Raw genomic sequence first — 57,671 nt, 5'->3', positions numbered from 1 at the left:
CCTGTGTTGCCTGGGAAACCGATGCCATATTAATGGAAATTTCCTCGGACGCGCTGGCAACGCCGGTGGCATTGCCCGATGCGATTTCCGCCCGGTCGCGCACATGGTGGGATGTTTGCTGGATATCCTCTGCCTCGCGTGAGACATGGCCTGCCACCGTTGAAATTGATGCCTCGAACGCATCGGCAAGTGCAAGCATGGCAGTGCGTTTTTCTTCTTCGGCGGTTTCGCGTTCGCGCGCGACCTGCTGTTCGGCCTGGCGGGCGGATAATGCCGTTGCCCGGAACTGGCGCAGAATTTCGGCCATGACGCCAATTTCATCGCGGCCATTATCGCGCACTTCGGCATCAAGATTGCCATTTGCAACCTCGCGCAGGCCCGCAATCACGCGCAATAACCGCTTGATCAGATTGCCGCGTACATAAAACACCAATACCAGCAGGGAAACGACCAGCACACTGATGCCGATAATGGCGATAATTTGCTGATCGCGGGTTACCTTTGCCAGGGTTGTTTCGGCCTTGTTATTGATTTCAAGGCGTTTATCGGCAACAAGCTGGCTGATGGCAGAACCAAGCTGTTCGGCGCTGGCAAGGGTATCGTTCAGGGTTTGCTGGGTTTTTGCCTGATTGTCCCATTCGGTTTCGCGCAGGGTGAAAACGCCGTTATCGCCCTTGCCATAGGCCAGAAGGGCATTGGCAAAATCGCGGATTTTGCTGCCATCATCATTATCGGGCAGTTTTGCCAGGGCATCGGTAATGCGCAGTTCGGCCCAGTTCCATTTATTGCGCACTTCATCCATCGCATCGCCTTCGGGTACGGCGATGGCGGCGGTTAACATGCCAAAGGCAAGGTTGATATTGGCACGGATATCGGCCAGCAATTGTGAAAAGGCAATAACATCCTTCAGGCCCGCAGCAGCATCGCTGTTGCCATTGGAAACACGGCTGATGCCGCGCGACACATCAATGTCGGTAACCTCGATCAGGGGGCTTAGATAATCCGACAGGTCGGCATAGGCATACACCATATCAAGTGTCATATCGCCGCGCTGCTTTTCCAGCGCAAGGCGCGCTTCGGTCAGGTTTTGCAGGGTCTGACGGCGGGTGACAATTTCGTTTAACCGATCTGAAAGGGCATCTAGCGAGGCATCCTTGTTGCCATTGGCAATGATGTCATCAAGGCGGCTGCGCGCACTGTCGATCAGGTTATCAAGGCGTTCTTCGGTGGCCTTCAGCTCGTCATTGTTGCGTGATGCGGCAAGCACGGGGGCCTGGGCGGCAAGGCCGGTGCCATCCATCGCCAGTTCCATTTGCCGGATGATGGAGGGCAGGCTGTTGCTGGCAATTTCATCGACCAGAAGGCGCGTATTGCCAAATGACAGCCACGAAACCACGGATGACACACCTGCAAGCACCAGAATAACCGCAAACGAGGCCATCAATCGCCCCTGAATGCCGATTTTAAGACCCGCGCCAGATTTGACCTTGCGGCGGGTGGCGCCCTGTGCCGGGCGTGTTGCAGGCGCGTTTGGGGTGGCCGTCCCTTGCGGGCGGTGCGCGGATTTAAGAAATTTCATTGTTTCCTCCCTGTCGGTGCCTTTTGCAAAGGTCAGTTGGCCGACAGTCCCTGATTTTTCAGGTGTGGGTGCATCCGGTTTGCCAGATGTCGACGGGTTTGGGATATGCGGGCACCGGTTTTGGGTGCGGGCCGGGGCCGGGAAATGATTTAAAAATCGATCAATGAATAAAGCGGGGGAAGAAGATGGCGGCAGAACCGCCATCTTCAGGATGTTTTATGAGCTCACGCGACTTATTTCGCGCGGCCTTCACGCCATGCCTGGATCAGATCGTCATATTTGACGGTCTCGCCCTGCGGCTTTTCGTTGGCGACTTTCGGCTTCGGTGCGCCCGGCTGGTCGAACCAGTACTGTGCGTCACGTTCTTCGTTCAGTTTCGGGGCGCAATCGCCACCGATACCTGCACGGCCAAGACGTTCCATCACGCGATCCATCGAGTTGGCCAGGTTGTCCATGGCTTCCTGCGGGGTGCGTTCACCGGTAACGGCTTCGGCAACGTTCTGCCACCAAAGCTGTGCCAGTTTCGGATAATCCGGAACGTTGGTGCCGGTCGGCGACCATGCTTCACGGGCCGGGCTGCGATAGAACTCGACCAGACCGCCCCATTTCGGTGCGATGTCGGTCATGGCCTGGGTATCCAGGTCAGACTGACGGATCGGGGTCAGACCGGTCAGGGTCTTTTTCAGCGACACGGTTTTCGAGGTCACGAACTGGGCATAGAGCCAGGCTGCCTTGCGGCGTTCAAGCGGGGTGGACTTCATCAGCGTCCAGGAACCCACGTCCTGATAACCCAGTTTCATGCCTTCTTCCCAGTACGGGCCATGCGGGGACGGAGCCATACGCCATTTCGGGTTGCCTTCGTCATCCACAACCGGCAGGCCTTTTTTGGTCATATCCGCGGTAAAGGCGGTGTACCAGAAGATCTGCTGGGCGATATTGCCCTGTGCGGGAACCGGGCCAGCTTCACCAAAGGTCATACCGGCGGCTTCTGGCGGTGCATAGGCTTTCAGCCAGTCGATATATTTGGTAAGTGCGTAAACAGCAGCCGGACCGTTGGTTGCGCCACCACGGGTGACACTGGCACCAACCGGTGCGCAGCCATCAACGCGGATGCCCCATTCGTCAACCGGCAGACCGTTCGGCAGGCCCTTGTCGCCTTCGCCAGCCATCGACAGCCATGCGTCGGTAAAACGCCAGCCAAGCGACGGGTCTTTTTTACCATAATCCATATGGCCATAGACTTTTTTACCGTCGATTTCTTTCACGTCATTGGTGAAGAATTCGGCGATATCCTGATAGGCAGACCAGTTAACCGGAACGCCCAGGTCATAGCCGTATTTTGCTTTGAACTGCTTTTGCAGGTCTTCGCGCTGGAACCAGTCATACCGGAACCAGTAAAGGTTCGCGAACTGCTGGTCAGGAAGCTGGTAAACCTTGCCATCCGGACCGGTGGTAAAGGAAAGACCGATAAAGTCCTTCAGATCCAGGGTCGGCGAGGTGACGTCCTTGCCTTCGCCATCCATGAAGTCGCTCAGCGGAACGACAGCATTATAGCGGAAGTGGGTGCCGATCAGGTCGGAGTCATTGATGTAGGCGTCATAAATGTTGCGGCCAGACTGCATCTGGGTCTGCAATTTTTCGATGACGTCGCCTTCGCCGATCAGATCGTGGGTCAGTTTGATGCCCGTGATTTCGGAGAAGGCCTTTGCCAGCGTTTTGGCTTCGTATTCATGCGTGGTCAGGGTTTCCGAAACCACGTTGATTTCCATGCCGCGAAACGGTTCGGCTGCTTTGACCAGCCATTCCATTTCTTTCATCTGGTCTTCTTTGCTCAGGCTCGACGGCTGAAATTCGCTGTCGACCCATTTCTTTGCCGCGTCGGTATACTGGTCGGCCATTGCCGGATTGGCAAGAACTGCCAGTCCGAGTGCAACCGCAACAGCACTGCCCCTGATGACGGCAGAGGAGCCTTTGGCTTTAACGATCATATCGTTCCTCCCTGTTGGTCTTCCGTTAAATTGCCAGTTCAAAATCCGGCACACCGTAACGGGGGAAGACCGGTGCCCGTTGCGGCGAAACACAAAAGCCGGCAGGGACGTGGTAGGACACATCCCTGCCGGAAACCTGTTAGCCCCAGCGCATCACCAGCACCAGCCAGACGACTGAAATGCCCGATGCGATGAAAAGGGTGGCATCGCTAAGTGCCAGCCAGCCAAGGTGAATATAGGCAGCCCCCAGAAGGCTGATGAAAAGGCGATCACCCCGCGTTGTAACGAGCGGCAGAAACCCGCGCCGGGGAATGGTGGGCGATACCGCCTGCCATACGCCCATCGCCACAAGCATCAGCGCGATGCAGCCAAAAAAGATTGCCGTAACCGGTGTCCAGGCCATCCATGACATTGTTCGTAATCCTTTCTCTTCCGGTTAAACGCGGCCCATCGCAAAGCCTTTGGCGATGTAATTGCGGACAAACCAGATAACGAGAGCACCCGGTACGATGGTCAGAACCCCGGCAGCCGCCAAGACACCCCAGTCCAGGCCCGATGCCGAAACCGTACGGGTCATGGTGGCCACGATCGGTTTTGCATCAACCGAGGTCAGGGTACGGGCCAGCAGCAGTTCCACCCAGCTGAACATGAAGCAGAAGAATGCCGTCACCCCGATGCCCGAACGGATCAGCGGAATGAAGACGGTGGCAAAGAAACGCGGGAAGGAATAACCGTCAATATAGGCGGTTTCGTCGATTTCCTTGGGAATACCCGACATGAAACCTTCGAGGATCCAGACAGCCAGCGGCACGTTAAACAGGCAGTGCGCCAGTGCGACCGCAATGTGTGTATCAAACAACCCGACCGATGAATAAAGCTGGAAAAACGGCAGCAGAAACACGGCTGGCGGTGCCATACGGTTGGTCAGCAGCCAGAAAAACAGGTGCTTGTCACCCGTAAAGCTGTAGCGCGAAAACGCATAGGCCGCAGGCAGGGCAACAACCAGTGAAATGACCACGTTGATCGAAACATAGATCATCGAGTTGATATAGCCCGAATACCATGCAGGATCGGTCAGGATCGTGGCGTAGTTTGCCAGGGTCGGATTATCGGGGAACAGGGTCATTGATCCCAGAATTTCGGTATTGGTCTTGATCGACATGTTGAACAGCCAGTAGATCGGCAGCAACAGGAACAGGATATAGACCAAAAGGGCAATGTGACGTTTCTGGAACTTCATTTTATTGTTCTCCCCGCTGTCCGGCGTTCATGACGACGGTATAGAAAACCCAGCAAACCAGAAGAATGATCAGGAAGTAGATCAGCGAGAATGCAGCCGCCGGTCCAAGGTCAAACTGGCCCACAGCCATGCGCGTCAGATACTGGCTGAGGAAGGTGGTGGCATTGCCTGGCCCGCCGCCCGTAAGAACGAAGGGTTCGGTATAGATCATGAAACTGTCCATGAAGCGCAGCAGCACGCCAATCACCAGAACCGACTGCATTTTGGGCAGCTGGATAAAGCGGAAAATTGCCCAGCGTGATGCGCCATCAATTTTGGCAGCCTGATAATAGGCATCAGGGATTGACCGCAAACCGGCATAGCACAGCAGGACAATCAGGCTGGTCCAGTGCCAAACATCCATGACCAGAACCGTCAGCCAGGCTGAAATCGAGCTTTGGGTATAGTTATAGTCAATGCCCATGGCGTTGAGAACGTAACCACCCAGGCCGATATCGGCGCGGCCGAAAATCTGCCAGATGGTGCCAACCACGTTCCAGGGAATAAGCAGCGGCAGGGCCAGCAGGACCATGCAGGCCGACACACCCCAGCCTTTGCGCGGCAGGGTCAGCGCGATGCCAATACCCAGCGGAATTTCGATGAAAAGAACGCTAAGGGTATAGCCGATCTGGCGCAAAAGGGCTTCGTGCAGGCGGGTGTCTTCGAGCACCTGCTGGAACCATTCGGTGCCGACAAAAAAGCGTGTTTGCGGGTCGAAAATATCCTGAACGGAATAGTTCACGACCGTCATAAGCGGAATAATGGCACTGATGGCGACGATGCAGAAAACCGGCAGCACCAGGAACCAGGCCTTGTTATTGGTAATCTTGTTCATTTCCCTGCCTCCCCTTACGCAACCAGCTGGCTGTCGGCATAGATTTTGGTCCATTCCTGCGGGAATTGCAGGAAGCCACTTTGTCCGACAATCTGCTGGTCTTCGCCGACTTTGACTTTCAGTTCGGCATTGCCAAAGCGGGTGGTGGCGATTTTGAACTGGCCCAGGTCTTCGACCTTGACGATATTGACCGGAATGCTGCCTTCGGCGGGTGTGCCTTCGGTTTCAAGGCGGACAAATTCGGGGCGAATGCCCAGTTCGGTTTTGCCCGATGCCTTGCCAAGTGCGCCCAGCTGGGTATCGGTCAGGGCGATGCGCTGCCCATCGATCCAGGCGGCACCGCCATCGATATTGCAGGGCATAATGTTCATGCCCGGGCTGCCGATGAAATAACCGACAAAGGTATGGGCCGGGTTTTCAAACAGTTCCTGCGGGGTGCCAAGCTGCACAACCTTGCCGCCATACATGACCACAACCTTGTCGGCAAAGGTTAGGGCCTCGATCTGATCATGGGTGACATACACCATGGTCGGACGCAGCTTGTTGTGAATTTCCTTAAGCTTGCGGCGCAAAACCCATTTCAGATGCGGGTCGATCACGGTAAGTGGTTCGTCAAACAGAATGGCCGAAACATCATCACGCACCAGGCCACGGCCCAGCGAAATGGTCTGTTTTTCATCGGCACCCAGGCCACGTGCCTTTTGTTTCAGCTTGCCGCTTAAATCCAGCATCTCGGCAATTTCATGGACACGGGCCTGAACACGTTTTTCATCCACACCGCGATTGCGCAGCGGAAAAGCCAGGTTTTCAAACACGGTCATGGTGTCGTAAATCACCGGGAACTGGAACACCTGCGCAATATTGCGCTGTTCCGGTGCCAGGTTGGTGACATCCTTGCCATCAAACAGAACCTTGCCGTGTGACGGTGTTAGCAGGCCGGAAATAATGTTAAGAAGGGTTGTCTTGCCGCAGCCCGACGGCCCCAAAAGGGCATAGGCGCCACCATCTTCCCACACATGTTCCATGCGCCGCAGGGCGTAATCCTCGTCGCCTTTCGGGTCCGGGTAATAGGAATGGGCAAGGTTATTAAGATCAATACGTGCCATTTTAAGTCTCCGGGCTCAGGCGGCCTTGCCGTTTGCAATTTCAACAGGGGGCGCGGCCACAAGCCGGTTATCGGCAGCAAAAACAAACAGGCGTGCCGGATCGAGATAGAAGGTCGAAATTTCACCCAGTTCGGGGTTGTGCACGCCTTCTTCCTGGATAACCCAGGAAACATCGCCAAAATGCACATGGACAAAGGTTTCCGAACCGGTGATTTCGGCCAGTTCGACATGGCCCTGCATGGCAATGGCGGCCGGGCCGGGATTAACCACCGAAAGGTGGTTTGCCCGCACACCGATGGTGTAACTGCCATCTTTCAACCCGCCCAGATGGCCCGAAAGCGCAACCTTGTGGCCACTGGCAAGTTCCAGGGTGCCATTGCTGACCCGTGCCGAAATAAGGTTGATCGGCGGGTCCGAGAAAATAAGGCCGGTTTCAACCGTTGCCGGGTTATGGAAGACACTTGTGGTCGGCCCGAACTGGGTGACACGGCCTTCATGCATAACTGCACATTTACCGCCAAGAAGCAGGGCTTCCATTGGTTCGGTGGTGGCGTAAACAACGATGGTGTCACGCTCGGCCAGAAGGTTGGGGATTTCCTCGCGCAATTCTTCGCGCAGTTTGTAGTCAAGGTTTACCAGTGGTTCGTCAAGCAGCAGCAATGTGCAATCCTTGACCATGGCGCGCGCCATCGCGGTGCGCTGCTGCTGACCACCGGAAAGTTCCTGCGGCAGACGGTCAAGCAGATGTTCGATGTGCATCAGTTCGGCGGTTGAACGCACGCGGCGGTCAATTTCGGCCTTGTCCGTGCCCTGCAGCTTGAGCGGGGAGGCGATATTGTCATAGACATTCATCGAGGGATAATTGATGAATTGCTGATAGACCATTGCGACATTGCGGCTTTGAACCTTTTGCCCGGTTACATCCGATCCATTGACCAGAATGCGGCCGCTGCTTGGCGGCTCCAGACCGGCCATAATGCGCATCAGGGTGGTTTTGCCAGCAAGTGTCCTGCCCAGCAGGACATTGAACGAACCTGGCTCCAGCGTCATCGACACATCGTCGATATGGGTGACGCCTCCCACGGTTTTGGTAATATTTTCAAGCGTCAGGGTCATTTGTCGTCGTTTCCTTCGCCCGACGGGGCGGTTAGGATGGAATGATCGGTTTTGGCAAACCAGTTGGCGATGGCAGTTGCTGTGTCCTTTGATACATGCAGCCCGAGTTTTGAACGCCGCCACAGAACATCGTCTGCGCTGCGTGCCCATTCCTGCTCCATCAGGTAGCGCAATTCGTTTTCATAAACATCGTCACCCAGATGCAGCCCCAGACCGGAAATATCAGTTGCCCCAGCAATGATTCGGTCGGCCAGTGTGCCGTAATTTCGCACGTAACGGTAGAGTTGGGCGTGCGGAAGCCAGGAAAATCGTTGCTGCATTGCAGCAAGATAGCCGTCAAAATCGGCATTGGGCATATCACCACCGGGCAGCGGGGCTTGGCTGGTCCAGGCAGGATTTTCATTGCCCAGAAAAGGTGAGAGCTTGGCCAGGGCGGCTTCGGCGAGCTTGCGGTAAGTTGTTATTTTCCCGCCATAAATATTAAGAAGCGGTGCTTCGTCTTTTTGCTGGTCAATCTCAAGAACGTAATCGCGCGTTACGGCAGAAGCATTTTCCTCGCCATTGCCATAAAGCGGACGAACGCCGGAATAGGACCAGACAACATCCTTCGGGGCGATTTTGTGGGCGAAATATGTGTTCGCCAGTTCGCACAGATAGGAAATTTCACCATCGCTGATGGCAACTTTGGCAGGATCGCCTTTGTAATCGCGATCCGTTGTGCCGATCAGGGTGAAATCCTGTTCATAGGGGATGGCAAAAACAATGCGGCCATCGGGGTTCTGAAAGATATAGCAGTGATCATGGGCAAACAGCTTGGGAACCACAATGTGGCTGCCCTGAACCAGGCGGATGCCCTGTTTCTTATGTGCTGTAACGCGGTTTTCCAGCAGTTCGGCGCACCAGGGGCCGGCCGCATTGACCAGCGATTTCGCCTTGATCTGATGTTCGGTGCCATCCTTGCGTACGGTGACAATCCATTCTTTGCCATCGCGCCGGGCTGACAGGCATTCGGTGCCAACATGGATTTCCGCGCCGCGATTGCGGGCATCCATGGCGTTTAAAACAACCAGTCGCGCATCCTGTACCCAGCAATCGGAATAGACAAAGGCTTTGTCCATGCCCGGCACCAGCGGTGCGCCGGCCTTGTGGCTGGAAAGACGGATACCTTCGGAACCGGGCAGTTTTTTACGGCCACCAAGATGGTCATAAAGAAACAGGCCAAGGCGGATCATCCAGGTCGGGCGCAGGCCTTTGACATGGGGCAGCACAAAGCGCAACGGCCAGATGATGTGCGGCGCTGCATTCAGCAGGACTTCGCGCTCGATCAGGGCTTCGCGCACAAGGCGGAACTCGTAATATTCAAGGTAACGCAAACCACCATGAATAAGCTTGGTGCTGGCAGAAGACGTGGCGGAGGCAAGGTCGTTCTTTTCACACAAAAAGACCTTAAGTCCACGTCCGGCAGCATCGCGCGCAATGCCTGCGCCATTAATGCCGCCGCCAATGATGGCAACGTCGTATGTATCTGAAGTGAGCAACCGAATTCCTCCCTGATTGCCCGATTATTGACGGCTGGTGATAGCTGTCGTTCCTTATTTTCAAAAACGTTACAAACTTGATAAATTAAACGCAAGCGAAAATATTTCATTCGCGAAATTTTCGGCTTTGTGTGGCGCTTGCTTTCTCTCAATGCATTGTTCTGGCATTGTTTTTCCAATAGGAATTTTCCTGGTTTTTATCGCCTGATAGGCGTGGAATAGGGTGTTATCGGCCAGATTTTCACTGGAATCGTTGGAAAGTGAAAATTACAAATGTCGCCAGTATTTCATTTTTGCGCGCAGCTTTGTGTGTCGTGTTTTGCCCGACTGTTGAGCTGCCCCAAGTGCCTCGTTTTTGCTGGGCGATAACGGGATGTTTCCGAAAATATTACATGATTTCAAGTTGTTGTGGTGTACCGTGGGCGCAGATTATGCCTTGTTTCGGTCATGTAAACTCTATCCCGATCTTCCTAGTGAAGGCTGACCCGTTTGACCCTGACTGTTCCGCAAAACACGTCACCAACCCGCAATACGGTTTGGATAGCCCGATATTGGGACGTTGTGAGAGGCCGCATAGAAGCGGTTTGAGGGGCGGGTAATGACGGTTAACTTGATCGGAGCCGTCGGAATTTAAGGACCGGTTTCGGATTTCGGATGCGAAAATGTGTAAAAATTTTCAGAAACGAAATTTTATGCGGGTTTTCCCGGATGATCGCAAAATTTCTGCAGGGTTTGATCAATTCAACCCAATTGCGCAGTTCGCAACCACATGATGCTGTTGCTTTTGGTTGAATATTTTGGGTTGTATTTTAAGGTAATGTGCAGCGCGCCTTGGCCGCGCAATCATCAATCGGCCAGGTTGCGCGTAAGATTTGTGTGCTGCTGTATCGAATAATAGGGGGAATGCTTTTGCAGCAAATTTTCGTGTCTGGCAGCCGGAAATCAATTGTGATGGCACGGCGGACCAGCGCAATGCGTGGATGCGCAAATGTCCCCCGATATGCAGCCTTTATGCTTTTGGCATTGGCATTCCTGCTGCCTGTATTTGATCGCGCACAGGCAGCGTCTTATGAGCGTAAGGCACGATATGTCAGTGATGCTGCATCGCTTCTGACAAAGCAGGAAGCAGATGCATTGGCAGAAAAACTGCAGGCATTTGAAGATAAAGAACTGATCGAAATTTCGGTACTGACTGTTGAAAAGTTTCCGCAGACCGAGGACGGTATTTATACCCTGCTGGAGGATACCTATCGGGACTGGAATATGGGGAACACGGAAACGGAATCCAGTTCGTATCGCCGTCGGTTACAGGCATTTATTACCGAGCAGAACCTCGCAAAACAGGCGCAAAAATTATCACTGGAAGAATTGGTTCAAAAATATGCCAGCCTTGTGCCCCATGAACGCACCAAAGGCCGCGCGGTTCTGGTGATTTTTTCTAAAGAAGACAGGGCAGTGCGGGTTTTAAACGGTAACGGTTTTGGCCTGGCCAAGGGGGAATGGCGGAAATTGTATATCTACCATTTTAACCCGATTTTGGCGCATGGGGATATGCCTGCGGCAATCGATTTGGTTGTTGATATGGTGATGCGCCGTTCTGTCAATATGTCGGAAACTGCAGAGGATTTCTCAATTGACAGCCCCGGTTTTCGCAAGCCGCTTGATCGCTTTCCGTTAGAGCGGTTCGATCGCTACGTTAATGATTTTGCCGGGTTATTGTCACCTGCTGCAGTGGCTGGCATCACCAGCAAACTTAGGGCCTATGAACAGGAAAACGGCACTGAAATATCGGTGTTAACTGTGCATTCCTATAAAGATGTGTCGTCGCAGGAGAGCTGGGAGGGTTTTGCGACCGAAATTTTCCACCGTTTTGAGATCGGCGGAAAAAACACGGCCAGTTCCGTGAATAAAGGTGTGCTGTTTGTTGTTTCGGATGGTGACCGTAAAGTTCGCATTGAGCTGGGTGCGGGGTACACGGCCTTATATGACACCATCATGAAACAGGTGATTGATAGCATTGTGCCAGCCCTGCATGACGGAAATTACGAAACTGGAATCAGCGATGGTGTTGCACAAATCATCGCCAAAACGCGGGCCGATGTCAGTTATGTGGAATGGCATAAATGGCCGATTTTCATCGGCGTCGTTGTTTTTCTGTCAATTGCGGCGGCGATCAGAAACCGCATGCAGGACTATGTCGCGATTCATTGGCTGATTGTCGGGTCCATCGGCGCGGCCATTATTTTTATTTGCCAGACCATCTTTAACATCCTGTATTCGTTGCAAACACGTAATCGCCAATACGATCATACGGACTTAAATGCGGCCTATCAGCGTCTTCACCGTCGCGACCACCATCATCAACATGGTGGTGGTGATTTTGGCGGAGGAGGTGGTGGCGACAGTGGCGGCGGGGCTTCTGGCAGTTTTTAAAGCCCTTTATTTTTAATCAGGTTCATTTTGTTTCATTTCGGCGTGTCTTCTGGCAAGGCACATCGCGCAGCGCGATGCGGTGTATCGGGCAAGTGATGTAACGCAGCCAGAAGCCGCCGAAATGAAACCCTTCGGGCCGCTGTCATTTGTCGCCCTGCCACGTCGAAATCCTTGGCCGTAAAACCATTATTCTCCTTGCCGGGCAACAAATGACAACGGCAAAATAAGCCTGATTAAGAATAAAGGGCTTTAACGCCCTGGAATTTCAATATCGAGCATCGCCGATGCCAGGCATTTGCCATGTGCATCAAGCGCCAGCGATCTGGTAACGCCACCGCCCAGCGCGTTGTGCAAAACGAAGTTTAACGCGCCGAGTTGCGGTAATTCATATCGCTCCACCGCACCATTGGCGATGCCTTGCAGGCAGTGTTTGATATGGTCCGGCGTCAGGATGTCGGCCAGCAGGGGGAAGTCTGTGCTGTCGTAAGCGATGACCGAGATATTGGAAATATTGCCCTTATCGCCGGTGCGGCAATGGGCGATCTGGTGAAGCCGCATGTTCATGCCTTCAGGAATGTGATGGTGGGGGTGACGCGGGATTGATCAATCAGGCCCGAGACAATGCCAACAATTTGCCGCGCGGATTGGGTTACACCGCCCCCTGCCGCCGGACCGTTGAGGTAAAGGCTTTCGACCTCCTCACCAATGCGTTTTGCATCCGCCATTGTTGCGGTGCGGCCAACAAAACGGGCGCGGATTTCGGGGATTTGCGAGGTATCGCCATCATATCGGCCCAGAATGGCATCAAGGCCGATCAGATCGCCACGGGTTTCAAGGCAGTTTACACCCGTCATTTTCAGGCGTTGATCAACGATATCCAGCGCCAGGCGGCCACGTGCCACGCAATTGGCACCGGCATATGAAATTTGCCCTTCGCCGACAAATGAATCGACATAACCCACCGAAACCTTCAGCGTTCCGGTGCGCGCATGGCCATTTCCGCCAGAGATATTAACCCTGTCCGGGCCATCCTGAACCATGGTGACGTTGGAAAAATCGGCAATCACGTCGGGTTGCAGATAGGCCGCCGGGTTATGTACCTCGTAAAGCAACTGTTCGCTGCAGGTCGCAACCGAGACAACACCGCCCGTCCCGGCGACTTTGGTAATGGTGGCATTGCCATTTTCCTGAACCTCGGCCAGCGGGAAGCCAAGATTGGCGATATCAGGCACATCCTTGATGCCGGGATCGGCGTAATAACCACCGCTGATTTGCCCGCCGCATTCCAGCAAATGGCCTACCAGCGTCCCCCGGCCCAGCTTTTGCCAGTCATCCATTGCCCAGCCAAATTCATGAATAAGCGGGGCAAGAAACATGGCCGGGTCCGCAACGCGCCCGGTCAGGACGATATCGGCGCCATCGGCCAGTGCACGTACAATTGGCCCGGCACCAAGATAGGCATTGGCGGAAATCACCGGCTTGGCAAGGTCGGCCAGGGTTTGGCCAGTTTCCATTAACGCAAACTTATCGTGCACGATTTGATCGTGCACATCATCGCCGCACACAATGGCAATGCGCAAACCCTGCAGGCCCAGTTCGCGGGCAATTTCAAGGGTGCGCTGGCCTGCTATTTCCGGGTTGGCCGCACCCATATTCGAAATGATGCGGGTTTTGTTTTGATAACAAACGGGCAGAACTGCACGCATCCGCCGTTCCAGTAATGGGTCAAAACCAGCCTGGGGATTTTGCATTTTCGCCTGCTGGGCCAAGGCAATGGTGCGTTCCGCCAGGCATTCAAAAACCAGATAATCAAGGTTGCCATGCCGGGCGAGCTCTACTGCGGGTTCAATACGGTCGCCTGCAAAGCCCGCGCCGGTACCGATACGAAGGGTTTTCATCAATCAGGCCTCCTGTACCGGTTTTTGGCTGCGTGCCCAATAATGGCACCCTGCCAGCAGCAGCACGGCGATGACGGGGGCCAGGATGAAAGACCAGATCGCAAGCAGGATGCAGGCGATGAAAATGGCGCGGTCCAGCCAGACAGAGCCAAAAAGCCGCTGTCCCCCCAGAAGGGCTGGAATGGCAAATACCAGAACCAGACCGGACAGGCAGGCATTGATGATTTCAATGGCACCACCACGCCCCGTCATGCCGGGATAAAGCAGCAACATGAAGGGCACGACATAGGTGACAGCGCCAAGGCGCACGGCCTCGACCGCGGCAGGCAACCAGTTGGTATTGGCAATGCCCGCGCCGACAAAAACAGCCACACAAACCGGCGGGGTGATGACGGAAATGGTGGCAAAATAAAAGACGAAAAGATGCGCCGTTAACGGGTCAACGCCGACATTGGTCATGGCCGGTGCCAATACGGCAGCGACCAGCACATAAGCCGCTGTTGTCGGCAGGCCCATGCCCATGATGAGGCAGACTGCTGCGACAATCAGCGCAACAAGAATGATGGAATTGCCAGCGACCGCCACGATCAGCGAGCTTAACGTTACGCCAATGCCCGTCATATTGATCATGGAGACCAGAATTTGCGCCCCGGCCAGCAAAACACCGATAATCACCATGCCTTTGCCCGCATCGGCGATGCCTTCGATCACACGTTTTGCCATTTCGGCCGGGGTAAGCTTGCCAAGGGATGTGAATACAAACGCCAGCAGCAGGCCGACAATGCCATAAAAGGCGGATGTCGCAACCGAACGGCCCATGAAAATACCAATGCCAAGCCCGCCCAGCGCAGCAATGATTGGCAGAACCCGCCGCCATTGCAAAATGCGCGACCAGGCCGGTAATTCGCTATCGGGAACCAGGCTAAGCCCGCGGCGGACCGAAATGATATGCACGGTGACAAAAACCGACAGATAAAACAGCAATGCCGGAATAATTGCCGCGACCATGATATCGACATAGGAAACACCGAGGATTTCGGCCATCACAAAGGCCGCAGCCCCCATGATGGGCGGCGCAATTTGGCCCCCGGTGGAGGCGACAGCTTCGACCGCAGCAGCAAAGGGGGCGGGGTAGCCCAAGCGTTTCATCATCGGGATGGTGAAATTGCCTGTTGTGGCAACATTGGCAACGGCAGAGCCGGAAATCATGCCAAACAAACCACTGGCGATGGTGGCGATTTTGGCCGCACCACCGGGCTGGCGGCCACCAATGCGCATGGCAAGGTCCATAAAACTTTGCCCGCCGCCGGTATGAAGCAACAGCGCACCAAACAGCACAAAGGCGGCAATCACAGTGGCGGCAACGCCGGTTAACATGCCCCAAATGCCAAGGTCACCCAAAAACAGGGTTTCGGTGACAAAGGCACCATCAAAGCCACGATGCCCCAAAATACCGGGCAGGTTTTGCCCAAACAGGGCATAGGCCAAGCCGATAACCACAAGCATCGGAAATATAATGCCTACAGCCCGACGGCCCACTTCAAGGATCGCAATTACCAGGCAGGTGGTCAGGGCCATGTCATGCGGGGTGGCCCACGGCAGGGTGGTCATGATGTTATCGTAATTGATAACAATATAGCTGCAGGCGGCAATGCTAAGGGCGGCCAGTGCCAGATCAATGATCAGGCCGGCAAGCCGCCATTTGGTATCTTTGCCCAGCGGATAAACCGCAAGACCAAGGCAGATCACCAAAGCGAGGAAAATCGCACGCTGAATAAGACTTTCAAACGGGCCGGATGCGGCCGTATAGAAGACAAATGCCCCCACAAGGATGGCAAGCCCGTTTTGCACACGCATCAGCATGGCGAATTTCCTCCCGAATGCTCTGGTTTTTTATTATTGCTTTGCTGGTGCCAGCTTATCAGCTTTTGGCAGGGTCAAGGCGGGCAGGGATGTCATAGCCATGCTCGCGGAACCATTTTGCCGCACCGGGATGGAGCGGAATGGTCCCATATTGCAGGGTCAGCTTCGCAAGATCCGCACCCTTTACGCTGGCCATTGCTTCGCCCTGAACGGTTTTGTCGCTCATGATGGCATCAACGATTTTATAGGCGGTGTCTTCCGAAAGCTTCATACCTGCGGCAACACCGACGCCAAAGCTCCAGGTGGAATAGGCTGGTACGCCATCGGCGGCACCGGCTGGGATATCCACCAGTGAAATATCGGGCATTTTTTCGGCCAGCGTTTTTTTCTGATCATCAGTCAGGCTAAGAACGCGGATCGGTGTGAAGGTGGCGATATCGACGGTGGAACTATCAAGCCGTTCGCCAGCACCCGATTTTACATAACCTGCCAATCGGTTATCCTTGATCATGTCAACGACATCGGTGGTCGAGCCGCGCACATAATCGGCCGACAGGCCAAGGGTTTTAAAGACCGCCTCGGTCGTGCTTTCGGTGGCCGATCCCTTGATACCGGGATTAAAGCGGACATTGGCCAGATCGGCGAGTGATTTGACGCCGGCATCTTCGCGCACGATCACGTTTTGCGGTGCGCCGGTATAAACCCACAACAGCCCGATATCGAGCGGATGACCTTCAAATTTGTTGGTACCGGCCTTGGCGTGCTGGGCGACATTGGTGGTGACAAGGCCAAGGTCAATCTGGTTGCGTTCGATGCGGCGCAAATTATCCATCGTGGCACCGGTTTCCACAACCGATGCTTCCAGCCCGTCGGCTTTTTCGTTGATCAGCTTGGATACGGCAACGAAATAACCGTAATGGCTTGAAGATGCGGATGTCGAGCCAACCAGCAATTTTTGCTGGGCCATGGCAGGCAGTGACAGGCCAATAGCAAGTGCGCCCGCAAGCGCGAGTGTTTTGAATTTCATTGGTTTTTCCTCCCGAATGCCCGTCATGCGGGCTTTTATGGATGTTGCGACAGGTTATTGGTTTTCTTTTTCGCAACGTTCAAAAGTGTGCCTGATAAGTTTTGTTGCTTGAAGTGAAAAAAATGCGATAATTGATGCATGAAACGCATTAATGTCGATATCGATGAAATGCGGGCCTTTCGCGCCCTGGTGGATAGTGGCAGTTTTCGCACGGCTGCCGATGCTGTTGGTGTTTCGCCATCTGCGCTTAGCCGCCAGATCACCCGCCTGGAAGGGCGGGTTGGTTGCCGCCTGTTTGACCGTGACACCCGCAATGTAACGTTGACCCCGCAGGGCCAAACGTTTTTGCGGCTGGCTGAGCGAATTTTAAATACCACCGAAAACGCGATGGCCGAATTTATGGCCTATCAGGCCGCCCGGCGTGGCCGCCTGACGATTGCGGGTTTGCCATCGGTCACCGCTGGCCTGTTGCCCCGGCTGGTGCAGCAGTTTTTGGATGCCCACCCTGATGTCGATGTGCAGATCAATGATGTTTTATCAAATGGCATCATCCGCGAGGTTGAACTGGGGCAGGCGGATTTGGGCTTTACCGCCGGTGCGGTCGAGGTTTCCGAACGGTTATCCTTTCAAAAGCTTCTGACTGATCGTTTTGTCGCGGTTGGGGCACCGGGTGGGCCACTTGATGAAAAGCGCAGCTATTCCTGGCAGGAACTGGTCAGCCAGCCCTTTGTTGCCATGGCAACGGGGACCAGCGTGCGCATGTTGACCGATGCCGCCTGTGCCCAGCAGGGATTGCTGTTTCGCCCCCGGTTCGAGGTTTCCCATCTGGCAACGGCAGGGGCGTTTGTTTCGCAAGGATTGGGGGTAACGGCCCTGCCGGCCCTGACATTGCCGGTATTGGGGCGTGAACCCCTTATTTTCCGCCCGCTGGGTGAGCCGGAGATGTTGCGCGATATCGGCCTTATCTGGCGTTCGGGGCGGACATTGTCACCCGCCGCTGTTGCGTTTCTGGAGCTGGTGCGGCGAAGCGACCTTAAAACCCAAATTCCCGACCCGTTCCGGGATTAGGGTAGTTGTCGGTGCGTTTGATCGCCCGGTGTCATCGCGCGCGAATAATATTTCCTGAAAATGACCTTATGGGTGCAAGTGTATACATATGATGCGTGTGTGTGCACTGCACCTGCGCGCAAAGGTTTATGAAATGGGCCGCCTGCGGGGTATTTACCGGCTAAAATTGCACATTACGGCGAAAAAATGTTGAACCCTTGGGGCAAATTGGACCATCTTCGCGCATGATTGGAATTGATTGTAATTAAAAAACCCAGAGGACGTTCATCATGAAAAAAATTGCCATGATCGCTGCCTTGATGGCTGCGGTAGGGGTTAGCGGGGCGGCACAGGCCGCAGATGTAACATTGCGCATCGCATCCCAGCTTCCGCCCAAAAGTCATATTGTTCAGAACCTTGAACTGTTTAAAAAAGAAGTCGAAGAAAAATCAAACGGCAATATCGCCGTTGAAATTTATGATTCTGCCACCCTTTATAAAGACAAGGAAATCCCCAGCGCCGTTGGGTCGGGCTCCATTGAAATGGGTTCGGCTTCGCTGACGCGCTATGCAGGTGATGTGCCGGCAGTTGACGTATTCTATCAGCCGTTCGTGCTGGATTCCGAAGCCAAGGTTCGTGCGGCAGTTGCACCGGGTTCGCCCGTTCGTGGCCCGCTGGACAAAGCTATTGCTGATACCGGTTCGACCGTTTTGTGGTGGCAGGCTTATGGCGGCACCATCATGCTGTCCAAGGGTGCGCCGATCCACACCCCCAAAGACCTTGAAGGCAAAAAAGTCCGTGTATTTGGCAAATCGCTGGGTGAATTCACCGAAGCAGCCGGTGGCGCACCGACCCTGATTTCCGGTTCGGAACAGTATCTTGCCTATCAGCGTGGCACGGTTGATATCGGCATGACCGGCATTTCCGGTGTGAAATCGCGTAAATTGTGGGAAGTCATGGATACCGTCACCATCACCAATATGGCTGACGTTGAATTCCTGGTCATGATCAATACCGATTTCTGGAACGGCCTGACCGATGACCAGCGCGCGATCATTACCGAAGCCTCCCGCGATGCCGAAAAAGACGTGCGTGATCGTATGAGTGCGATTGAAGCAGCCGCATTCAAGGAATCCGAAGAAGCCGGGATGACTATTTACACCCCGACCGATGAAGAAGTGAAACAGTGGCGTGCAGTTTCGCAGCCGGTTTATGATTCCTTCCTCAACAGTGCCGGTGATCTGGGCAAGCAGGTTTTTGACGCTGCCAAAAAGCTTTGATCTGACGGTTTGACGACCAGTTGACGGAACACCGCCGCCAGTATTTTTGCTGCTGGCGGTGTTCCTGTCTGAGATGACCAAGATATTTAAAATTTCCACCACAGGAAAGGCGGGGGTCCCGGTTGTGCCGGCCTTCGCGCGAAGTCCCACAATGTATAACCGATTTATTGTTGCACTGGCCTGGATAGGGGCGCTGCTGTTTGTTGCGGCAGGGCTGATGCTGAGCTGGGAAGTGGTTGCGCGGTATTTTTTCGTTCGTCCCACCATCTGGGCGGCAGAGCTTTCGCAGCTATGCCTGATTTGGGGATCGCTAATTGGGATGCCCTGGGCGCTGGCAACACGCCGCCATATTGCGGTTGATGCCATAACCCGTCTATGCAGCCCCACCATGCAGCGTGTTCTTGAAATTCTGGCAATGGCCGTTGTGGGCATCTTCTCGATTGTGGTGGCGTGGAAAGGCTTTGGCATTTTCTTTGAAAGCCTGGAACGGGGCCGTACCACGGGTTCGATGCTGGATTTGCCAACCTGGATTTCCGAATTGCCGGTATTTGTGGGCTTTGCCTTGCTGGCGATCCAGTCACTGATTGAAATTATCCGCGTTGTGATGGGCCGGGAAATTCCGCAAGGGGCGCATGAATGACCATTGTTCTGACACTGATCGCCCTGTTTGCGGTTCTGCTTATTCGTGTGCCGGTGGCCTTTGCGCTGGGTGGGCTTGGCCTAGCCATGCTGGTGCTGGGCGGTTTTTCGCCGCTGATGGCGCCCCAGGCCATTTTATCCACGCTTGATGGCTTTATTCTGCTGGCTGTGCCGTTATTTTTGCTGATGTCGAACGTCCTGTTGCAGGCCGGTGTTGGCAAGGATCTGTTTGCCGCTGTTAGTGCCTGGGTCGGGCATTGGCCCGGTGGCCTTGCGGTTGCAACCATTTTGTCCTGTGGTGTTTTTGCTGCCATTTCGGGGTCGTCTGTTGCCACGGCGGCAACGATTGGCACGGTTGCCATCCCGGAAATGATCAATCGGGGTTATAATAAGCGCTTTGTTTATGGCCTGCTGGCAGCTGGCGGCACGCTGGGAATTCTTATTCCGCCGTCCATTCCGCTGATCATTTATGGCTTTGTGACTGAAGAATCGGTTATTTCGCTGTTTTTGGCGGGTATTGGCCCGGGCATTGCCCTGCTGGTGCTGTTTATAGTGTTTTCGATGATTTATGCCCGCCTTGGCGGCCAGGTGCCGGAACCCAAAAAGAACTGGAATGAACGCTGGGCGGCAACCTTTAAGGCGTTTCCGGCCATTTTGCTAGCGGTTTTGATTATTGCCGGTATTTATGGTGGTGCCTTCACCCCGACCGAGGCGGCCGCCATTGGCTTTGCGGCAGCGCTTGCCATTACCATTCCGGTTTTGCGCTTGCCTGCCAGCATGATTTTGGCCGATGCGGTTTATTACATGGTCTTTAAGGGGCAGGGGCCGATCATTGGTTACTTCCTGCTGCCGATCATTGTTTTTGGGCTGTTTCGCGGGTTTGACCGCCTGGTGACGCGCATGAATATTCGTGTTGTCATGCCTGCTTTGGGATGGGATGGCATTAAAAAAGCCGCCTTTGAAAGCATGGCAACGACGGTTTCGGTTATTCTGATCATTGCCGGGGCCAAGGTTTTTGGCAAGGCGATCACGCTTTATCGTATCCCGCAGGATATTTCGGTTCTGATCAGCCACAATGTTGATACCCAGCTTGGTTTTGTGCTGGTGGTATCGGTTGTGCTGCTGTTGATGGGGCTGGTGTTTGAAGCCCTTTCCATGGTGCTGATCATGACGCCGGTTCTGTTGCCTGCGGCCATGGCGCTGGGGATTGATCCGATCTGGTTTGGGGTTTACATGGTGATCATGGTTGAATGTGCGCTGATTACCCCCCCTGTCGGCATGAATCTTTATGTCATTCAATCGGTCGCGCGAACACCGCTTGGCGAAGTGTCAAAGGGGGTTTTCCCCTTCATCCTGCTGATGTTTTTGACCGCGGTGATCCTTTATGTGTGGCCGGACCTCGCCCTTTATATTCCGTTTAAACTGTGAAGAACATGACACCTGCCAATACGCTTCGCGCCATGCTAGCGCGTGACGAACTGATTACCATGCCCTGCTGTTTTGATGCGCTTTCGGCAAAACTGATTGAACAGCAGGGATTTGGCCTGACCTTTATGTCGGGTTTCTCGGCGGCGGCGGCGCGCATTGGTGCGCCGGACCTGGGGCTTATGTCCTATGGCGAGGTGCTGGACCAGGCCCGTAACATTACCGATGCGGTTTCCATCCCCGTGATTGGCGATGGCGATACGGGTTATGGCAATGCCATGAATGTACGCCGCACGGTGCAGGGTTTTGCCAAGGCTGGTTGTGCCGCGGTCATGATCGAAGACCAGGTTGCCCCGAAACGCTGCGGCCATACCAAGGGCAAGGAAGTTGTTGGACGTGATGAAGCGTTTGACCGTATCCGTGCCGCAGTTGATGCCCGTGAGGCCGGGGCAGATATCCTGATTTTGGCGCGGACCGATGCGCGCCATGAACACGGGCTGGCCGAAGCCATTGACCGTGCCGCGAAATTTGCCGAACTGGGGGCTGATATCCTGTTTGTGGAAGCACCCAAATCGGTTGATGAAATGCGCACCATTTGCGGTGCCCTTCCGGGGGCAAAGATGGCCAATATCCTTGAGGGCGGTGAAACACCTGATCTTTCACCCGAAGAACTTCGTGAAATCGGATTTAAGATTGCAGCATATCCACTGTCATTGATGGCATCGGCCATGAAGGCAATGGTGGAAACCCTGCAATTGCTCAAGGCCGGTCAACCGCGTGATAATATGCTGATGAGCTGGGAAGAATTGCGCAAGCGCATCGGCTTTGATGACTATTATGAGCAATCTGAAAAATACGCGACCTCGCGCCGCGATTAAGCCGGACGGTTTTAGAAAACATCCCCATCGCTGAGCAAAGTGATGGGGATGTTTTTTTTGATCTTTACCCAGAAATTGCGTCAAGTGATGTTATTGGCGTTAACATCGTTTTACCATTCGGCGATGGAGCCGTCTTCGTGGCGCCAAAGTGGGGCGCGCCAGCGGTGACCGATGGTGGATTGGGCGATGATGTGGTCTTCATCAACTTCAATACCCAATCCCGGCCCCTGCGGGATCGGCAAATAGCCATCAATGACCTGATAGCGCGAGGATGGCAGCAAATAATCGTTCAGATCACCGCCGGTATTATAATGCATGCCCAGGCTTTGTTCCTGGATGAAGGCATTATGGCAAATGGCATCGACCTGCAGGCAGGCGGCAAGGGCAATGGGGCCAAGCGGGCAATGGGGGGCGAGGGCGATGTCATAGGCTTCGGCCCAATGACCGATCCGGACCATTTCTGAAATGCCACCGACATGGGCGGTATCGGGGTTGATCACACTGGCAGCGCGTTTTTCAAAAACCGCCCGGAAATCAAACCGCGAATGCAGCCTTTCGCCAATTGCGAGCGGAATGGTTGTTGCGCGCGACAAATCGGCCATTTCATCGATTTGTGTTGATAAAACCGCGTCTTCAACAAACATCGGGTGCAGATGTTCAATTTCGCGCAGAAGAATGCGTGCCATGGGCATATGAACCCGGCCATGAAAATCACAGGCAAAATCCATGTCATTGCCAATTGCGGCGCGCAGTTCGCTTAACATTTGAACGCTTTGGTCAATTTTACGATAAGAATCAATAATTTGCATTTCACTGCAAATATTGAATTTAAGGGCCTTATAGCCCTTCTCGCGCAATTTTTGCGCCCCGCCGATCAGGTCGGTCGGTCGATCACCACCTATCCAGCAATAGCTTTTAACCCGGTCACGAACGGCACCGCCCAGCAGGGCATGAACGGGCATATTGGCGACTTTGCCCTTGATATCCCAAAGGGCCATGTCGATGCCGGAAAGCGCGCTCATCAATACCGGTCCACCGCGATAGCACCCGTTACGATACAGGCTTTGCCAGATATCCTCGATCCGGCCGGGGTCGCGGCCAATCAGGAAATCGGCATATTCGGCAATTTTTGCGGCAAGGGTTTCGGCATGCCCTTCTAAAACGGGCTCGCCCCAGCCACAAATGCCTTCGTCTGTTTCGATTTTTAAAAACAGCCACCTTGGCGGCACCAGAAATGTTTTCAGTGCGGTGATTTTCATGTTTATTCTCTTGGGCTTAATCAGCGTGAAACGATGATCGGTTAAGTGTTTTTCCTGCGGGAAATATCGTGATGACGACTTGCCAGCTTTGCGATTGACCGGGGGCGAGAACGCGGCCGTAACCGGTGTTTTGGGCGGCGGTTAGCGGGTCAAAGGGGGCTGTTGCCGGTTCCAGCGCAACCTGATGGTGCGCTGGCTGGCCGGTTTCGCCGTTGGGCCATCCCCCGTAATCCAGCCAGATGCCACACCAGGGTATTTCCGCCCGGCGCCAGGAAAAAAGGATGCCGCCTGCATCGCCCTTAATGCCAATGCAGGCATGATATTCTGTGAGCGCAGCATAGGTTTTTTGGGCAAATTGTGCTTCGCGGCCCCGAATGATCAAATCATCATAGGGGGCATGAATGGTGGGGTCTGGTGTGCCCAGACCATCCATTACCAGTTCCTCGCCGGGGCGGGTTGCCAGCAGGCAATGCTGGCTCCACAGATACGGGCAGGGCAGGGCGCCCTGATTGGCAAGGTTGTAATCAACGATAATCGATGACCCGTGAAGCGTCAGGCTCCGTTCAAATGTTATGGCCCCATCTGCAAGTGAGATCGCCGTTTGCAGGCAATTATCAGTGATCCGGGATTGGTGCGTTTCGCCCCACAGCAGACCATGATCGCGGATAGGCCCCCAATAGGGGGTGTGGTCACTGGCAATGGCGGGAAAACATTCGTCCCACCCACGCGCATGATTTGCGCCATAAATGGCGGATGGACCTGTATCCTCGTCCCCGTTTGGTGTGCCGTCAATCAGCCAATTGCGCCCGCTTTGCCGGTCGGTCAGGTGCGAAATGCGCCCGCCAAAACCGGGGTGGCAACAAAGTGAAACAGCATCATTTTCAAGGGTTAGGACCGTGGCCTGTGCCATGTTAATTGCCACCAGTGGCGGCAAGGCGGGCCTGGCGGCGTTCGGCACGTGCAAGGCGCCATTGACCGATGGCCACCGCAATGACCAGCAATAAACCCTTGGCGACCAATTGGTAAAATGTGGGAATACCCAGCAAATTCATGCCGTTTGACAGGGTTGCAAGCAATAGAACCGCCAGCATGGTGCCCATGATGGTGCCTTTGCCCCCTGCCAGAAGGGCACCACCTAAAAAGACGGCGGTGATGGCCTCAAGCTCCAGCCCCTGTGTGCCCGATGCGGGCTGGCCGGAACTGGTGCGCGCGGTAACGATCACCCCGGCCAGCCCGGAAAGCGCCCCGGAAATGGCATAGATGATAAAGCGCATGCGCGTCAGTTTGATGCCGGCAAGCCGGGCCGCAGCCGGATTACCCCCCATCGAATAAATCGAGCGGCCAAAAACCGTTGACGTCATGATGAAATGGCCAGCGATCGCAGCAATGATCAGGATAATAAAAGCAACCGGTAAACCGGGAAAACTGCCGATTTGCAGAATACGACCGGAGCCAAGCCAAGCAAGATTGGGATCAAGCGCGCCTACCGGGCGGCCACCGGGGGCGATCAGGAAGGCAACACCGCGAAAGGCGGAAAATGTTGCCAGTGTTGCCACAACGGGGTTAACGCGCAGATAGTTGATAATGGTGGCATTTATCAGGCCGAGAATGGCACCAATGCCAATGCCAAAGGCGACACCGCCCAAAACGGTACCCGCCTGGCTGACCATCAGTGCACAGACAACCGATGCACAGCCGGCAATTGACCCCACCGAAATATCAAGCCCGGCCGAAACGATAACCAGGGTCATGCCAACGGCAATCAGGCCCATGACGGCCATGTTCTGCCCGATATTCAGGATATTGCGGGCAGAAAAGAAAAATTCGGTCTGGCTGCAAATCAGCGCAACCATGATGGCAAGCGCGATCATTAAAGACAGGTTTTCAGCACCGATCAGTTTAAGAAGACGGCGCGCCAAAGGGTCTTTTCGGTCCATATTCGGGGCAGCGGCCGAATGGTTGATAGCATTCATCACACAGTTCCTTTTTCCACCGGGCCTAGGCCACGTTGCGCGTACCAAGCGCAAGATTGACAATGGCTTCTTCGGTGGCGTCGTGTTTTTCAATCGGTTGGGAGATCTGGCCGTCATGCATGACAATGATGCGATCGGACATCGAAAGCAGTTCGGGCATTTCAGATGAAATCATCATGATCGCCATGCCCGATTTTGCGAGGTCATCAATCAGGCGATAAATCTCGGCCTTGGCGCCCACATCAACCGCACGGGTCGGTTCATCAAGGATCAGAAGTTTGGGCTTTGCCGCAAGCCAGCGCGCCAGAACAACCTTTTGCTGGTTGCCACCCGAAAGTTTGCCAACATCGTGGTCAAGACTGGGTGTTTTGATTTCAAGCTGGCGGATATAGGGGGTAACGGCGGAAACCATTTCCTTGTGGCGCAACAACCCCAGGCGCGAGAGGGACGAGAAAACCGCCATCGAGGCGTTTTCCAGAACCGAGCGCACAAGGATAAGCCCTTCGGCCTTGCGGTTTTCCGGGGCGAAACCGATACTGGCCTTGATCGCATCGGCGGGACTGCGAATTGTTTTGACCTCGCCACCAATTTTAATGGTGCCGCCATCACGGGGAAATTCACCAAACAGCACCTTTGCCAGTTCGGTGCGCCCGGCCCCCACAAGGCCTGCAAAACCAACAATTTCACCGGCACGAATGGAAAAGCTGATATTCTGGTGCCACCGGCTTGACAGATTTTCAACTTCCAGCACGACCTCGTCGCGGGTGACTTCGGTGCGGTTAAAGCCATGGGCGGAAAGCTCACGTCCTACCATCAGGCGGACGATTTCATCTTCGCTGGTTTCACCAATGGCAAGGTCACCGGTTGTCTGGCCGTCTTTCAAAACAACAACCCGGTCGGAAATTTCCATGACTTCGTGCAGGCGGTGTGAAACGTAAATAATGCCAATGCCTTCCGCCCGCAGGGTCGCAATCAGGGCGAACAGCTTTTCGGTTTCGTTATTGGTAAGGGACGATGTGGGTTCGTCAAAGGCAACGACTTTGACGCCATCCTTAAGCGCACGCAGAATTTCGACGATATGCATCTGCGCGGGCGATAGCAGACGCCCTGACGTCTCGATTCCGACCATGCCGGTAAAACCGTAGCGGTCCATAAGGGCGGTTACGGTTTGGCGCATGGCCGCAAAATCCACCCGGCCACCGGGGCGTGTGGGATATTCGCCGATAAAGACATTTTCCATCACACTGACATGGGGCACGATTTCGGGTTCCTGACGGACCAGACGAAAACCGGCATCACGTGCCTCTAACGGGTTGGCATGGCTGGCTTCTTTGCCTGCAAGGGTGATTGTGCCTTCATCAAGCTGGTAATCGCCGCTCAGGATTTTAAGCAGGGTTGATTTACCTGCACCATTTTCACCAACAATTGAAACGACTTCGCCGCTTCTGACCTGCAATGTCACATTGGACAGGGCCTTGACGCCGGGAAAGGATTTTCCAACCTCGCGGACATCAAGAACAGTTTCATTTGGCATTTCAAACTCCCGGATATGGAACCGGATGCCACCGATACGGTTGTTGCGACGGCATCCGGGCAGGGTGATCAGCTACAGGGCATCACATCCTTGTAATTGTCCGGGGTGACAATGGTGGTATCGGCAACGGTTTTTTCGGGCAGGGGTTTGGTGCCTTCGATGGCATCAATCAGGGCATTGGCTGCCGCCTTGCCAACATCGGCCCCGCTAAGATAAAGGGCGGCCTTAAAGCCGGTTGCAATACCCGCCTGCCACGGACGGCAGGCTTCATAGGCACCAAGGCCAACACCAATGACGTCTTCGGGGTTGAACCCGGCATTACGCAGGGCGTTGGTTGCGCCCAGCACACCTTCGTCATTGCAGGCATAAACAATCCATTTGTCGATGCCGGGATTGGCGGTAATGACCGGGCCTGCAGCCTGCAGGGCATTATCGGTGGTGCCGTCATAGGCAACGACCTTGAAATGGTCGGCGGCAACACCTGCGTCTTCCAGTTTTTGGCGTGATGCATTGGTGCGATCATTACAGACGGAAACGGTTTGATATTCGGTTGCCAGTACGCCGTAATTGGCACCATCCATCCAACCCGACTTTTTCAAAATATCAACGGCGGCTTCGCCAACCGAATTGCCCATTGCCGTGCCATCAAAGCCGACAAATGGTACGGCCGATCCGTCATTTTTCTGAAGCGGGTCGTCAGTTGCAACCAGCAGAACCTTGGCATCGGACGCTGCCTTGGCAACAGCCGGGCCAATGGCCTGATCGGGGGCGGTAATGGCAATGCCCTTTGCGCCCGAAGCAATGGCATCCGATACCGCGCTGATGGCGCGGTTGGCATCAAGTTCGACATTGATGATGTTGGATGAATAGCCCCGTGCCTCGGCTGCTTTTTTAAAGCCGTCCGCCTGGTCGATGAAATATTGCTGGGTCCCGCTTTTATAAATCGCGACAATTTCCTTGTCGGCGGCAAAGGCCGAATGGCCCAGCACGGATGCCATGATGGCAGCCAGTGATAGCATTGTGATCCTGGAACGCATTTAATCCTCCCGGTAGGTATTTTATGTTTTGTTCACATTTCAAAGATTATATGTTAATCTTATAAAGTCAACAGCCGAGAGAAAGCGTGTTAAAAAATGCAACGATTACAAGGGAAAACGGCCATCGTAACGGGTGGGGCAAAGGGGATTGGGGCGGCAATTGCACGCCGTTTTGCCGCTGAGGGGGGCAATGTTTTTATTGCTGATCTGAACCTGGACCGCGCCCGGGAAACAGCGAGCGAAATTGCCGCCAAGGGCGGCAGTGCCACCGCCTGCCAGCTTGATATTTCGGATCGGGCCGGGGTGGATGAGCTGATCGCCGGGATTGAGGCCCGCCACGGGGCGATTGGTGTGCTGGTTAATAATGCAGGGGTAAACGTGTTTCACGCCCCGCTGGATTTGATGGATGAAGACTGGGACCGCTGCATGGCGGTTGATTTGAAGGGGGCTTGGAATTGCAGCCGCGCAGTGTTGCCGGGCATGGTGGACCGGCGTTATGGCGCGATTATCAACATCATCTCCAATCATGCCTTTTCGGTCATTAAATCAACCTTTCCCTACCCGGTGGCAAAACATGGTTTGCTGGGTATGACACGCGCCCTGGCGCTGGAATATGCGGATCGCGGCATTGCCATTAATGCCATTTCGCCGGGCTATACCGATACGGACCTGGCTGCTGCCGAATTTGCCAAATCGCCTGACCCGGCCACCGCCCGCGCCCAGGCCGAGGCCAAACAACCTGTTGGTCGCCTGTGCCGCCCCGATGAAGTCGCTGCCATTGCCGCCCTTCTGGCATCGGATGAGGCACGTTTTATGATTGGCGAAAATATCGTGATTGATGGGGGTGTTACGATCCGGATGTATGAATGATCCGGCGTCAAGGTCAGGGGCATGGCCTTTGCGTGGCCCGGCGGGTTTATTGTTCAAACCCGCGTTCGGCATCCTCAATCGCGCGATGGACCAGAACGCGCATGGCTTCCTCGGCGCGGGCGGCGTCGCGGTTGGCAAAGGCGCGATAGACATCTTCGTGCAGTTCGTGGCTGCCATCCATGCCAATCAGGCGGTTGGCGCGGCCAAGTGCCTGTAATTGATGATCAAACAGCAGTTCCAGTGCCGAACTGATGACGGAAAAAACCTGATCCAGCAATTCGGAGCTGACAGCCTCGACAAAGGCCTGATGAAAGGCAAGGTCGGTATCAATGAAGGCTGCGCGCCGGTCATGCTCGTTTAAGGTGGTGTCTTCGTATACGGCCTGTTTGGCCTGCCATGCGGCATCGATTTTTTGGCGGGCGGCATCGTTGGCCATGACTGTGGCGCTATAGGCAATGCCGGGTTCCAGAACCAGGCGGAATTTCAAAAGATCGCGCAGCAAACCTTCGCGATCCCCGGCCTGAATGCGCCAGTCCATAACATCGGGGTCCAGCAGACGCCATTCTGCGCGGGGTTGTACGCGTGTGCCATCTGATGTGCGCGACCGGATAAGGCCCTTTGCCCCCAAAATGCGGCAGGCCTCGCGAATGACCGACCGGCTGACATCGAGTTCGGCGACAAGGTCGGCTTCTTTGGCGATGACAGACCCGACAGGCCATTCCCCCCCAACAATTCGTACCCCCAGATTGGCAACAGCCGCGCCAAGAATACCGCGAACCTCGATGGTTCCGGCAATAGGTGTCAGACGTTTGAGATTATTGGGTTTGCGCATATTGGCCTTCCTGTTTCTTTATATGATCATCTTATAAAGAAACGCTGGCTTTGTCACTATGATCAAACCGTGGATTTTATGGGCGAGGCCAAATGCCCTAATGCCCCAATGGCCTTCTGCCTTGTGGCATGGCCGGGCTTTGTCACCATGGCCGGAAATACACGCGCTTTGCCTGCAATAATGACAAGGCTGGTCTGGCGCTAGCTTTTTATATGCGGGCTGCGTTTTAGAATGACAATGTCGGCTGATATTTCCGCATCAGACGGGGGTGCATCTTCACCTGTTGGTGTTGCGGTATCGCCGGTATTTTTGCTGGTTTCGTCTGGCTGGGTCAGTTCCTGGCGGTCGGCGAAATAGTGTGTCGGGCTGCTACCCAGCATGCGCCGAAACATGGAGATAAACGCGCTCAGGCTTTCATAGCCAAGATCCCCGGCGATGGTGGTTACGCTATCGCCTGCGGCAAGGCGTTGCAGGGCAATGCCAATATGAAGCTGCTGACGCCATCGGGTAAAGGACATGCCGGTTTCACGCTGGAACAGTCGGGTCAGGGTGCGGTTGCTGGCACCCACGCGTGCGCCCCATTCGCTGATGGTAAAGCGTAAATCGGGCTGGGCCAGCATGGTTTCGGTCAGACGGCGCAGGCGCCGGTCGGTGGGCATGGGCAGGTGAATGGGTTCCAGCGGTGCGGCAATCAGTTCGTCGCGTAAAACGGCAATCAGGTTTGCTTCGCGGGTGGCATTGGTGGGCAGGGTGTTATCAAACCGCATGATCAGTTCACGTAAAAACGGCTGCACAAAAAGGATGCCGCATTTCTGGTGCATATCCGTTGTCAGGGATGGGGCAAGGTACAGGTTGCCAATATTGATATGCCCAACAACCCGCCCTTTATGAACAATACCACCGGGAATCCAGAAGGCGCATTTGGGCGGGACCGTCCAGATGCCGCCATCGGCCTCGACCGTCAGGACGCCGTCAATCACATACATAAGCTGGGCTTTGGTATGAACATGGGGCTGAAATTCGCCCGTGACGGTTGTTTCGGTAAACAGGCTGAAGACGGGACGATCGATCAGGTCAATTTGTGCGCTTTTGGGTCCGGCCAGCTTTTCGGCTGTTAACAAATCCGGCTTTGCCTTCTGGCCTGCCAGGGGTGTTGCGGGGGTTGTGCGGTTTTGCGTCATGGCTTTACTTGCTGGTTTGGGGCCCGGCATCATTATCAAACAAGGTGCGGCCTTTGGCGATGCCTTCTGCCTCGGTTTTTACAAACATGATGGGAAAGCCAAATGCCTTGCCCGCATTGGCTGCTACCAGGCGAATGGCTGCGGGCATATCGTCCTTGCCCGTCACCATGATCATGCCACGGCAAAGTTTACGCATTTGATCGCCGACTTTTTTCATGAAAAGGGTGCGTTGTTTGCGTTCTTCCCTGGTTTCGTCTTCATGGTCTTCGGGGGAATGGTCGGAAACCAGCACGAACGGATCGTTTCGGTCCAGCACCTGTTGAAACTGGGTTTCAAAACTGTCGTCGTGATGTTCTTTGCTACGAATAAGGATAACGGGCATTTGCGATGTGTCGATCAGCATGGGTATTTCCAGTAATTCGCTCGTTTGGTGGCAACTTGTCGATGCGCGCACACGAGGCGGGCAGGGGATGTGCGGTGTTTGACTGATGATTGATATATCAGCCAGGCTTGGCCCTGGCTGTTGCCGGATGGTCAAATACTGGCGCGGTTGCGCCAAACTGGAATTTGGCAGGGCGGAAATGGCGGGTTTGATGCCCGGAACATAGCGCCATAAATGGGCGATTTTTGTGCTGTGATGCGGGCTTTGGGGCCACAAGCAACCGGAATTTTCGCAAGTGAATGTAAAAATCATTTTCGCAAACAGGTGCGAAATGATTATCACCACGCTATGTTAAGCACGAAAATTGAGATATCACCTTGTTATTGTTTGTGAACAAATCCCGGAATCCTTTTGCTTGCGCGCATATTTGCGCGGCGATCCGCAAAACCGGACGGCAAACCGCAAAGGGGTTTAGGGGATGGGGTACAAACACTGATGCAGGTCGACATCACATCAAAATGCCCCGCAATACACTGATGGCCGCATACGGGCCTGTGTGTTGCCCATCAAGGGCAGGGCGGATATTTGCCCCTGATTGTGATTTCGTTTTATCTTGATCGATAAACTTTAAAAGACGGGCAGCGTGATGTGCTGTTCTTCTTCGTCCCACAAGATCAGAAATAGGAAAGTGAACATGTCGGAACAGCCTCAGGTGGGTTTGATTGGTTTGGGAACGATGGGCGCGGCCTTGTCGCTGAATATTGCGGAAAAGGGCCATGCACTCGCCGTTTATAACCGGACCGCAAGTGTGACCGATGCGTTTATCAAAAATGCCGGTGACCTGGCCCCGCGCCTGACCGCAACGGACAGCCTGGAAAATTTCGTTGCTGCGATTGCAGCACCGCGCGTGATTATTCTGATGGTGCCGGCTGGCCCCGTTGTTGATGACCATATCGATGCCCTTAAGCCGCTTTTGGGTGCTGATGACCTGATCATTGATGCCGGCAATGCCAATTTCTATGACACGGAACGGCGTGCAGAACGTGCACGAAATGAAAAGTTCGGTTTCATCGGTATTGGTGTTTCGGGTGGTGAAAGCGGTGCCCGTCATGGTCCGTCCATTATGGTGGGCGGCACCGATGCCGACTGGCAGCGCGTTGCACCGATGCTTGAAGCCATTTCTGCCAAATATGAAGGCACACCCTGTGCATCCCTGATGGGCCCTGGTGGTGCAGGCCATTTTGTGAAGATGGTTCATAACGGTATTGAATATGCCGATATGCAAATGATCGCTGAGGTTTACAGCCTGATGCGCGATGGCATGGGCTATAAGGCGCCGCAGGTTGCCGATGTGTTTGAAGGCTGGAATAAAGGCCGTCTTGAATCCTATCTGATCGAGATTTCGGCCAAGGTTTCGCGCGCGGATGACCCGATTTCGGGCAATGCGATGCTTGATGTGATCCTGGACAAGGCAGGCCAAAAAGGAACCGGCCGCTGGACCGCAATTGAAGCCCAGCAGCTTGCTGTGCCCGTCCCCGTGATTGAGGCTGCAGTTGCTGCGCGTAACCTTTCGGCACGCCTTGAAATGCGCCAGCGTGGTGCCGAACATTTTGGCGATGCGCAAAAAGCCCTGGAAGGCGAAGGTATTGCTGCCACCACGCTTGAAAATGCGCTGATTGCCGGGAAAATCCTGTGTTATGCGCAGGGTTTTGAAATGCTGGCGGCTGCTGCGGCGCATTTTAAATGGGATTTGCCGATGCCGGCCATCGCGCGCGTCTGGCGTGAAGGCTGCATCATTCGTTCCGACATGCTTAATGACATGGCAACGGCGCTAACGAATAATCCGGGTGATAACCTGATTTTCGCCGAACCGTTTTCGGGCCTGCTGAAAGAATGCGAAGCCGATTTGCGTGATACCGTGATTGCGGCGACCCGTGCCGGTATCGCCGTTCCGGCACTTGCCGCCGGTCTTTCCTGGTTTGATACGGTGCGTACCCGTCGTACGTCCGCCAATATGATCCAGGCGCAGCGCGATTATTTCGGTGCGCATGGCTTTGAACGTGTGGATGGTAAAGACGAACCGCACGGCCCCTGGGCTGGCCACGAAGACTGATTTTATCATTGGCTTTTGAAAGCGGCGGCGTATGTGAATGCGCCGCCGTTTTTGTTTTTTGGACGTTTGGGGCCGCTATCAATGGATGGGATGACATGTCAGATGCAGGGTACGCTTAAAATTATTTGTCGTAATTTTTACGCCACATAAAACGGGGACAATTCAGCATTCCTGTTTTACTGTGTCGCGCAGTTAGCATGCTTCGGCTGGAAATCAGGTAAGTGACGGTGAAATCCTATTTGCCCCCGATGCGGGCTTTGCAGGTGTTTGAAGCCTTGGGGCGGCTTGGATCGGTTGCAGGTGCCGCACAGGAACTTGGCGTGACACCAGGTGCGATCAGCCAGCAGCTCAAGATCCTTGAAGAACATCTGTCGATGAAGCTGATCAACAAGGACGGGCGGCGAACAGCGCTTTCTGACGAGGCATTGGCCTACCACCGGCTGGTGAGCGAGGGGTTTGACCGGTTGCGTATGGCCCATACGGTGCTTCAACGTGCGAAAATGGGGGCCGATCTCAAGGTTTCGGGCCTGCCAACCCTTTTGTTGAAATGGTTGAACCCGCTTTTACACGATATTCAACCCCATCTGGGTGATGTGCCTTTGCGGCTTGAAGCGACGCATCTTGAGCCAGACCCGGAAATGCCGGTCGATATGTTCCGCCTGACCTATGGCGATGTTGCGCAACGGTTTCCCCATGCCCGAAAGTTGTTTACCGATATTTGCTTTCCGGCCTGTTCGCCTGCTTTTCTGGACCAACACCCATCGGCACGTACGGCTGAAGGCCTGCTTGATCTTCCTCTGATCGATATTGACTGGGGCCCGGCCTATAACTCGGTGCCACGCTGGGCGGACTGGTTTGCCGCGCATGGCTTGGCGGGGGCCAGGTTCAAGACGGTGGCAGTCCATTCGCTTTCCAGCACTGCGCTTGAAGCGGCGGCTGGCGGGCAGGGTGTTGTTCTGGCGCAACGTGCCTTTGCGCGGTTTGATCTGGAACTTGGCCGTCTTGTGCGGCTGTCAGATGACAGCATGCCGATGCCATTGCCCTATTATGTATGCTGGGGGGATACCACCCTGGATCAGCCAAAAGCACGAGAATTTCTGAACTGGCTGATCATAATCAGCCGGAAATTCAAGGATGAAACGTAGAATATCTAAACTGTTTCCGAGCATTTCTGCCTGTTAAATATACCATGTTCAGACATAGTGCGGGTAACCCCAAGTTACCCGCGAGGTCGTCAATGTTTTTACGCAATGCATGGTATGTTGCTGCATGGAGCAGCGAAATCAGCCGGGATCTTCAACAGATCAAAGTTCTGGGCGAGAAGATTTGTGTTTTCCGAACCGAGGAAGACGAGGTTATTGCACTGGAAGATGCATGCCCGCACCGCAAGCTGCCGCTATCCAAGGGGCGGATCAAAGGCAACACTGTTGAATGCGGGTATCACGGGCTGACTTTTGACTGTGCCGGGCAATGTGTCTGGGCGCCGGGTGGTGGTCGTATCCCATCGGCGGCCAAAGTTCGGCCCTATCCAACGCATGAAAAATACGGCCTGGTCTGGATCTGGATGGGTAATGCCGCAATGGCAGACCCGGAAGATATCATCGACATTCCGAATTTTGACAGCCCGGATTGGGGCATTAATTCTGGTGATGCGATGGAGCTGCAATGCAACTACCTTTTGATGTGCGATAATCTGCTTGACCCCACCCATGTCGCCTGGGTGCATGAAAGTTCATTTGCCGCCCCCGCAACCAAAGACACGCCGCTTCGCGTTACCAAAACTGCGAATGGTGTGATTGTCCATCGCTGGATGATGGATCACGAACCTGCACCGTTTTACAGGAAGGTCGTTGAATTTGAAGGCAATTGCGACCGTTTGCAGCATTACGAGGTGCGCTATCCTGCGCATGCGCTGATCCGTGCGGTTTTTACCCCGGCGGGAACTGGTGGTTCGGACGGGCCGCTGCATGAAAATACCTTTGTCATGGACAGCTATAATTTCATGACGCCAACCACCGAGAATGAAACACGCTATTACTGGTTTCAGCTTCGCAATGTCCGGCCTGATGATGATGAGCTGTCAAAGATGATGGCGGAAGATGTGCGGCATGCCTTTGAAGAAGACCGTGCTGTTCTGCACGAGGTCCAGATCGGGATGAGCAACAAACAGTCGCCCCATATTGATCTGGGCATCGATGCGGGACAATTATGGTTTCGCCGCCAGCTTGCCGCGATGATCGCCGAAGAGCGAATGATTGATGCCAGGATGGAAGCGTGACATGACGGATGCGTTTCGGAAATTTCGCGTTACGGCCAGGATACGCGAAAGCGATGTTGTGACCTCTTTCCACTTTATGCCGGTTGATGGCGGGCCGCTTTGGCAGGCATTACCCGCGCAGTATCTGACCCTGCGGGTGCCAAATGGTGCAGGAACAGTATTGAAAACCTATTCGCTTTCCGGCGATGTGCAGCAGGATAATTTTCATCGGATTTCGGTCAAGCGGGAAGGCGCACCGGATGGCAGTGATTTTCCCGATGGAGTTGGGTCGTGCTGGCTGCATGACCGGGTAGAGGAGGGGCATGAAATCGATATCGCCCCACCGCGCGGCGGTTTTGTCCTCGATCAGGCAAGTATACGCCCCGTGGTGCTTCTGGCCGGTGGTATCGGAATAACGCCCTTGCTGGCAATGGCAAAGGTGCTGGCACGCAGCAATCGTCAGGTCTGGATTGTCCATGCCTGCGAAAATGGGGATGTTCAGGCGTTTGGCGGGGAACTTAAGGCGCTTGCTGCGGCCTCTGACGGGCGGATATGTTTGCATGTGGCATATCGGCAGCCAACGGCGCGTGACCGCGCAGAGCGCGGGTTCGATAGTGAGGGTTTGATCGATAAGGCGCTGTTGCAGTCGCTTCTGCCGTTTGATGATTATGACGTTTATATGTGCGGTCCGACGGCTTTTATGATCGCCATGTATCGCCTGCTGCGTTCGCTTGGCATCGAAAAAAACCGCATTGCGTATGAGTTCTTTGGCGCCGCCTCATCGCTAGAGAAACTGGCAGAGCAGCCAATACAGGTGCCCAGAGCCGCGTCGCGTGCCCCAAAGGCGATTGCCGCACTGGTGCATCTGACGGACCCGGAGGCATGGGCCATCCCGGATGCTTCCGAACCGTTGGCGAATGCAGGGTCCGGTATGGCGGGGAACAGCGGGAATATCGTCCGGTTTGCGAAATCTGGCGTGACAGTGACCATGAAAGACGACGTACGGACGTTATTGGAATTGGCGGAAGAAACAGGGTTGGAGCCGGATTTTTCCTGTCGTTCGGGCATCTGCAATAGCTGTCGCTGTCGCCTGGTTGAAGGCAAAGTCTCTTATCTTGAAGAACCATTGGAAACGCCGCCAGATGGTCATGTGCTGATTTGTTGTGCGCGGCCTGAAGGCCATGTTGTGCTTGATATTTGATGATTTGATCGTCAATGGTGGCCTGTTTCGCAGGGTTCAATCACCGGACCAAAGGTATTTGTAACCTTGGGTCCGGTTTGATCATGTCGGGTTAATTATGCGGGCGCGTCTTTGCGGACGGGTTCGTCTAAGCTCTCATCAACCGGTTTGCGGCTCCAATACCCCGCCAGAAGCGAGCCGGAAATATTGTGCCAGACACTAAACAAGGTGCCGGGCAAGGCCGAAACCGGGGTGAAAAACTTCATCGCCAATGCGGTCGCAAGGCCGGAATTTTGCAGGCCGACTTCAAAGGCAATGGTACGGCAGATTTTGCGATCAAAACCCAGAAGAGCGGTTACGCCATAACCCAGCGACAGGCCAATTGCGTTATGCAGGATCACGGCAAAGGCAACGACCAGGCCAACACTGGCAACCTTGTCGGCATTCAGGGCGACAACAATGGCGATGATCAGAAGGATGGCGAACATCGAAATATAGGGAAAAATCCCTTCGATTTTGCGAACCCATTTTGACGCGATTTCGTTAAGGACAACCCCAATGATAACAGGCACCAAAACAATTTTGACCAGCGACATCAGCATGGGTTGAACCGGCACATCAATGCTTTGCCCGGCCAAAAAGGCGACCAGAACCGGGGTAAGAAATACACCGATAAGGGTGGAAGTCGCTGTCATGGAAATGGAAAGGGCAGTATCACCCTTTGCCAGATAACACATCACATTTGATGATGTGCCACCGGCCACACTGCCGACCAGAAGCATACCAACGGTAAGGTCGTCATCAAAGCCAAACAGCTTTGCCACCAGCCAGGCGGCGACGGGCATGATCAGGAACTGCAAAATCACGCCAACCACCAGTGCCTTGCGGCTTTTGGCAACATTGGCGAAATCCTTTGCTGTTAATGTAAGACCCATGGCCAGCATGATGACAGTCAATAATGGTACAATGCCGGTGCTAAGAGATGCGAATGGTCCTGGCATGAAAAATGCCAGTAACGAGAGCAATAATGCCCATACCGGAAATAATTGAAGGATCACGAACGTTTCTCCTGTGATGCGGGTTTCTTGATTATGCAGCCTCTGCCCCGTTTTCCGTTCCCCAGTGACACTTGATCTGTGAATAATTAAATGGGTGATCATGAGTGTTTGTTAATTAGCGCGGGTGCAGAGGTAGTCCCCCCATTTTAGACGGGGTTGTCAGGCTGAATTTACGCGGCGGTATTTGTTTCTGCTTAGCATTTAAGCTAAAGAAACCGGTGTTGTGATGAAGTTTCTGCGCGTTAACTTCATAGATTTTTCTGATTAAGACCTCATCGTAAATGGTTTAGGGCATCACTACTTGATATCGCCCCCAAAGGGATGACGAGATGTTTGTGATTTTTCGTCTAGTCATCGCTGGAGTTCGCCGGCGATCGCCCCCTGCATGGCGGATGATATGGCTAGAATATCTTCGTCGGTGAATGCTTTGGCGCGATAGACGAATTTTAGAATGCAGCCATTACGATAAGGTCGTGCAATAGCGCGTAATTCGTGCGGTAGCTTGGCATTCATGGTTTCGATTTGTGGGGATTTCGACTGGCTGGCAGGCATGTTTTCAGTAATGTCGAAACCGTCAAGGGTGAAGCTTATACCAGTTAGTGGATGAAGATGGATATCCTGTTTTTCACCAAGGGCTTGGGCCAGTTTCTGAAAGCAGAGATCCTGATACATCCGTGCAGTATCGAGGTGATTGTTAATATAATCGACGATTTGTTTTGTGGGCCAGCCTGCGCAGTTAAGACGAACGGGAACGGCACTGAAAATACAGCCCATGACATCAGCAAGTTCTGGTTTGTCACGACCGTGCGTTGTTACACGTATAATCAGGTCTGCTTTTGCGGCATGTTTTGCCAGTGCGCGGTAAAAGTGGGACAGAAGGTAGGGGAATATGCTTGAATTTAACGTTCTTAAGTGTCCCATGAGACGGTCGTAATCAGACGCCAGCGCAACGGTCATGCATCGTGCCGAGACGTTTGTGATGTGCTGGGGACTTATGAATCTGGCTGTGGGCATTGCACCATCCAGATGTTCCTTCCAGAAAGGCAAAATCCTGTCGGAAAGTGCACGTTGTTCGGACTGTAAACTCGGTGAATAATGATTGCGCAGAGGTATCGGGTTGCCTGAAATCCCATCCAGGATGTCCCGCCTGAGATATTCCTGCGACATACCGTCGCTAATGAGATGATACATCAGAAACAGCAGTCGTCCCGTGCCAGCAGAATCTTTAAGCAGGCGGACGCGAAATGGTTTCTCTTCAGCCAGATCAAACGGCCGTGTCGCGAACTCGGCTGATAACCTGTCATGGTCTACGCATGGAGCCTCTATTACATCGATATCATTGATTCTAAAGTCAGGTGGCGACAGATACTGATACAGTTTGCCATGCCGATACCGGAAATTAAGATGGAAACAGTCATTTTGGGCAACGATTTGCGATACGACTGCTTTAACTCGTTCCATTTGATCGGCGGCGACCGGGACTTGCAAGATCATATTCATGCCCGAACCGAATAACTCATTATGGAATATATCGTGGATTGTTTGCTGACGGGGCGTTAACGGCCACGGTCCTGTTGCGCTGCGGTTAGACGTAGGAGTTGGCTCTGATGGTGCGGATGCTGAAACCTTTACGCTTGCACCGTTCTGTCGTAACCATGCTGCAACGCTACGCGGTGTGCCAGAGTTATAAAACTCCTGTTGGGGCATGGTGAGCCCGAAAGTTGAATGTAGTTCAAGTGTGATCAGGCCAAACATCAACGAATTACCGCCGATATCAAGGAAATCAGTGTCGAGCCTGCATGGATACCGCAAGATGCTCGACATTATTTCTTGAACACGTTGCTCGAAATTGTCGCATTCTTCAGTTCCTGTGCCTTTTATAGACGATGGATCGTCCATCAAATGTTCTGTTGCAGCACGTTCCTTCAATTTTTGCCGATCGATTTTTCCGTTCAGGGTCAGTGGGAAATCCGCAATTGGCAGGTAAGCGGTAGGAACTACCGCCGGATGGAGATGTTCTGCGAGCAGCTTGCGCATCTTGTCTTTCCGCTCAAGGTCCCCCTGATAGAACAGAACGATAATTTCGACAGTAGAATCCGGGGGGGCAAGTTTCACAGCGGCGGTTCGCCTTATCCCGGGATAGCGTTCGGCTAACGATTCAATTTCTGATGCTTCTATGCGAATGCCATTAATCTTGAGTTGGCTGTCGAGCCGTCCCAATACATAGAGTTCCCCATCAATGACACGACCCCGGTCACCGGTGTGATATTCGGGGCAGTTTTCCGAAGTGGAGGGAAAGGGCGCAACTGTGCCGTCCTTTTGTCGGTAGCCATTCGTTAGATACGCGGACCGGATAATGATTTCCTGATCCTTGGATAGGACGTAAGAAACATCATGATCGATTGGCATTCCAACTGGATATAGTGAATCCGTTGGTGTGCATTTGTCATCAATCAAGCGGCAGAATTTTGCCATTGTACTCTCGGACGGACCGTAAAGATTGTAGATCCGATTAACGTAATTTTCCTTCAGGCGGGAAATCAGTGCCTGGCGTAAGGGCTCTCCCGCAAAAAATAGAGCCTTGACCGACAGGGGCCCGGAGTGGCGCCCGTTCAACCAAGTGCCGACAATAGAGGGGACAACATGTGCGATGTCGATTTTTTGGTCATTCAGCCAGTTCCACGCCGCCGCAATGTTGAAATCCTGCTGGCTGTCCGGAATAACAAGAGTTCCTCTATTGTTGAGGGGCAGAAGAAGGTCACGATACATAACGTCAAAAGATAATGGCGTGAGCCATGATACTCGCGGATTTTGAACCCATTGGCCAATTAGTCGGGACTGCCAAGCAATGAAATGATCCAGCCCGGTCATTGTGCCTTCTATTGCCTTTGGGACACCGGTGGTGCCTGAGGTGAATGCCACATAGGCCGGGCGGCGCTTTTCTCTTTTTATCTTGCTTAAAGGGGGGCAGGTCATACTCGGTGAAGCAGCCACATCACATGTGATCCGGACAATCTCTTCCTTGTCGTATGATATATCACACCACTGGGCCAATTCCTCGCGGCGGGATAACGGAAGTCTGTCATCGATCGGAACTGCCACATCGCCGGACAGAAATGCGGCCAGGATGCCAAGAGCGGTTTCGATAGATGGTCGTCCGCATATTGCTATCAGACCCGGATGAGGTGTTGTCAGTCCTTGCCGTCCAAGTAAACACATGCATGTCCAGAGCTGCCCATATGTCAGTTTTCGATCACCATCCTCAATTGCGATCAGATGGTCCTGTGCAATTGCGGTTTCGTGGATACTTTCCAACACCGAACGGGTCATTACTTCTGACATCATTGTTGTCATCATCTTCTTGGCAAAACAGGGCAAAATGCAGGGTTTGTGGGGTGCTAGGTACTTTCTTCGTTTCTCGGGCCTGTGAAAACATTAGCAACCGGTACTCGATGAAACCCGCGATATCAGGCAGTATTTTGTGGTGAAGGCGAAAAACGCCTCGGACCTATGGCTTCGGGAATACATTTTTCTGTAATAATATCAGCCATAAGTGCCCCGTCTTTTTCGCGCGATATCCTGCATTGATGGAGCCAGTTTGACGATGAACGCTCAAGGTCCATGATTTCAACACGTATGGGTTCTCCCGGATCGACATTGGAGTGATATTTTATGTGTCGTTGACTGGTGACGGCTTGGCGGGAAAATGTTGGGTCCAGGTTCAGTTCGGCCCGGTCAACGAATGCGGAAAAATTTGCGAAATATAAAAAACCTGCTCCGTTGAAGTCTTGCGACGGGCAGGGAAGGAAGCTCTGTACCTGGCGATTGTTTCCCTCTGTCGCGGTAAACAGATTGTTGTCGTCAAACCACTTGTGCCGGGGCGCAAGTTGATGCCCTGTAATCGGGGGGAGGCCCTGTATCTCAACGCGCGCAATGGAACGGTTTGATGTGTGGTTGGTTCGGTGCACGAAAACAGAAACCATCGTGACGACACCGATGACAATACCTGCGTCGTCATCCTCATTGTTGATGGTTAAGGTGTGACGACTTTGGATTTGGGTTCGGGAAATTCGGCATTGGGTTGAAGTGATCCGCAAAATGTCATTTTCGCATGCCAGGCCAAAGCGGGCACCTTCAACTTCGACGGAGCGAAAAGCCGCATAGACAACATTTCCGGCAGCATCCTGAAAATCGGGAAACTTACGTTTTGCCATCCGCGCAAGCAGTGTCCAATGCAGATGTCCCAGTTCCTTAAGGACCCAGGCCTCCGATAGACCCTTTAAGGCAAGGTGCGGCATTCCGAGTGCAATCTCGACGCAACCGGTCCATAGTCCGACATCGGGTTCACACTGTCTGTCTCTATCCTGAAGCTCTAACATTTGCCGATATCCCCTATTATGTGTTCGTCCCACGTGGAAGTCGTTCCGACCGGTTTAGTGAAGCCGGTCAATGCCGTTGTCCCCTGGCCACAAAGGGCCGGTATGGCGGCGCATTTTCCTGACCATTCCGTCGAACATTTTTTGTGCAAAGGACGCATTTGCCGCTAGGTCGTCGGCAACTTTCGAACAGCGCTGTCTTACCTGATCCGATAAAATTGAGTTCCTGCCTGGCAGCATACCGGCCTGACACTGGATTTCCGCGGCACGTTGTGCTGTAAAAAGGGTCCAGAAAGTTCTGGGAACATCTCTTCCACCGACAGCGATGCCATGATTTCTCATGACCAGTACGTTTTTGTCCCCCAGGCTTTTGAGAATGCGCGGTTTTTCATCGGCAAAAAGTGTTACGCCCTCGAAATCGTGATAGGCCACCTGTTCAAAAAGTTGTGCACCATAAAAGTCATCATGCTGGAACCCATCCTGTTTCAGCGCGATAGCGGAAACAGCGGTCGTGTGGGTATGTGCGATGCAATGCATATCATGCCGAACCTCGTGAATTGCGCCATGGAGCGCAAAGCCCGCAGGGTTTGCAGGATATTGGGACGGGCCGACCAGATTACCGGCGAGATCGACAGTCACCAAATTTTCCGGTGTCACTTCCTCGTAATGCAGACCAAAAGGGTTCACGAGATAATGGCTATCCGTGCCAGGAAGCCGCAGGGAGATATGATTGAAGATCGCTTCGGTCCAGCCGAGATAGGCGACCAGATGGTAGAATTCAGCAAGTTGGATACGCAGTGACACTTCGGTCTCAACTGAACCCCCCGGCTGCTTCACCGAATGGTGACTTCCGAATTTCTTGATTGACGTGTTCAACATGGTTTCTCTCCGTCAGGGCAAGCTGCGTCCGCTCAATGGGCATGTTGGATAAGGGCAGTCAGAATGCGGCGTTGTCCGCTGAATTTCCGTCGTCCATGGGCTACCAGGATGTTGTCGAGGAATAGGACATCGCCCCTTTGCCATTGTAGTGGCACTGCATTTGCGGAAAGTGTGTCGTAGATATGCAGGGCGTCTTCTTCATCAATTTGCAGGCCGTCACCATAACGCATGTGATCGAGTAGATGCGGTGCTTCGGCAAGTGCTTTGGAGAGGCGGTCGGCCGCGTCATCACGACCGTCTTCACGTGCCCACTTTAGGGAAAGAACGGGGGAAAATATCTGAATCTGGTTGAACCAGACTTCTTCTCCGGTGAGGGGGTGTTTCCGGGTAGCCGGGCGGATTTCCTGCCAGAGCTGCATGGATCCGTCTTCCAGCCACTCGTAACGCCAGCCCGATTTAACGGCGACATTTTCGGCTTCTTCCCTGATGTGTGTCCCCATGGCCTCTGGCCATGATTTTGGAACACCGGGCCGCATCTCGACGCGTTCTGGTGTTGGGAGGTTCCGGCAAAGCTGGATCCCGTTATGGGCAAGGAAACGGGCGCGAACATCATCGCTGATTTCACGGGTAATCGTACGCATGTCGCCGATTGTGGTCTCACCTCCGTTTTCCGGGGGGATTTCGCAGAAGAAAGATATGAGATCGGGCGAATTGTCTGTATAGGACATTTCTTGATGAAGCGGGATGGAGTAGGAACCCGGAATCTCGGTTGCCGTCATGATGCGACCATTGACGACTTTTCGCGGTGATGTACCACCGATATATTCCATCAGGTCGGGAGCAACCGCATCGAGAATTTTCTGATAGTCATCTGACGTCCGGATACATTCAAAGCCACGCAGCAAAATTCCGCCCTTTTCCTGTATTCGGGACAGAATAAGTTCTTTTTGTGATGCCAGATAATCGCTGAGGTCGTCGACACCAAGTGATTGACCTTCGTTGGGGGACCAGACGATTACCGGCATGTCAGAGGAAAGGAAAGATTCTTTGTGATACATCGGACATCCTCCTGTTTCGTTATTATGCGCGGCCTACCTGCGCGATCGTTGCAAGCGCCGTTGCAACGAGAATTTTTCTCGATTGAGTTTGGCAGTAAATATCGGCTCGACAGACGGTTTGGCGCCCGGCCGGCCCAAGGACCGATCCATATGCAAGAAGCGTGTGACCGACGGCAGGTGCCAGGAAATTCAGTTTGTATTCGGCTGTAACGACATCGCCGACGATGGAAGCCGCTGCCCAGGCACAGGCGCTATCCGCCAGTAATCCAACAATTGCGCCATGGCCAAAGCCGTGATGCTGAGTTAGCTCCCGCCTCATCGAAAGGTTGATTTCAACTTCTCCATATTTATAAGAGACCAGCTTTGCGCCGGCCCAGGCGGCAAAGGGCGTTTTTGCTATGATGGCCTCGATTTCTTCGCGCGAATATGCGGGTTTGGGCGCTGTTTCGTGTTCTGCGGTTACCAACATTTTCCTGTTCCTTCAGGCCGTTGCCTTTTGACGTGTTGCGGCCGAGGATTGCGCCTGAACAACCAGAAGCGTACCGTCGATATAACGCTTTTTGGTTTCCGCCCGTCGGATCTTGCCGCTTGATGTTTTGGGAATGGAACTTGGCTGAACAAGAATGATCTTGTGAACCGTGATGTCGGTTTCTTTCATAATCGCCTGACGAATGGCTTTGATAGTGTCATCAACATCAATGGTATATCGCTGGCTCAGCATGACTTCCTGCACAAGACAAAGCGTTTGTTGCCCATCTGAAGGATCTTCGATGGCAAAGGCAGCACCGGAATTGCGTTTTAGTCCCGGTGCCGCACGCTCGGCGATAAACTCCAGATCTTGGGGGAAAACATTGTGTCCGCGCACAATGATCAGATCCTTATGACGTCCGGTGACATATAATTCACCTGCTTGCATGAACCCAAGATCGCCGGTTCGCAGAAATCTGGGTCCAATACTTCCTGCAATCGTTGCCTGATAGGTTTCCTTCGAACTGACAGGGTTGTTCCAGTATCCAAAAGGGATGTGTGGTCCGGCAACCCAGATTTCGCCGATTTCACCGTCGGGTTTTTCAATGGTTGAATGGGGATCGACGATCCGGATGTCTTCTTGCTGCAGAACCTGCCCGCAACCAACCACCTCTATTGTATCTTTGGGGTCGTTCGCTTCGATCGCCATTCCGTTTGCCAGACCGGTTCGACTCAGATTTTCGATTAGGGGCACCTGGGCACGTGTGCCGCCGGTGATGAGCAAAGTGGCCTCGGCCATCCCGAAACATGGATAAAAGGTCTGTGGCCGGAACCCTAGTGGCATGAATGCGGCGGTAAACCGGCGTAATGTCTCGGCTCGGACGGGTTCGGCACTATTGAAGGCGACCCGCCAGGAAGACAGGTCAAACCCCATTTCGAGAATTTCCTCGGCCCGTTCGATACACAGATCATATGCGTAATTCGGGCCGCCGCTTACATGGGCCTGATAATCGCTAATCGCTTTCAGCCAAAGCCATGGACGGTGCGCAAACAGGTTAGGTGCCATCAGGACGCATAGAGTACCCAGATAGAATGGTTCCAGAACATTCGCGATAAGACCCATGTCATGATAGAGGGGTGCCCAGCCGACATAGCTTGAATATTGATCGTTTTCGTAGGCGATGGTCATCATCTCGAGATTGGCAGCCAGGTTGGCATGTGAAACCATCACCCCCTTGGGGACAGAGGTCGATCCAGAGGTATATTGGATGAAAGCCAGTTCGCTGAGTTGGGCTGGATGAGGTGTGTCGTTACTGGTGACTGGGGGGCATTCCAGGTCAACATTGACCCCAATAAATCCTGCATCTGCATATGTCGGCAGTACTGACAATTGTGATTTCAGGAATTCCGATTGTTCCGACGTGGTCATGACGACCGTTGCCGCACAATTCTCGGCAATTGCCAATACTGTATCGCGTAAACGCTGGCCCTTCAGCGGGACCATGGGTACGGGAACCACTCCGGCAAAATGGCATGCCAGAAACGAGACGATGAACGACAGTCCCGTTGGAAACATCAGAATCGCACGATCACCGGGCTGGGTCGCTAGTCGTAGCTGTTTTCCGTAAGCAACGGCAAGTCGATGGAGGGCGCCATAAGTGAGGACTTCCTGTTCGACATTGTCCGGGCCCAGAAAAATGAAAGCTCTCTCATCCGCTTTGGTCGCGACATATGTTTCCAGGAGATTCCACATGGTGGGAACAGTTCGGGTTTCGGTTGTTCTGACATCGACCGAGTTCAGCATTGTGTTTCCTCCAGTGGTAGAATGGCTTTTCTAGGCGTCGGCGAGGGGGCATTCCCCCAACGTATTACTGTTTCCGTAAGGAGTTTCTCCAGACGGGTGCTGCCATGGCTGTCGAAGAAATGGGCACCGGATAGTTCCAAACATTCGAATTTGCCGGTGGTCTGGTCAGACCAAGCTTTGAGCTCGGCTAGAGACATAATTGGATCATGCAGGCCCTTGGTGGCTAGGACCGGCAAATCGAACGGTGGTTGTTCATTGTAGTCGTAGCGGTCCGACAGCAGCAGGTCAGCTCTGACCACAGGTAAAAGACGCCGGAGTTCATCCGGTTTCGCCTTCAGATAGGCAGGGACGCCGCCAAGTTCCTCCAATTTGGGAAGCAGAAGATCATCGCGCAGGCTGCATAATTCTGAATAGACCAAAGGACATTGCGGGGCGCGGCGGCTTGATACGATCAGACCGATTGGGAGCGTTTTGCTATGTTGACGCAAAAAGCGCGTAAGCTCGAATGCGACGAGCGCCCCTAGGCTATGACCGTAGAACACAAAGGGGTTGATGTTGCCAAAACGGCTCCGAAGGAAACACGCTGCAAGATCTGGAATTAACTCTGCTACCTTGCGAGGTAAGAAATGGTAGCTTTCAGGTGTTCTGCCCGGCAATTGAGCGCGATATACGTTGATAGCGCGCGGAAACCGGTTCTGCCAGGCAGCAAAGGAATGACGACTGCCCCCTGCATGGTGAAATGCATAAAGGTCGACGCACGTATCGGGACGAGCGTTCCCAAATATTTCTGCGAACCGGCTCACTGTATCACCTGTTTACGCGAGAATTCGATCTCAAGCGTCGATGGGCCGCGCAAGATAAGACTGCTGTTTTGCCAGTCAACGGTTTTGCTGATTTGACGGAAGCCCGTATATTCAGACAGAAGTACCTGCAGGAAAATCTCGCTTTGCAGGGCAGCCAGAAGTGCGCCAAGGCATGAATGCATGCCAAACCCGAACCCCACATGTTTTGGCCCGGATCTGTCCAGTCGTAGTTGTGCGGCATCTTCAAAAACGGTTTCGTCTCTGTTCGCGGCCCCCAGACAAAGCAGAACCTGTTCCCCCTTGAGAAATTCGATGTCTCCGACCTTGCAGTCTTCCAGCGCTTGGCGTTTGGTAAACTGCAACGGGGTTTCGTATCTTGTGATTTCCTCAATGGCGGCGGAAACCCCGCCTTCACGGTTCAAGATTGACGAAAACTGGTCAGGGTTGTGCAAAAGCGTATAGACGATATTGCCAATCAAAGACTGGGTTGTTTCCGTGCCGGCGACGAAGGCCATCACGCAGGTAAAAGCGATTTCCTCATCGCTGAGGCCTTGTTCCTCGAAGCGGGCGTTACATAGTCTGGAGACCAGGTTGCCGTCATCGATTTTGCCGACCCGCGAAGCATGATCGGCCAGAAACCCGGTCAGATCGCGCATGCCTTTGGCTGCGGCCTGGAAGTCGGATCTGCTCATCATCCCTGGATCCAGTAGCTGCCTTACGGCGTGGACTTTCTTGGAGAATTGAGGCCGGGCTTCTTCTTCGATGAGCATCCAGTCGCATAGGATGTCGATTGGCAACGGAACAGCGATGTCTTCGATGATCTCGCAGTGACCTTTTCTGCTATGTATATCAAGCAGCTTCTCGATCCGCTGCTCTATCATTGGAACGAACGCATATATGGCTTCTTTGGAAAAAGCCTGATTGACCAGCCGGCGGAGACGCATATGTTCCGGATTGTCGGTAAAGACGATGGACGTATCGAGGAAGCGGCGCATTTGCGCGATGTCCTGAAAGCCGATCCTGGATGCTTGGGTGGTGACGGTTTCCGGGATCAGGCCAACACTGAATTTACGGCTTTTCAAGACGGCAAGGACATCCGTGTAGCGTGATAAAATCAGCATGCCCTTGCTGCGCAATACAGGTGCTTCGCGCCGCAATCGTGTATAAAGCGGGTAGGGGTTTTTCCTGAATTCCGGGTCAAGGGGATTAAAGACCAGGTTTGGTCTTCGAAGAACCGTTGCAGTTTCTGAAGAGGCTAACATATCGAATGTTCCTTACGGTTCACCTGACACAGGAGGACAGCCGCCGGGGATCGGAAGGCCGGCGGTTGCCACCCGTTGTTAGAACAACATGAAATGAAAGGCTTGCGTTGCTGTGGTTACTCTTTCGCAAGTACGGAAAGGGAGCGGTCCACAGGGCGGAACGTCATACGCAACAGACCGATTTTACCGGTGTAAAATCCGATTGACGTTTGCTTGAGATAACGTTCGTATTTGTTGGTCATGGCTTCGCCAACGAGATCGACGGCTTCGTCACGCCGCCGTCGTAGGTTGCGCGCCCACATGTCATATGTTCGCGCATAATGCAGTCTGTGATTCACCAATTTGGTGAGTTCCATAACGCCATCAACCGATGCCATGATTTGTTCCAGGCGAGGCAGGTCCGCTGCCGGAAAGATTTCATGGTTGATGAATGCGCTGGCTTCTTCATTCTTCATTGTTCCGTAAACGAAAGTTTGAAGAGAAAGCCAGCCGCCTGGCGAAAGCCATCCGGCACATTTTTCGAAGAAATCGCGATATGTGGCAATTTTTTCTGCCGTGCTGTCTTCGGGCTTGACAAAATGCTCAAACGCGCCGACTGAAATGATGCTATCATAATGTGTCGTTGGGTGGTGTTCGGTCCAGCTTTCCAAGCGGATATCGAGATTTGGCAAGCCAAAGCCGCGAACATAGTCGGCCTGGTCGTTACTAAGTGTCAGACCCACGATCTTATGAAGATTGGGAAGGGAGCTTGCTTTGTTAACCAGTGCCCCCCAACCACAGCCGATATCGAGCAACGAACTGGCCTGTCTGGCGCGCGCCTGTTCGAGATGATAGTCGATTTTGCGCTGTTGCGCGGCATTAAGGGTGTCGTCATCTGACTCGCTCCATAAGGCACTCGAATAGGTCATAGAGTCATCAAGCCACAATTGATAAAATTCGCGGCCGACATCGTAATGAAACTGAATGGCGCTTGGGGAGCCGCCATATGCGGGCACTTCTTTCAATGCTGACTGATTCATTCTACGCTCACCTGCTGACGATTGATTTCTGCCGAAACACCTGCCGCAATTTGTTCTAGGCTGTCGGCCTCGAACAGGATTGAAAGAGGGATTTCGATATTGAGCCAACCTTCCAGATCCATCGCCAGTGCCGTGGTGATAGCTGAGTCCATTCCGAGAGAATCAAGATTGTCGTGAAGTCCTACGGATGCGGGATTCATATCCAGGGTCTTGCATATATATGTCTGAAGCCACTGGAAGATTGCCGCTTCATCAATGTTTTTCTCAGGCAGAATACGGTTCATTGTCAGGCTCTCCTTTAAGGTCGGGTAGATGCTTGTGCTTTGGGAAGTTCTCGTCGTTGAATTTGCTCGCGCGTGGGTATTTTGATGTCCCATGCCTGACCCAGAACAGATAGCAAGCATATGAACCAATAGCCGGGATCAATGCGGTACCACGCCAGGCCAAAAGAGGCAGAACCGGGAAATGCGTGATGATTGTGGTGCCAGGATTCCCCGAAGATGAACGGGGACAGCCACGCAATATTTGTGCTCTGGTCATGCGTTTTAAAACGGCGTTTTCCGATCAGATGGCATAGCGAATTCAAGGAAAAAATACCCTGTTCGACCACGAACATTCGCATTGCGCCACCCCACAGAAAACCGGTTAGCGCCCCCATCCATGTTTGCGAATATAACCCACCAATGACCGTTGGAATAAGTAAGCCCAAGACGATCCAGGTGTAATACCGGCGATTTACCCAAACAATCACACGATCTTTCAGCAAATCGGGCGCATAATGGGAGACATTGGGGTAGGAGTGGGCATACATCCATGTGAAATGGGCGTGTACGAACCCTTTAATCCAGCCTTTCCAACCTGGACCGGAAAGGTTTGGGGAATGGAGATCCCCTTCCTGGTCACCGCATTCATGGTGACGGCGATGCATTGCCGTCCAGGAGATGACACCTCCCTGACCGGCCATTGAGCCAAAAATACCAAGTAAGGCGCGAACAGTTGGGGAAGCCTGGAAGGTACGGTGCGTGAACAAGCGGTGATAGCCAACCGAAATCCCCAGTCCGGAGAACAGCCACATGACCGCAAAGAGGACCAGGTCTAATGACGTGACTTTGTATGTTAGAGAGACCACGACAGTAGCTACTGCGCCGATTGCAGGTGCAACATCAAACAGAATGAAATGAATTCTTTGGAATTTATTGAGATACGGACTATCGATGACCTTTTTTCTGGGTCCATCCGTGGGATTGTTTTCCGAGAATAGTTGGCAGGCAACATCGTCCATCTGATTAATCATCAGGTAAACTCCTCCCTTATTTAAAATATGCGTTTAAATGAATGTTATGGTTTTTCAGAATGAGGTTTTTCATTCACGCATTTGAAAGTTTGTTGACTTCATTTTAGTTAAAAAACAAGTTTGCGAAAAATTCTATTTACGTATTGATTGATTTGTAAAATATATTATTTACCGCGGGGTCGTTTTTTATTTTTGGCCGATTTTTTTGTTCGCAAATGCACAATATTATATTGCGGAGCGGAATAGGCAAGGGCACTGAATTATTAAATATGACGGGATCGTTGAGGTGAAAATATTCGCGGATAATACAGAACCTTTCGAGCGCCTGTTTTTAGTCTTTGAGGAGAAATTTTTGCGTGATGATCCGGTTGGTGATTTACGTCTCAGACTGCTTTTTTCTCGCGATAAGTTTTGTCTTTGAGCCTGGTCCGTATTGAGAGGGAGGCGCGTTTTTCGTAGCGAAAAACGCCACTTCCGATGCCACAGACACCGCGTATTTGGCGGTCACACCCTATGGTAGAGTTGTTTGGAAATAGACAACCAATTTTGGATGCGCTATCGTTGCTGCCTCTGAGAAGCTGGATGGTCTGTGTTTAGTGGCGGAGGTTGGCGTTGAACCTGAGGCAACTTCGTTATTTCGTTACGTTGGCTGAAGAACTGCATTTCAGTCGTGCTGCCGAACGCATGAATATGACGCAACCGCCTTTCAGTCAGGCGATTATCGCCCTGGAACAGGAATTGGGCGTTACCCTTTTCAATCGCACCAAGAGACATGTTGAGCTGACGGCCGTTGGCGAACATTGGCTGGAATGTGTGCGGAAGGTTCTCGACAATGCCGAACAACTGCCGCTTTTGGCCAAGCAGATTGCGCATGGTGAAATTGGCGTTTTGAAGTTCGGTTTTGTTTCGACGGCGGCTTACAGTCTTTTGCCCAGGCTGGTTGCTGATTTCAGGCTGAACTGTCCGGATGTGAAGCTTGATCTTGAGGAAATGACCAGTGATTTGCAGGCCGAAGCCATCCTGAACAGGGAAATTGATGTCGGTATGATCATTCCCGCACATCAAATGTTTGATCATTCGCTGGAATATCTGCCCATGCTGCGAGAGCCGCTGGTTGCGACGGTACCAAAAGCCTGGATAGAGAACGGACGCATCACCTGTGTTAACGGAAAGATCCGGTTAGCCGAGATTGCGCAACATCCGCTGATCATCTTTCCGCGCAGGATTGCCCCGGCATTTTACGACATAATCACCCGATATTTCTCGCAATCCGGCTACAAGCTCGAGATCGGGCAGGAGGCAATCCAGATGCAGACAATCATCAGCCTGGTTTCCAGCGGGCTGGGGATTGCGCTTGTGCCTGAGGCATTGCGCAATCTGGATCGTACCGGGACGTGTTATGTCCCGCTTGAAGGTGCGCCACCGTTTATCGAAACGGGCCTTGTCTGGCGGCGTGAGGATTCATCGCCCGCTGTTAAACGTTTGATCAATCTCGCAAAACCTTTGGCAATTCCGGAGAAAGAGGTTTTAAATTTAGCGTAATGATTGTTGTCATCGGCAGCAGCGGCTTTTTCCATTTTCATCATTTCAGGCTGTCGACCACCAGCCATGATCCGGCAAGGAAATAGACGATGGGTTCGGCATAGCGAAAAAGGGACATGCTGCCCAAGGGCAGGGGCCTGGTGCCGATCAGTGAGAAAAGCATGACATAGCTGGAAAAAATGATCATGCCCAGGATAAGACAGCACAACACGATGATGATCGGTGTGTAGGCTGGAGATTCGGGCCGAACACCGATCGAGATGATAAGTATCCAGCCCAGAACGGCTTTCGGGTTCAGGATCTGGATAAAAAATCCTTTGCGAAAATGATGGGCCGTAGACGATTTGCCTGCATGTGGGGCGAATTCCATCCGGTTTTTTGTGCGTTTGTTTTTAAACGTTTTGAATGCCAGCCATACGAGGTACATGCCACCAACGATGCCGATCAGATGCATCGCGGAAGGCATTGTCAGCAGGATTGATGACAATCCAGCGGCCGCGCACAATGCCCATGTCTGCCCGGCAGCCAGAACACCGAACATGACGGCAAAGCCGGATATGCGACCACTTTGAACGGATGTGGATGCAATTGCCATATTGCCCAGCCCCGGGCTGGCGGCACCAACAATATAGGTTGCAAGGGCGGTAAGTATGCTCGCCTGATCATAGGGCATGGACAAGGACATTGTTTTCGTTCTGGATTTCACAATGATTACGCAAGGTTTCAATCGGAAGCGAGCAGGCTGACATGGGGGTATTAACCGGTGCCGGCACCTTTGCTGGCCGGGCGTGCAAGGCGTGCGAATTTCGAAAGTACACCGCGTGTATAACGCGGGGCGGGCTGGTGCCAGTTTTTGCGCCGGCGTTCGATCTCGTCCTGATCGACGTTAAGCGCCAGAAGGCCCGCATTGGCATCAATGGTAATCATATCGCCTTCCTCGACCAGGGCAATTGTACCGCCTTCGTATGCCTCAGGGGTCACGTGACCAACGAGTAAGCCCCAGGACCCGCCGGAAAATCGTCCGTCAGTTATCAGGCCGACCTTGTCGCTTAATCCCTGTCCGACGATTGCCGACGTTGGTGCGAGCATTTCTGGCATTCCCGGGCCACCTTTGGGGCCGAGATAACGCAATACAAGAACGTCGCCAGCTGTTATCTCGCCGGACAAAATGGCCTTTAATGCTGATTGCTCGTCATTGAAAACGCGCGCGGGGCCCGTTATTGCCGTCGATTTTAAACCGGTAATTTTTGCCACTGCCCCGTCTTGTGCAAGGTTTCCGCGCAAGACGGCAAGATGTCCTTCTGCGTAAAGGGGATCGGCAATGGTCCGGATCACGTCCTGTCCGCTCGGCGGCGCATCGGGAACATTTGCAAGTTCTTCGCCGATGGTGCGACCGGTAATGGTAAGGCATTCGGAATTCAGCAGTCCCGCATTGAGCAACTGTTTGAGTACCTGCGGCACGCCCCCCTGACGGTGCAGGTCGACGGCCATGTGTTTGCCCGATGGCTTCAGGTCGCAAAAGACAGGAACCTTGCGCCTGACCCGTTCAAAATCATCCAGCGTCCATTCAATATTTGCGGCATCGCAGATCGCAAGATAGTGCAGAACGGCATTGGTCGAGCCGCCCGTCGCCATGACCAGCGAAATAGCGTTCTCAACACTTTCGCGGGTGATGATATCGCTTGGCCGTATATTTTTCTTAACGGCTTCAACAAGTACGCGGGCGGAATCTGCTGCTGAAACGGTTTTTTCGGCGTCGGGATTGGCCATTGTTGATGAACCAAGCAATGACATGCCCAGTGCTTCAAAGGACGAGCTCATTGTGTTGGCGGTGTACATTCCGCCGCAGGAGCCTGTCGTTGGGCAGGCATTTTTCTCGATGCCTTTGAAATCCTCTTCACTTATATGCCCGGCACGAAAGGCGCCAACAGCTTCGAAGGCAGACGTAATCGAGAGGTCTTCGCCCTTCCAGTTACCGGGTTTGATTGTACCGCCATACACGTAAATGGCCGGGATATTTGCCCGAATAATGCCGATCATTCCGCCGGGCTTGTTCTTGTCACACCCGCCAATGACGAGCACGCCATCCATCCATTGGCCCTGAACGGTCGTCTCGATGCAATCGGCGATTACCTCGCGCGAAACCAGCGAATATTTCATGCCTTCGGTACCCATCGACATACCATCTGAAATCGTTGGCACACCGAAAGTTTGCGGATTGGCACCGGCGGAACGAATAGCCGCAATGGCTGCATCTGCAAGCGGTTGAAGCCCGGCATTGCAGGGCGTGATCGTCGACTGGCCGTTGGCAACCCCGATCATTGGCTTGTCGAAATCTTCTTCCTGATAACCCAGGGCATAAAACATTGCGCGGTTCGGCGACCGCTCTATTCCTTCGGTTATCGTTTTTGACCTTCGATTATAAGACACAGCGGTTTCCTTGCTAAATCCATCCGAAAAATCAGCTTATGATAAGAATTAATGCCGCTGGAAATATAATTATCCCTAACTATTCAGACTTTCAGAATATTAAACGGTGTTTTTTGAGTAAGAAATGGTCGGTTTCCTCTGGAAATATGCATTGAATGTTACAAATTTTCAGTGATGCCTATTCAAAGGTGGGGGTCTTCGGTAAAAATTTGGAGGTGATTAAACTGTTGTTGCAGGCATGCTGTTTCAGGCCCGCTTATGATCTCGAAACATTTTTGGTGTGATGGAAAAATGTATTGATTTTTAATTTCCTGAAATGTGTATTTAGATGATTTTTGAATGAAATAATAAAGGGCAGGGTGGTGTATAATCCGATACGATGGAATTCCAGGATATCAGGGGAAATAAATGAATGGCGATCTTGGCCAACCTTTGCCGGCGCTATACCAGGTGAACGGGCTTTGTGGGCACGCATGTCTAATTCCGCAAATCCCCGAGACCGATCTGACTGCAGTTGGGCCAGATGGTTTGCAGATTGAACTGCCCGCACAATTGGCTCGAGCCGTCCCAAAACGTAAGAACGAATTTCTGGCTGGGAGATTGTGTTGTGCAAGGGCACTTTGTGACCTTGGATGTAATGAAATTTCTGTACCAATGGGTCAGTACCGGGAGCCGATCTGGCCGCAAGGCATTGTTGGGGCGATTAGTCACGATGCAGATATTGCCTGTGCCATAGTTGCCAAACAAAGTGATTATCGTGGGATCGGTATTGATATGGAGAAGATGATTTGCCAGGACAATGCGCGGCGCCTTTTTTCGCAAATCGCGACCGATACAGAACAGATCCTGCTTTTGTCCAGGTTCAGCCAGCGCGTTGCCTGTACCGTACTGTTTTCCGCGAAAGAGGCGGTCTATAAGGCATTGTTCCCGGTTGTAGATCGCTTTATAGATTTCAAAGAGGCCCGATGCGTGGCGTTGGAACGCAATCTGCTTTCTTTCGTCTTCACAGCCGAGGATTTGCAATCCCTTACCCATTATCTACAGGTTAGCTACGAAATCAGCGAGACCCGCGTCCTGACATTGTGCTTGTTAAAAGCAGAATGTAAGTAGCATTCAGCGATGTGCGGGAGATTGCGGTCTATATTGCAAATCCATCCTGCTAATTATTTGTCATAATCTTTATTATAGAACCTAATTATGCTTGTTTGTTCTCCATTTTCCCCACATTTTCAATCACTTAGAGATTAACCATATGTTAACCATGCCTGTTAAACCCTTTAAGGCCCTGTTAAACTCGCATGACACAATGGATAGAAAACTTCTCGACCATCTTGATAAAGATGCCCTAATAAAACTTGCAGATGCCTATGAGGACTTCGCCCGCAAGGCGCGCGCCAAGGCCGAGGAAATCGCCGAGCGTGAAAGCAATCTGATAAATATCAGCGCCCGGTTGAATAGCCTAAAAGCAATCGGATATGAAATGTCTGAAATGCTCAACCAGTACGAGCAAAAGCAGGTTGAAAAAATTTTATCAAATCGCCATTCCTGCCCGCCTGAAACCGTTGCGCACTATTACAAGATGTTCCTGAAAGCGAACGACGCGGCAACAGTTCGCGCCCGTCATTTGATGGTTACGAAATTGGCTGCACGCGGCTTTAACAACCGCCAGATCGCAAAAAGGACCGGATTACATGAGGTTAGCGTATCGCGAATATTGCGCCCGATCTTGCGCCCCGGACACCTGAAACAAAAAAAGGAAGCGTGAACAAACACGCCTCCTTCGCAAATCCCGTTAAGATGTTCCCTTAACGTTTGCCTTTCTCACCGATGAAGATCGACAGCAGACCAAACAGGCCGACGCCGATGGCGGTTGCATAATCGCCCTGGCTGATTGCATGGCCCGCGTTGCTCACGGTATCGGCAATGGCTGGCGCTTCGTTGATCTTGCCAAGCACACCGACAGACGTAATCACACCGGCCAAACCGGCATAGGTGGACGGTTCCTTGAAACGGTCTTTCACTTTTTCCCACATTCTTAATGCTCCCCTGAAAGCTGAATTTCGAGTTTCAACAAGCGGCGATCAAACCGCCACATGATCAGCACAAGGGCGATAGATGCGAGATTTCCGCCCCCCTGCAAGATTTCGGCAATTGGCAAATCCATGGCTCACCATTTTTTCATGTATTTGCCAGCCAGATAGATGCCGCCACCGATCAGGGCCGCATTACCGACCTTTTGGGCGGCGTCACTGGCAAGCCAGACCCCCGACCCTCCGATGACAGCGCCGATAGCAACCCCGATAAGCAGCACCGGCATTACTTGCGGCCTTTGCGGCGTGTTCGGCGCTTGCCGATTTTGTTGCCCTTGGCAAACTGCCCGTTAGCCTTGCGGCCCTTGCGTTTCGCCATGTCATTTTCCCCCTTATTGATGTGCTGTAACCGCAACCCCAAACGCACGATTACCCCCTTTTCAAACCAGCCACGGCCATAAGCAGCCCGGCCAAGAACAGGCCGATTAACGGCCAATTGATCACAGTCTTTTCGATATTCACCACGAGCGGCGCGTCGTTACCATCGAACGGCCCCGGCGTTGCCGTTGGATCATTTTCATAAGCTGCGACTTCTTCCGCCATGTTGATGCAGGCGGTTTGATCCAGTGCGTTGCAGGCCATCCATTTGCCCGCCGCATATTCAACCGCGTGCAGGTCTGGATCGTAACGAACCGCCATTATTCCCCCTTACGCCCGATAAAAGGCATGGCGACCAATGTCGATAAGGTGGCTCATTGTGGCCGCCCAACTTGGTAAAACCACACTGGGATTAAAATAATGATCCGCGCCCCCGGTGATATCGGGCAACGTGCCAGCAACCGCACGGCCTGCAATCTGCAAGGCCTGCGCAAAGGCCGGGTTATTGGTGGTTACGGCATGGGCTGGCTCATAGTTCGGATCGCCTTTTGTCCAGGCGGTAAATTGGCCGGGCTTTTTGCAGACCTCTACGACTGTTTTGCCGTACCACGTCTGTTTAGCCACACGGTTCATCACGACGTTGGCGACAGCCTGCATACCGCTGGCACCTTCGCCACGTGCCTCACCCCAGATTGTCCGGGCCAGCACGTCAACATCTTGC

General features: G+C 53.2%; 52 protein-coding genes (2 of these 52 cut by a window edge). 14 read left to right on the top strand and 38 right to left on the bottom strand.

Annotated features, from left to right (window positions below; translation table 11 throughout):
- From CSC3H3_RS23385 to glpD, 8 genes are all read right to left on the bottom strand, one after another.
- Positions 1–1,579, bottom strand: partial view of a methyl-accepting chemotaxis protein gene (locus CSC3H3_RS23385; protein WP_172963488.1) — the 5' portion only. Its footprint begins 653 nt before the window's first position; the window shows 1,579 of its 2,232 coding nt (coding positions 1–1,579); it begins with the start codon at positions 1,577–1,579; the stop codon falls past the left edge of the window.
- Positions 1,580–1,812: 233 nt separating this feature from the next.
- Positions 1,813–3,567: an ABC transporter substrate-binding protein gene (locus CSC3H3_RS23380; RefSeq protein WP_101286738.1), complete on the bottom strand. Its 1,755-nt coding sequence runs from the start codon at positions 3,565–3,567 to the stop codon at positions 1,813–1,815.
- 139 nt (positions 3,568–3,706) lie between these two features.
- Positions 3,707–3,979: a DUF2160 domain-containing protein gene (locus CSC3H3_RS23375; protein ID WP_101286737.1), complete on the bottom strand. Its 273-nt coding sequence runs from the start codon at positions 3,977–3,979 to the stop codon at positions 3,707–3,709.
- A 24-nt stretch (positions 3,980–4,003) separates the two neighbouring features.
- On the bottom strand, positions 4,004–4,807 hold the full coding sequence (locus tag CSC3H3_RS23370) for a carbohydrate ABC transporter permease (protein ID WP_101286736.1): 804 nt from the start codon (positions 4,805–4,807) through the stop codon (positions 4,004–4,006).
- Between the two features lies 1 nt (position 4,808).
- The gene (locus tag CSC3H3_RS23365; RefSeq protein WP_101266987.1) at positions 4,809–5,681 is read right to left on the bottom strand and encodes a carbohydrate ABC transporter permease; all 873 of its coding nucleotides are present in this window, start codon (positions 5,679–5,681) and stop codon (positions 4,809–4,811) included.
- 14 nt (positions 5,682–5,695) lie between these two features.
- The gene (locus CSC3H3_RS23360; protein WP_101286735.1) at positions 5,696–6,787 is read right to left on the bottom strand and encodes an ABC transporter ATP-binding protein; all 1,092 of its coding nucleotides are present in this window, start codon (positions 6,785–6,787) and stop codon (positions 5,696–5,698) included.
- Positions 6,788–6,802: 15 nt separating this feature from the next.
- Complete coding sequence (locus CSC3H3_RS23355) at positions 6,803–7,903, bottom strand: ABC transporter ATP-binding protein (RefSeq protein WP_101286734.1); 1,101 nt, start codon at positions 7,901–7,903, stop codon at positions 6,803–6,805.
- Positions 7,900–9,441 carry a glycerol-3-phosphate dehydrogenase gene (glpD, locus tag CSC3H3_RS23350; protein ID WP_101286733.1) on the bottom strand — a complete coding sequence of 514 codons (1,542 nt, stop codon included), beginning with the start codon at positions 9,439–9,441 and terminating at the stop codon, positions 7,900–7,902. Before glpD ends, CSC3H3_RS23355 begins: the two co-directional genes overlap by 4 nt.
- 972 nt (positions 9,442–10,413) lie before the next feature.
- Between glpD and CSC3H3_RS23345 the strand changes: the two genes are divergently transcribed.
- On the top strand, positions 10,414–11,874 hold the full coding sequence (locus tag CSC3H3_RS23345; protein WP_172963487.1) for a TPM domain-containing protein: 1,461 nt from the start codon (positions 10,414–10,416) through the stop codon (positions 11,872–11,874).
- A 249-nt stretch (positions 11,875–12,123) separates the two neighbouring features.
- Here the strand turns inward: CSC3H3_RS23345 and CSC3H3_RS23340 are convergent, their stop codons facing one another.
- From CSC3H3_RS23340 to CSC3H3_RS23325, 4 genes are read right to left on the bottom strand one after another with little or no spacing between them, the layout of a single operon-like run.
- Positions 12,124–12,432, bottom strand: a complete 309-nt coding sequence (locus CSC3H3_RS23340) for an AtuA-related protein (protein WP_101286731.1) — start codon at positions 12,430–12,432, stop codon at positions 12,124–12,126.
- Positions 12,433–12,434: 2 nt separating this feature from the next.
- On the bottom strand, positions 12,435–13,772 hold the full coding sequence (locus tag CSC3H3_RS23335) for an acyclic terpene utilization AtuA family protein (protein ID WP_101286730.1): 1,338 nt from the start codon (positions 13,770–13,772) through the stop codon (positions 12,435–12,437).
- 3 nt (positions 13,773–13,775) lie between these two features.
- Positions 13,776–15,635 carry a TRAP transporter permease gene (locus CSC3H3_RS23330; protein WP_101286729.1) on the bottom strand — a complete coding sequence of 620 codons (1,860 nt, stop codon included), beginning with the start codon at positions 15,633–15,635 and terminating at the stop codon, positions 13,776–13,778.
- 58 nt (positions 15,636–15,693) lie between these two features.
- A complete protein-coding gene (locus CSC3H3_RS23325; protein ID WP_101286728.1) occupies positions 15,694–16,662 on the bottom strand; it encodes a TAXI family TRAP transporter solute-binding subunit in 969 nt (322 codons plus the stop codon).
- Positions 16,663–16,800: 138 nt separating this feature from the next.
- On the opposite strand from CSC3H3_RS23325, the gene CSC3H3_RS23320 reads away from it, so the two are divergent.
- The 5 genes from CSC3H3_RS23320 to CSC3H3_RS23300 all read left to right on the top strand — a co-directional run bounded on the left by CSC3H3_RS23320 (position 16,801) and on the right by CSC3H3_RS23300 (position 21,931).
- Positions 16,801–17,730 (top strand): LysR family transcriptional regulator, encoded by a 930-nt coding sequence (locus CSC3H3_RS23320; RefSeq protein WP_101286727.1) that lies wholly within the window; start codon positions 16,801–16,803, stop codon positions 17,728–17,730.
- A gap of 269 nt (positions 17,731–17,999) precedes the next feature.
- The gene (locus tag CSC3H3_RS23315; RefSeq protein ID WP_101267007.1) at positions 18,000–18,989 is read left to right on the top strand and encodes a TRAP transporter substrate-binding protein; all 990 of its coding nucleotides are present in this window, start codon (positions 18,000–18,002) and stop codon (positions 18,987–18,989) included.
- A gap of 151 nt (positions 18,990–19,140) precedes the next feature.
- Positions 19,141–19,629 (top strand): TRAP transporter small permease, encoded by a 489-nt coding sequence (locus CSC3H3_RS23310; RefSeq protein WP_101286887.1) that lies wholly within the window; start codon positions 19,141–19,143, stop codon positions 19,627–19,629.
- Positions 19,626–21,056, top strand: a complete 1,431-nt coding sequence (locus tag CSC3H3_RS23305; RefSeq protein WP_101267011.1) for a TRAP transporter large permease — start codon at positions 19,626–19,628, stop codon at positions 21,054–21,056. Before CSC3H3_RS23310 ends, CSC3H3_RS23305 begins: the two co-directional genes overlap by 4 nt.
- A gap of 5 nt (positions 21,057–21,061) precedes the next feature.
- Positions 21,062–21,931 carry an isocitrate lyase/PEP mutase family protein gene (locus tag CSC3H3_RS23300; protein WP_101286886.1) on the top strand — a complete coding sequence of 290 codons (870 nt, stop codon included), beginning with the start codon at positions 21,062–21,064 and terminating at the stop codon, positions 21,929–21,931.
- A gap of 110 nt (positions 21,932–22,041) precedes the next feature.
- On the opposite strand, the gene dgoD is transcribed toward CSC3H3_RS23300, so the two are convergent.
- The 5 genes from dgoD to CSC3H3_RS23275 form a co-directional block, all read right to left on the bottom strand.
- Positions 22,042–23,190: a galactonate dehydratase gene (gene dgoD, locus CSC3H3_RS23295; protein ID WP_101286726.1), complete on the bottom strand. Its 1,149-nt coding sequence runs from the start codon at positions 23,188–23,190 to the stop codon at positions 22,042–22,044.
- Between the two features lie 16 nt (positions 23,191–23,206).
- Complete coding sequence (locus tag CSC3H3_RS23290; protein ID WP_101286725.1) at positions 23,207–24,100, bottom strand: aldose epimerase family protein; 894 nt, start codon at positions 24,098–24,100, stop codon at positions 23,207–23,209.
- 1 nt (position 24,101) lies between these two features.
- The gene (locus tag CSC3H3_RS23285) at positions 24,102–25,163 is read right to left on the bottom strand and encodes an ABC transporter permease (protein WP_157832001.1); all 1,062 of its coding nucleotides are present in this window, start codon (positions 25,161–25,163) and stop codon (positions 24,102–24,104) included.
- 25 nt (positions 25,164–25,188) lie between these two features.
- Positions 25,189–26,697, bottom strand: a complete 1,509-nt coding sequence (locus CSC3H3_RS23280) for a sugar ABC transporter ATP-binding protein (protein ID WP_101286723.1) — start codon at positions 26,695–26,697, stop codon at positions 25,189–25,191.
- A gap of 68 nt (positions 26,698–26,765) precedes the next feature.
- A complete protein-coding gene (locus CSC3H3_RS23275) occupies positions 26,766–27,734 on the bottom strand; it encodes a substrate-binding domain-containing protein (RefSeq protein ID WP_101286722.1) in 969 nt (322 codons plus the stop codon).
- A 96-nt stretch (positions 27,735–27,830) separates the two neighbouring features.
- Between CSC3H3_RS23275 and CSC3H3_RS23270 the strand changes: the two genes are divergently transcribed.
- The gene (locus tag CSC3H3_RS23270; RefSeq protein WP_101286721.1) at positions 27,831–28,604 is read left to right on the top strand and encodes an SDR family oxidoreductase; all 774 of its coding nucleotides are present in this window, start codon (positions 27,831–27,833) and stop codon (positions 28,602–28,604) included.
- A 46-nt stretch (positions 28,605–28,650) separates the two neighbouring features.
- On the opposite strand, the gene CSC3H3_RS23265 is transcribed toward CSC3H3_RS23270, so the two are convergent.
- From CSC3H3_RS23265 to CSC3H3_RS23255, 3 genes are all read right to left on the bottom strand, one after another.
- Complete coding sequence (locus CSC3H3_RS23265) at positions 28,651–29,436, bottom strand: FadR/GntR family transcriptional regulator (protein ID WP_101267023.1); 786 nt, start codon at positions 29,434–29,436, stop codon at positions 28,651–28,653.
- A gap of 200 nt (positions 29,437–29,636) precedes the next feature.
- Complete coding sequence (locus CSC3H3_RS23260) at positions 29,637–30,617, bottom strand: AraC family transcriptional regulator (RefSeq protein WP_101286885.1); 981 nt, start codon at positions 30,615–30,617, stop codon at positions 29,637–29,639.
- A gap of 4 nt (positions 30,618–30,621) precedes the next feature.
- The gene (locus tag CSC3H3_RS23255) at positions 30,622–31,020 is read right to left on the bottom strand and encodes a hypothetical protein (protein ID WP_101286884.1); all 399 of its coding nucleotides are present in this window, start codon (positions 31,018–31,020) and stop codon (positions 30,622–30,624) included.
- Positions 31,021–31,693: 673 nt separating this feature from the next.
- Between CSC3H3_RS23255 and gndA the strand changes: the two genes are divergently transcribed.
- The 4 genes from gndA (at position 31,694) to CSC3H3_RS23235 (ending at position 36,570) form a co-directional block, all read left to right on the top strand.
- Positions 31,694–33,112 carry an NADP-dependent phosphogluconate dehydrogenase gene (gndA, locus tag CSC3H3_RS23250; protein ID WP_101286720.1) on the top strand — a complete coding sequence of 473 codons (1,419 nt, stop codon included), beginning with the start codon at positions 31,694–31,696 and terminating at the stop codon, positions 33,110–33,112.
- A 221-nt stretch (positions 33,113–33,333) separates the two neighbouring features.
- Positions 33,334–34,257, top strand: a complete 924-nt coding sequence (locus tag CSC3H3_RS23245; RefSeq protein ID WP_157832000.1) for a LysR family transcriptional regulator — start codon at positions 33,334–33,336, stop codon at positions 34,255–34,257.
- A gap of 92 nt (positions 34,258–34,349) precedes the next feature.
- A complete protein-coding gene (locus CSC3H3_RS23240) occupies positions 34,350–35,390 on the top strand; it encodes an aromatic ring-hydroxylating dioxygenase subunit alpha (protein WP_101286718.1) in 1,041 nt (346 codons plus the stop codon).
- 1 nt (position 35,391) lies between these two features.
- Entirely contained in the window at positions 35,392–36,570 is a 1,179-nt protein-coding gene (locus CSC3H3_RS23235) for a 2Fe-2S iron-sulfur cluster-binding protein (protein ID WP_245881407.1), read from the top strand.
- Positions 36,571–36,665: 95 nt separating this feature from the next.
- Here the strand turns inward: CSC3H3_RS23235 and CSC3H3_RS23230 are convergent, their stop codons facing one another.
- The 12 genes from CSC3H3_RS23230 to CSC3H3_RS23175 all read right to left on the bottom strand — a co-directional run bounded on the left by CSC3H3_RS23230 (position 36,666) and on the right by CSC3H3_RS23175 (position 50,570).
- Complete coding sequence (locus CSC3H3_RS23230; protein WP_281262546.1) at positions 36,666–37,607, bottom strand: bile acid:sodium symporter family protein; 942 nt, start codon at positions 37,605–37,607, stop codon at positions 36,666–36,668.
- Between the two features lie 351 nt (positions 37,608–37,958).
- Positions 37,959–40,952, bottom strand: a complete 2,994-nt coding sequence (locus CSC3H3_RS23225; protein WP_172963486.1) for an AMP-binding protein — start codon at positions 40,950–40,952, stop codon at positions 37,959–37,961.
- A gap of 122 nt (positions 40,953–41,074) precedes the next feature.
- A complete protein-coding gene (locus CSC3H3_RS23220) occupies positions 41,075–41,986 on the bottom strand; it encodes a Pnap_2097 family protein (protein WP_101286714.1) in 912 nt (303 codons plus the stop codon).
- A gap of 54 nt (positions 41,987–42,040) precedes the next feature.
- Entirely contained in the window at positions 42,041–42,862 is an 822-nt protein-coding gene (locus CSC3H3_RS23215) for a class II aldolase/adducin family protein (RefSeq protein ID WP_101286713.1), read from the bottom strand.
- A gap of 32 nt (positions 42,863–42,894) precedes the next feature.
- Complete coding sequence (locus CSC3H3_RS23210; RefSeq protein ID WP_101286712.1) at positions 42,895–43,920, bottom strand: TauD/TfdA family dioxygenase; 1,026 nt, start codon at positions 43,918–43,920, stop codon at positions 42,895–42,897.
- 22 nt (positions 43,921–43,942) lie between these two features.
- A complete protein-coding gene (locus CSC3H3_RS23205) occupies positions 43,943–44,389 on the bottom strand; it encodes a PaaI family thioesterase (RefSeq protein WP_101286711.1) in 447 nt (148 codons plus the stop codon).
- Positions 44,390–44,401: 12 nt separating this feature from the next.
- The gene (locus CSC3H3_RS23200; RefSeq protein WP_101286710.1) at positions 44,402–46,192 is read right to left on the bottom strand and encodes a fatty acyl-AMP ligase; all 1,791 of its coding nucleotides are present in this window, start codon (positions 46,190–46,192) and stop codon (positions 44,402–44,404) included.
- Positions 46,186–46,995, bottom strand: a complete 810-nt coding sequence (locus CSC3H3_RS23195; RefSeq protein WP_101267050.1) for a thioesterase II family protein — start codon at positions 46,993–46,995, stop codon at positions 46,186–46,188. Before CSC3H3_RS23195 ends, CSC3H3_RS23200 begins: the two co-directional genes overlap by 7 nt.
- Complete coding sequence (locus CSC3H3_RS23190; protein ID WP_101286709.1) at positions 46,992–48,257, bottom strand: cytochrome P450; 1,266 nt, start codon at positions 48,255–48,257, stop codon at positions 46,992–46,994. The genes CSC3H3_RS23195 and CSC3H3_RS23190 overlap by 4 nt, the downstream gene beginning before the upstream one ends.
- A gap of 116 nt (positions 48,258–48,373) precedes the next feature.
- Entirely contained in the window at positions 48,374–49,276 is a 903-nt protein-coding gene (locus CSC3H3_RS23185; RefSeq protein ID WP_101267053.1) for a class I SAM-dependent methyltransferase, read from the bottom strand.
- Positions 49,273–49,560, bottom strand: a complete 288-nt coding sequence (locus CSC3H3_RS23180; protein ID WP_157831999.1) for an acyl carrier protein — start codon at positions 49,558–49,560, stop codon at positions 49,273–49,275. Before CSC3H3_RS23180 ends, CSC3H3_RS23185 begins: the two co-directional genes overlap by 4 nt.
- 14 nt (positions 49,561–49,574) lie before the next feature.
- Entirely contained in the window at positions 49,575–50,570 is a 996-nt protein-coding gene (locus CSC3H3_RS23175) for an acyl-CoA desaturase (protein ID WP_217351149.1), read from the bottom strand.
- Positions 50,571–51,182: 612 nt separating this feature from the next.
- On the opposite strand from CSC3H3_RS23175, the gene CSC3H3_RS23170 reads away from it, so the two are divergent.
- Complete coding sequence (locus CSC3H3_RS23170; RefSeq protein WP_101286708.1) at positions 51,183–52,112, top strand: LysR family transcriptional regulator; 930 nt, start codon at positions 51,183–51,185, stop codon at positions 52,110–52,112.
- Between the two features lie 40 nt (positions 52,113–52,152).
- Here CSC3H3_RS23170 and CSC3H3_RS23165 read toward each other — a convergent pair whose 3' ends face one another.
- Together CSC3H3_RS23165 and ilvD are read right to left on the bottom strand one after the other, a co-directional pair.
- Positions 52,153–52,797 (bottom strand): LysE family translocator, encoded by a 645-nt coding sequence (locus tag CSC3H3_RS23165; protein ID WP_101286707.1) that lies wholly within the window; start codon positions 52,795–52,797, stop codon positions 52,153–52,155.
- Between the two features lie 71 nt (positions 52,798–52,868).
- Positions 52,869–54,542 carry a dihydroxy-acid dehydratase gene (gene ilvD / locus CSC3H3_RS23160; protein WP_101286706.1) on the bottom strand — a complete coding sequence of 558 codons (1,674 nt, stop codon included), beginning with the start codon at positions 54,540–54,542 and terminating at the stop codon, positions 52,869–52,871.
- A gap of 408 nt (positions 54,543–54,950) precedes the next feature.
- Between ilvD and CSC3H3_RS23155 the strand changes: the two genes are divergently transcribed.
- Together CSC3H3_RS23155 and CSC3H3_RS23150 are read left to right on the top strand one after the other, a co-directional pair.
- The gene (locus CSC3H3_RS23155) at positions 54,951–55,652 is read left to right on the top strand and encodes a 4'-phosphopantetheinyl transferase family protein (RefSeq protein ID WP_101267063.1); all 702 of its coding nucleotides are present in this window, start codon (positions 54,951–54,953) and stop codon (positions 55,650–55,652) included.
- Between the two features lie 196 nt (positions 55,653–55,848).
- Positions 55,849–56,307, top strand: coding sequence for a hypothetical protein (locus tag CSC3H3_RS23150; RefSeq protein WP_101286705.1), 459 nt, complete (start codon positions 55,849–55,851; stop codon positions 56,305–56,307).
- A gap of 40 nt (positions 56,308–56,347) precedes the next feature.
- On the opposite strand, the gene CSC3H3_RS23145 is transcribed toward CSC3H3_RS23150, so the two are convergent.
- The 4 genes from CSC3H3_RS23145 to CSC3H3_RS23135 all read right to left on the bottom strand — a co-directional run.
- Complete coding sequence (locus tag CSC3H3_RS23145) at positions 56,348–56,575, bottom strand: hypothetical protein (RefSeq protein WP_101267066.1); 228 nt, start codon at positions 56,573–56,575, stop codon at positions 56,348–56,350.
- A gap of 134 nt (positions 56,576–56,709) precedes the next feature.
- Positions 56,710–56,859, bottom strand: coding sequence for a hypothetical protein (locus tag CSC3H3_RS24755; RefSeq protein WP_157831998.1), 150 nt, complete (start codon positions 56,857–56,859; stop codon positions 56,710–56,712).
- A 142-nt stretch (positions 56,860–57,001) separates the two neighbouring features.
- Entirely contained in the window at positions 57,002–57,271 is a 270-nt protein-coding gene (locus CSC3H3_RS23140; RefSeq protein WP_101267068.1) for a hypothetical protein, read from the bottom strand.
- A 9-nt stretch (positions 57,272–57,280) separates the two neighbouring features.
- A protein-coding gene (locus CSC3H3_RS23135) for a cell wall hydrolase (RefSeq protein WP_217351150.1) crosses the window boundary here: on the bottom strand, positions 57,281–57,671 show its 3' portion. Its footprint extends 122 nt past the window's final position; only the last 391 of its 513 coding nucleotides appear in the window; the start codon falls outside the window, past its right edge — the gene reads right to left on this strand; its stop codon occupies positions 57,281–57,283.

Source organism: Thalassospira marina, assembly GCF_002844375.1.
GTDB classification, from domain to species: Bacteria; Pseudomonadota; Alphaproteobacteria; order Rhodospirillales; family Thalassospiraceae; genus Thalassospira; species Thalassospira marina.
Note: the sequence above shows the minus strand (reverse complement) of the source record. Positions and strands in the feature narration are given on the sequence as shown.

Bases quoted from the DNA above. Each gene is read 5' to 3' on its own strand.
- CSC3H3_RS23380 (WP_101286738.1), bottom strand. From the start codon at position 3,567: ATGATCGTTAAAGCCAAAGGCTCCTCTGCCGTCATCAGGGGCAGTGCT.
- CSC3H3_RS23375 (WP_101286737.1), bottom strand. From the start codon at position 3,979: ATGTCATGGATGGCCTGGACACCGGTTACGGCAATCTTTTTTGGCTGC.
- CSC3H3_RS23370 (WP_101286736.1), bottom strand. From the start codon at position 4,807: ATGAAGTTCCAGAAACGTCACATTGCCCTTTTGGTCTATATCCTGTTC.
- CSC3H3_RS23365 (WP_101266987.1), bottom strand. From the start codon at position 5,681: ATGAACAAGATTACCAATAACAAGGCCTGGTTCCTGGTGCTGCCGGTT.
- CSC3H3_RS23360 (WP_101286735.1), bottom strand. From the start codon at position 6,787: ATGGCACGTATTGATCTTAATAACCTTGCCCATTCCTATTACCCGGAC.
- CSC3H3_RS23355 (WP_101286734.1), bottom strand. From the start codon at position 7,903: ATGACCCTGACGCTTGAAAATATTACCAAAACCGTGGGAGGCGTCACC.
- CSC3H3_RS23345 (WP_172963487.1), top strand. From the start codon at position 10,414: ATGCGTGGATGCGCAAATGTCCCCCGATATGCAGCCTTTATGCTTTTG.
- CSC3H3_RS23340 (WP_101286731.1), bottom strand. From the start codon at position 12,432: ATGCGGCTTCACCAGATCGCCCATTGCCGCACCGGCGATAAGGGCAAT.
- CSC3H3_RS23335 (WP_101286730.1), bottom strand. From the start codon at position 13,772: ATGAAAACCCTTCGTATCGGTACCGGCGCGGGCTTTGCAGGCGACCGT.
- CSC3H3_RS23330 (WP_101286729.1), bottom strand. From the start codon at position 15,635: ATGCTGATGCGTGTGCAAAACGGGCTTGCCATCCTTGTGGGGGCATTT.
- CSC3H3_RS23325 (WP_101286728.1), bottom strand. From the start codon at position 16,662: ATGAAATTCAAAACACTCGCGCTTGCGGGCGCACTTGCTATTGGCCTG.
- CSC3H3_RS23320 (WP_101286727.1), top strand. From the start codon at position 16,801: ATGAAACGCATTAATGTCGATATCGATGAAATGCGGGCCTTTCGCGCC.
- CSC3H3_RS23315 (WP_101267007.1), top strand. From the start codon at position 18,000: ATGAAAAAAATTGCCATGATCGCTGCCTTGATGGCTGCGGTAGGGGTT.
- CSC3H3_RS23310 (WP_101286887.1), top strand. From the start codon at position 19,141: ATGTATAACCGATTTATTGTTGCACTGGCCTGGATAGGGGCGCTGCTG.
- CSC3H3_RS23305 (WP_101267011.1), top strand. From the start codon at position 19,626: ATGACCATTGTTCTGACACTGATCGCCCTGTTTGCGGTTCTGCTTATT.
- CSC3H3_RS23300 (WP_101286886.1), top strand. From the start codon at position 21,062: ATGACACCTGCCAATACGCTTCGCGCCATGCTAGCGCGTGACGAACTG.
- dgoD (WP_101286726.1), bottom strand. From the start codon at position 23,190: ATGAAAATCACCGCACTGAAAACATTTCTGGTGCCGCCAAGGTGGCTG.
- CSC3H3_RS23290 (WP_101286725.1), bottom strand. From the start codon at position 24,100: ATGGCACAGGCCACGGTCCTAACCCTTGAAAATGATGCTGTTTCACTT.
- CSC3H3_RS23285 (WP_157832001.1), bottom strand. From the start codon at position 25,163: ATGAATGCTATCAACCATTCGGCCGCTGCCCCGAATATGGACCGAAAA.
- CSC3H3_RS23280 (WP_101286723.1), bottom strand. From the start codon at position 26,697: ATGCCAAATGAAACTGTTCTTGATGTCCGCGAGGTTGGAAAATCCTTT.
- CSC3H3_RS23275 (WP_101286722.1), bottom strand. From the start codon at position 27,734: ATGCGTTCCAGGATCACAATGCTATCACTGGCTGCCATCATGGCATCC.
- CSC3H3_RS23270 (WP_101286721.1), top strand. From the start codon at position 27,831: ATGCAACGATTACAAGGGAAAACGGCCATCGTAACGGGTGGGGCAAAG.
- CSC3H3_RS23265 (WP_101267023.1), bottom strand. From the start codon at position 29,436: ATGCGCAAACCCAATAATCTCAAACGTCTGACACCTATTGCCGGAACC.
- CSC3H3_RS23260 (WP_101286885.1), bottom strand. From the start codon at position 30,617: ATGACGCAAAACCGCACAACCCCCGCAACACCCCTGGCAGGCCAGAAG.
- CSC3H3_RS23255 (WP_101286884.1), bottom strand. From the start codon at position 31,020: ATGCTGATCGACACATCGCAAATGCCCGTTATCCTTATTCGTAGCAAA.
- gndA (WP_101286720.1), top strand. From the start codon at position 31,694: ATGTCGGAACAGCCTCAGGTGGGTTTGATTGGTTTGGGAACGATGGGC.
- CSC3H3_RS23240 (WP_101286718.1), top strand. From the start codon at position 34,350: ATGTTTTTACGCAATGCATGGTATGTTGCTGCATGGAGCAGCGAAATC.
- CSC3H3_RS23235 (WP_245881407.1), top strand. From the start codon at position 35,392: ATGACGGATGCGTTTCGGAAATTTCGCGTTACGGCCAGGATACGCGAA.
- CSC3H3_RS23225 (WP_172963486.1), bottom strand. From the start codon at position 40,952: ATGATGTCAGAAGTAATGACCCGTTCGGTGTTGGAAAGTATCCACGAA.
- CSC3H3_RS23220 (WP_101286714.1), bottom strand. From the start codon at position 41,986: ATGTTAGAGCTTCAGGATAGAGACAGACAGTGTGAACCCGATGTCGGA.
- CSC3H3_RS23215 (WP_101286713.1), bottom strand. From the start codon at position 42,862: ATGTTGAACACGTCAATCAAGAAATTCGGAAGTCACCATTCGGTGAAG.
- CSC3H3_RS23210 (WP_101286712.1), bottom strand. From the start codon at position 43,920: ATGTATCACAAAGAATCTTTCCTTTCCTCTGACATGCCGGTAATCGTC.
- CSC3H3_RS23205 (WP_101286711.1), bottom strand. From the start codon at position 44,389: ATGTTGGTAACCGCAGAACACGAAACAGCGCCCAAACCCGCATATTCG.
- CSC3H3_RS23200 (WP_101286710.1), bottom strand. From the start codon at position 46,192: ATGCTGAACTCGGTCGATGTCAGAACAACCGAAACCCGAACTGTTCCC.
- CSC3H3_RS23190 (WP_101286709.1), bottom strand. From the start codon at position 48,257: ATGTTAGCCTCTTCAGAAACTGCAACGGTTCTTCGAAGACCAAACCTG.
- CSC3H3_RS23185 (WP_101267053.1), bottom strand. From the start codon at position 49,276: ATGAATCAGTCAGCATTGAAAGAAGTGCCCGCATATGGCGGCTCCCCA.
- CSC3H3_RS23180 (WP_157831999.1), bottom strand. From the start codon at position 49,560: ATGAACCGTATTCTGCCTGAGAAAAACATTGATGAAGCGGCAATCTTC.
- CSC3H3_RS23175 (WP_217351149.1), bottom strand. From the start codon at position 50,570: ATGATTAATCAGATGGACGATGTTGCCTGCCAACTATTCTCGGAAAAC.
- CSC3H3_RS23165 (WP_101286707.1), bottom strand. From the start codon at position 52,797: ATGTCCTTGTCCATGCCCTATGATCAGGCGAGCATACTTACCGCCCTT.
- CSC3H3_RS23155 (WP_101267063.1), top strand. From the start codon at position 54,951: ATGAATGGCGATCTTGGCCAACCTTTGCCGGCGCTATACCAGGTGAAC.
- CSC3H3_RS23150 (WP_101286705.1), top strand. From the start codon at position 55,849: ATGGATAGAAAACTTCTCGACCATCTTGATAAAGATGCCCTAATAAAA.
- CSC3H3_RS23145 (WP_101267066.1), bottom strand. From the start codon at position 56,575: ATGTGGGAAAAAGTGAAAGACCGTTTCAAGGAACCGTCCACCTATGCC.
- CSC3H3_RS24755 (WP_157831998.1), bottom strand. From the start codon at position 56,859: ATGCCGGTGCTGCTTATCGGGGTTGCTATCGGCGCTGTCATCGGAGGG.
- CSC3H3_RS23140 (WP_101267068.1), bottom strand. From the start codon at position 57,271: ATGGCGGTTCGTTACGATCCAGACCTGCACGCGGTTGAATATGCGGCG.